The sequence below is a fragment of the Desulfobacula sp. genome (assembly GCF_014237455.1).
GTDB lineage: Bacteria > Desulfobacterota > Desulfobacteria > Desulfobacterales > Desulfobacteraceae > Desulfobacula.
In genome coordinates this window covers 1-42,796 of the sequence record NZ_JABZFL010000036.1, presented here as the reverse complement: position 1 = coordinate 42,796, position 42,796 = coordinate 1, and the positions used below count along the sequence as shown (strand labels likewise).

Annotated in this window: 30 protein-coding genes and 1 tRNA gene; 10 read left to right on the top strand and 21 right to left on the bottom strand. The window is 39.8% G+C overall.

Features of this window, described 5'->3' with window-relative positions; genetic code table 11:
- The 3 genes from HGJ91_RS05765 to HGJ91_RS05755 form a co-directional block, all read left to right on the top strand.
- The coding region (locus HGJ91_RS05765; RefSeq protein WP_291346754.1) for an AsmA-like C-terminal domain-containing protein at positions 1 to 2,551 on the top strand (2,551 nt) is incomplete at its 5' end.
- Positions 2,544 to 3,026, top strand: coding sequence for a regulatory protein RecX (locus HGJ91_RS05760; protein WP_291346753.1), 483 nt, complete (start codon positions 2,544 to 2,546; stop codon positions 3,024 to 3,026). The genes HGJ91_RS05765 and HGJ91_RS05760, both read left to right, overlap by 8 nt.
- Before the next feature lies 1 nt (position 3,027).
- Positions 3,028 to 3,513, top strand: a complete 486-nt coding sequence (locus HGJ91_RS05755) for an asparaginase domain-containing protein (protein ID WP_291346752.1) — start codon at positions 3,028 to 3,030, stop codon at positions 3,511 to 3,513.
- 4 nt (positions 3,514 to 3,517) lie between these two features.
- On the opposite strand, the gene HGJ91_RS05750 is transcribed toward HGJ91_RS05755, so the two are convergent.
- Entirely contained in the window at positions 3,518 to 6,355 is a 2,838-nt protein-coding gene (locus tag HGJ91_RS05750) for a pitrilysin family protein (protein WP_291346751.1), read from the bottom strand.
- A gap of 8 nt (positions 6,356 to 6,363) precedes the next feature.
- Complete coding sequence (locus tag HGJ91_RS05745) at positions 6,364 to 8,256, bottom strand: peptidylprolyl isomerase (RefSeq protein ID WP_291346750.1); 1,893 nt, start codon at positions 8,254 to 8,256, stop codon at positions 6,364 to 6,366.
- 174 nt (positions 8,257 to 8,430) lie between these two features.
- On the opposite strand from HGJ91_RS05745, the gene HGJ91_RS05740 reads away from it, so the two are divergent.
- Positions 8,431 to 8,506, top strand: a tRNA-Ala gene (locus HGJ91_RS05740).
- Between the two features lie 36 nt (positions 8,507 to 8,542).
- Here HGJ91_RS05740 and HGJ91_RS05735 read toward each other — a convergent pair.
- From HGJ91_RS05735 to HGJ91_RS05720, 4 genes are all read right to left on the bottom strand, one after another.
- Positions 8,543 to 10,054: a Fic family protein gene (locus HGJ91_RS05735; protein ID WP_291346749.1), complete on the bottom strand. Its 1,512-nt coding sequence runs from the start codon at positions 10,052 to 10,054 to the stop codon at positions 8,543 to 8,545.
- Positions 10,055 to 10,191: 137 nt separating this feature from the next.
- Positions 10,192 to 11,610 (bottom strand): Do family serine endopeptidase, encoded by a 1,419-nt coding sequence (locus HGJ91_RS05730; protein WP_291346748.1) that lies wholly within the window; start codon positions 11,608 to 11,610, stop codon positions 10,192 to 10,194.
- A gap of 71 nt (positions 11,611 to 11,681) precedes the next feature.
- Positions 11,682 to 13,088 carry an ATP-binding protein gene (locus tag HGJ91_RS05725; RefSeq protein ID WP_291346747.1) on the bottom strand — a complete coding sequence of 469 codons (1,407 nt, stop codon included), beginning with the start codon at positions 13,086 to 13,088 and terminating at the stop codon, positions 11,682 to 11,684.
- Positions 13,088 to 13,759 carry a response regulator transcription factor gene (locus tag HGJ91_RS05720; RefSeq protein ID WP_291346746.1) on the bottom strand — a complete coding sequence of 224 codons (672 nt, stop codon included), beginning with the start codon at positions 13,757 to 13,759 and terminating at the stop codon, positions 13,088 to 13,090. Before HGJ91_RS05720 ends, HGJ91_RS05725 begins: the two co-directional genes overlap by 1 nt.
- A 159-nt stretch (positions 13,760 to 13,918) precedes the next feature.
- Here HGJ91_RS05720 and HGJ91_RS05715 point away from each other — a divergent pair, with 159 nt between their 5' ends.
- Positions 13,919 to 14,155: a hypothetical protein gene (locus tag HGJ91_RS05715; protein ID WP_291346745.1), complete on the top strand. Its 237-nt coding sequence runs from the start codon at positions 13,919 to 13,921 to the stop codon at positions 14,153 to 14,155.
- Positions 14,152 to 15,978, top strand: a complete 1,827-nt coding sequence (locus HGJ91_RS05710; RefSeq protein WP_291346744.1) for an ABC-F family ATP-binding cassette domain-containing protein — start codon at positions 14,152 to 14,154, stop codon at positions 15,976 to 15,978. Before HGJ91_RS05715 ends, HGJ91_RS05710 begins: the two co-directional genes overlap by 4 nt.
- Here HGJ91_RS05710 and HGJ91_RS05705 read toward each other — a convergent pair.
- The 6 genes from HGJ91_RS05705 to HGJ91_RS05680 are packed head-to-tail and all read right to left on the bottom strand — an operon-like array spanning position 15,968 to position 24,765.
- Complete coding sequence (locus tag HGJ91_RS05705) at positions 15,968 to 16,135, bottom strand: hypothetical protein (RefSeq protein ID WP_291346743.1); 168 nt, start codon at positions 16,133 to 16,135, stop codon at positions 15,968 to 15,970. The genes HGJ91_RS05710 and HGJ91_RS05705 overlap by 11 nt on opposite strands.
- Before the next feature lie 14 nt (positions 16,136 to 16,149).
- Positions 16,150 to 16,860, bottom strand: coding sequence for a 16S rRNA (uracil(1498)-N(3))-methyltransferase (locus HGJ91_RS05700; protein ID WP_291346742.1), 711 nt, complete (start codon positions 16,858 to 16,860; stop codon positions 16,150 to 16,152).
- A gap of 1 nt (position 16,861) precedes the next feature.
- Positions 16,862 to 20,458, bottom strand: a complete 3,597-nt coding sequence (locus tag HGJ91_RS05695; protein WP_291346741.1) for a DUF3683 domain-containing protein — start codon at positions 20,456 to 20,458, stop codon at positions 16,862 to 16,864.
- A gap of 2 nt (positions 20,459 to 20,460) precedes the next feature.
- The gene (gene serA / locus HGJ91_RS05690; RefSeq protein ID WP_291346740.1) at positions 20,461 to 22,041 is read right to left on the bottom strand and encodes a phosphoglycerate dehydrogenase; all 1,581 of its coding nucleotides are present in this window, start codon (positions 22,039 to 22,041) and stop codon (positions 20,461 to 20,463) included.
- Positions 22,041 to 23,129, bottom strand: coding sequence for a 3-phosphoserine/phosphohydroxythreonine transaminase (serC, locus tag HGJ91_RS05685; RefSeq protein ID WP_291346739.1), 1,089 nt, complete (start codon positions 23,127 to 23,129; stop codon positions 22,041 to 22,043). The genes serA and serC overlap by 1 nt, the downstream gene beginning before the upstream one ends.
- Positions 23,130 to 23,160: 31 nt before the next feature.
- A complete protein-coding gene (locus HGJ91_RS05680) occupies positions 23,161 to 24,765 on the bottom strand; it encodes a peptide chain release factor 3 (RefSeq protein WP_291346738.1) in 1,605 nt (534 codons plus the stop codon).
- Between the two features lie 597 nt (positions 24,766 to 25,362).
- Between HGJ91_RS05680 and HGJ91_RS05675 the strand changes: the two genes are divergently transcribed.
- Together HGJ91_RS05675 and HGJ91_RS05670 are read left to right on the top strand one after the other, a co-directional pair.
- Complete coding sequence (locus tag HGJ91_RS05675) at positions 25,363 to 25,593, top strand: hypothetical protein (RefSeq protein ID WP_291346737.1); 231 nt, start codon at positions 25,363 to 25,365, stop codon at positions 25,591 to 25,593.
- 95 nt (positions 25,594 to 25,688) lie between these two features.
- Positions 25,689 to 26,675, top strand: a complete 987-nt coding sequence (locus tag HGJ91_RS05670; protein ID WP_291346736.1) for a DUF4136 domain-containing protein — start codon at positions 25,689 to 25,691, stop codon at positions 26,673 to 26,675.
- Between the two features lie 17 nt (positions 26,676 to 26,692).
- Here the strand turns inward: HGJ91_RS05670 and HGJ91_RS05665 are convergent, their stop codons facing one another.
- From HGJ91_RS05665 to acs, 6 genes are all read right to left on the bottom strand, one after another.
- Positions 26,693 to 28,567 (bottom strand): DUF294 nucleotidyltransferase-like domain-containing protein, encoded by a 1,875-nt coding sequence (locus tag HGJ91_RS05665; protein ID WP_291346735.1) that lies wholly within the window; start codon positions 28,565 to 28,567, stop codon positions 26,693 to 26,695.
- A gap of 24 nt (positions 28,568 to 28,591) precedes the next feature.
- Complete coding sequence (locus HGJ91_RS05660; protein ID WP_291346734.1) at positions 28,592 to 29,206, bottom strand: LemA family protein; 615 nt, start codon at positions 29,204 to 29,206, stop codon at positions 28,592 to 28,594.
- 68 nt (positions 29,207 to 29,274) lie between these two features.
- The gene (locus tag HGJ91_RS05655; protein ID WP_291346733.1) at positions 29,275 to 31,377 is read right to left on the bottom strand and encodes an exonuclease domain-containing protein; all 2,103 of its coding nucleotides are present in this window, start codon (positions 31,375 to 31,377) and stop codon (positions 29,275 to 29,277) included.
- Between the two features lie 212 nt (positions 31,378 to 31,589).
- On the bottom strand, positions 31,590 to 33,377 hold the full coding sequence (locus tag HGJ91_RS05650) for a sodium:solute symporter (protein ID WP_291346732.1): 1,788 nt from the start codon (positions 33,375 to 33,377) through the stop codon (positions 31,590 to 31,592).
- A gap of 160 nt (positions 33,378 to 33,537) precedes the next feature.
- Positions 33,538 to 35,439 carry a propionyl-CoA synthetase gene (locus HGJ91_RS05645; RefSeq protein WP_291346731.1) on the bottom strand — a complete coding sequence of 634 codons (1,902 nt, stop codon included), beginning with the start codon at positions 35,437 to 35,439 and terminating at the stop codon, positions 33,538 to 33,540.
- Positions 35,440 to 35,474: 35 nt separating this feature from the next.
- Positions 35,475 to 37,511, bottom strand: a complete 2,037-nt coding sequence (gene acs, locus HGJ91_RS05640) for an acetate--CoA ligase (RefSeq protein WP_291346730.1) — start codon at positions 37,509 to 37,511, stop codon at positions 35,475 to 35,477.
- Positions 37,512 to 38,172: 661 nt separating this feature from the next.
- Here acs and HGJ91_RS05635 point away from each other — a divergent pair.
- Complete coding sequence (locus tag HGJ91_RS05635) at positions 38,173 to 38,826, top strand: lactate utilization protein (protein WP_291346729.1); 654 nt, start codon at positions 38,173 to 38,175, stop codon at positions 38,824 to 38,826.
- 3 nt (positions 38,827 to 38,829) lie between these two features.
- Positions 38,830 to 39,471, top strand: a complete 642-nt coding sequence (dfsP, locus tag HGJ91_RS05630; protein ID WP_291346728.1) for a DUF166 family (seleno)protein DfsP — start codon at positions 38,830 to 38,832, stop codon at positions 39,469 to 39,471.
- Here the strand turns inward: dfsP and yccX are convergent, their stop codons facing one another.
- The 3 genes from yccX to HGJ91_RS05615 form a co-directional block, all read right to left on the bottom strand.
- The gene (yccX, locus tag HGJ91_RS05625) at positions 39,472 to 39,750 is read right to left on the bottom strand and encodes an acylphosphatase (protein WP_291346727.1); all 279 of its coding nucleotides are present in this window, start codon (positions 39,748 to 39,750) and stop codon (positions 39,472 to 39,474) included. It abuts the gene before it with no gap.
- Complete coding sequence (gene dinB, locus HGJ91_RS05620; protein ID WP_291346726.1) at positions 39,731 to 40,906, bottom strand: DNA polymerase IV; 1,176 nt, start codon at positions 40,904 to 40,906, stop codon at positions 39,731 to 39,733. The genes yccX and dinB overlap by 20 nt, the downstream gene beginning before the upstream one ends.
- Positions 40,907 to 41,059: 153 nt before the next feature.
- A complete protein-coding gene (locus tag HGJ91_RS05615) occupies positions 41,060 to 42,502 on the bottom strand; it encodes a DNA integrity scanning protein DisA nucleotide-binding domain protein (RefSeq protein WP_291346725.1) in 1,443 nt (480 codons plus the stop codon).
- Between the last annotated feature and the right edge of the window lie 294 nt (positions 42,503 to 42,796).

Below are 42,796 nucleotides of genomic sequence, written 5' to 3'. Positions count from 1 at the left end.
GGGCAAAATCAACGGACAATGCAGCTTCATTGCGCCAAAACTTAAATCCAGAAACAACCACATATTGTTCGATTCAAACCTTATTGAGTCATCTTTTAAATTGTCTGATAATTTTTATCAAATCGATATAAACCCATTTAAACTGAATTATCCGAATGGATCGGTTGCCATTCATTTTGAAAACAATCGAGCCAAAAAAAAATCAGAAATACGATTCAGCGGAACCCGTATTCATATTGATCAGGCAAGAGAAATGTCCTTATTATTATTCAAGGATAACGACATCACAAAAAGTATTTTTGGAATTCTCCATAGCGGTATTGCACCTCAAGTTAATGTATCTTTTCAAAGCAAAGACCTTAAAGATCTTTTTAATGGGAATCATTTAACACTTAAGGGAAATATTGAGGATGGTCTGGTACATATTCCCCAAACAGATTTGACTGCTTCTCACGTAAACGGGGATGCCCATATCCATAATGGCGTTCTTGATATAAATACAGACAGCGCGATAATTCAAAGTTCAAAAATTGGAAAGGGCCGTCTCACTATCGACCTTTTAAATCATATAGATGTTCCGTTTCAAGGTGAGTTTTTACTTGACGTTGATCTTTCAATGATTCCACAAACCTTGATATCACTTTTGCCAGACACTCTTCTGGCAAAGGAGTTATCGCTTGTCCATAATGTTACAGGACGTTCAAAAGTCAAATTAAATCTTTTATTGGAAACAGAGTCCACTGATCTTAATGTTAAAATTAATACAAATGATTTTTCTGTTTTTGGCAAATATGATCGTATCCCCGGTGATATCGCCCTTGAAAATGTAAATTTTCACTATGAGCCGGACATCGTATATCTCAAACGCCTTAATGGTGTTATTAACGGCAGTGCAATTTATGATCTTAATACGCTAGTCGATTTTAAGGATGAAACGCGGATCAGCATTCAGTCAGGTTCCGGTATGATTGATCTGGATTCAATGATCCCCTGGCTGATGTCCTATGAAAAAACCAAAGAAATTATTTCACCCGTCAAAGGTGGAAACGGTAAAATTTATGTCACATCAATAGATCTGGCCGGACCCATATTAAACCCGGACCTGTGGAAATATGATTTAAAAGGTATGGGAATCGAAATTGATGTGACGACACGATTGAGTCATAAACAAATAGAAAACCTGTCCTGTCAATATCATCTATCGAATAATCTGTTAAGTTTGAAGCAGATTCAGATGAAAATGAATGATCTTTCATGGATGGAACCTTTCATTGAAAAAAAATATCTTGACAGTATTTTAGTACCATTTGATATGGAAAAGGGCAATTTCCATATCAGCACAAAAGAGTCTTTTTTTGAAAGTAGCCTTAATTTCGCCAGTGGGCCGGAACTCTATATTGATCTAAAAGGTGAAACACCTGCATCATTCACCTTAAATTCAATAAAATTTGTTGATCAGGGAGTTTCAAATGGAGCCGTATCTTTAAATCACAATAATGACAAACCCCTGTTTGATTTTAAGGGGATCTTAGATACAGCAACATTAAATAAAGTTGTTGTACCTGACAGTTTCTGGGCAAAAAAACTTGATGATCTTACTGAGGGACAACCCATATTAATACATACAAATAAAGATTCTAGTTTAAATATCATAACCAAGAGCATAAATCTAAATTCGCTTATTTCTCAATCGAAAACTATCTCAATGGACAAGCAGCTATTACCGGATAAAACCATCAATTTCAAGACAGATAAACTGAAAATTAAAAATCTGACCCTTACCCATATTGACAGTGAATTATCTTTAAAAAAAGATCATTCATATATCAAATTAAATAAGGCCTTTTTATGTGATTTAAAAACAAGCGGTTATATCAATTTAAAAAAAGATATGATTGATGCAAATATTCCTTTTGAGGCCAATAACAAAGCCAATATTCAGGATCTATTGACCTGTCTTTTCCAAAAAAATGATTTGATGGATGGTCAATATTCTTTAACCGGCAGACTCCTGTCAAATGGCACTAAAAAAGACTTTTTAAATAAATTAACAGGCGCATTTATATTTAACGCTGAAAAAGGGCGTATTTATAAGTTAACGCTTCTTTCAAGAATTTTATCTGTTTTAAATGTTTCAAAAATTTTTAAAGGGAAAATTCCAAATGTGACACAAGATGGATTTGCTTATAAAAATATTTCCATAGAAGCAGATATCAAGGATAGTATAATTTATCTTACCAAAGCAATAATTGACGGCCAGGACATGACACTTATATTCAGTGGCTGGATTGATCCGATAAATGATAAAATAAATCTGACTTGTCTGGTTGCTCCTTTTAAAACGGTTGATCTTATTATCGAACATATTCCCATTATAAATACATTCCTTGAAGGACGGCTGGTATCGGTTCCGGTAAAAGCGACCGGAACGCTTTCCGATCCGACAGTTATCCCTTTGCACCCCTCTTCGGTTGGCAAAAGTCTTATCAATATGATGTCCAATATCTTAAAAACCCCTGTCAAGTTATGGGATAAAGTATATAGTGAATGATATTAAATCAATTAAACTGCCTTTAAATCTTGCGATAAAATATTTATCCTATCGACCAAGAACGGTTTATGAAATGCAGGGATACATCGAAAAGAAAGGGTTTAGTGAAGATATTATTAAAAAAATTATTGAGATTTTACTGGAACAAAATCATTTAAATGATAAAAATTTTACAACCCTGTTTGTAGAAAGTAAAGTAAGAAACAAACCCAAATCAAAATTTGCCTTTCAGTATGAACTCAAAAAAAAAGGGGTTAACACTTCAATCGTTGATGCTGTTTTAGAGCAATATGATGATCAGGATCTGGCTTTAAAAGCGGTAAGACCGAAAATCAGGATGTGGCAAAATCTTGATGAAGATAAGTTTAAAAAAAAAATGATGAATTTTCTACGGTACCGAGGATTTAATTATGATATCTGCCTGTCAACACTGAACTTTTTTTTAGAATCAAAAGACTCAATAAAAGAGGGTTGAAATGAAAATTAAATTTTTTGCTGTGGGCGGAACCATTGATAAAGTATACTTTGATGCTTTAAGTAAATATGAGGTTGGAGAATCCAATATTGATGATATTCTAAAAAATGCAAGGGTAAATTTTGAATATGATATTTCTTCCATATTGAAAAAAGATTCTCTTGAAATGACGGACAAAGATCGGTTAGCTATCCGGCAGGCGGTGCAAAACGAACCAAACAATAAAGTTATCATCACCCACGGCACTGACACCATGATTGAAACGGCAAAAGTATTGGGTACTGTTAAAGACAAGGTTATTGTCCTTACCGGTGCCATGGAACCGGCCAAATTCAAATCAAGTGATGCTATTTTTAATTTAGGGGCTGCGGTCGCTGCAGTTCAAACATTATCGAATGGTGTATATCTTGCCATCAGCGGCAGAATTTTTACACCGGAGAATGTCAGGAAAAACAGAATCTTAAAATTATTTGAAGAAAAAATATAATCTGTTAATCCGTACTATTTTCTGGTTTTATTACGATCAATGCACTTTTATCGATATTCAGGTATTTTTTTGCGAGCAGTATTAAATCATCATTGGTGATGGTATTGTAGCCTGCCATCATATTATTGGCCCAGTCAAATTTTTGTGGATACGTTAAAGAGTTAGCCATAACAGAATTCAACCAATACCCATTCGTCTTTCGAAGAACTTTTAGATGATTTAGAACCGGTTTTAAAGCTAAATCCGTCTCTTTTTTTGAAATACCCTTTGTGGTTAAAGAAATAATGATTTCTTTAATTTTATGGTAAATAAATTTATGGCTTTCAGGTTTTACATTGACAACCACATGCAGTATTCCATAGCCATCAAAACTCATGGACGAATCATTATATACATAAGGAGAATATGTTTCACCCAGCTCCTCTCTAATGGCAATTCTCAATCTTTCGGAAAAAACCCTGGATAAAATAGAGAGCTTTCGGGTCTGCATAATATCCCAAAAATCATCGGTTGGAAATGCGACACGAACAACACCCGTATTAATTTTTGTCTCTGTTTTCAGTTCAAGCTGCTCTCCTTTTGGGAAATATATTTCCCCGGGCGTGTTCACTTCATTTGAAAATTCTTTCCTTTTTTTAAATGTTCCCATATATTTTGAAGCAAGACTGATCATATTTTCAAGATCAAAATCTCCCACAATAGACACCTCAACAGGTGAGTTTTGAAAATAGGGGGACAGCCAGTTTTTAATATCATTTAACGTATACTGATGAATCGTCTCAGGCTGAGGCAGCCCAAATCTTGAATCATTTTTGGCAAGGAAAAGATCTCCTTTTATCTGCATGATGCCTTCGGGTGTTCGGATAAGGTTGTCATATCGCTGTTTATATCGAATTTTTGCAAGATTCAACGCTTCATCTCTGTATCCCGGATCATTGAAATAATGATAGATGAGTTGAAAAACAAGCTCGGCTTCTTTCGGGTCGCCAGAACCGGATAAAGAAAAATAATTCTCATTAATTCCAAATCCGATACGGATCTTATTACCGGCCAGGGCTTCTTCCAACTGGTCCGCATCAAGATTTCCAAGCCCGCTTGTCCTGAAAACACTCTCACTGACAAGCGCTAAACCAGGCTTTGATACAGGCTCAGATTTTTTCCCTTCTCCAAAACAAACCTTAAATTGGAATTCATTTTGTTTGTAATCTGTTTTTTTAAAATTCAATCGAACATTATTATGAAAATCGATTATAGTAATGCCAAGATCCTTGACGTTTTTTTCTCTTACCCGTATCCCGGCTTTTGCAGACGGCAATTCAAGATAAGGAAACTTTTTTGATTCAAACCCTTCATACTGGCTCACCTTATTCATAAGACTTTTCTGATATACATCGAGAATGGCTGTTTCAGGCTCTTCTGCATTTATATCAGCATTCCCTGTTACCAGTACCAGCCTGTGATCTTTTGACCATGATTCTTTTAAAGCCTCATGGGCATCCTGCAATGAAATCGATTCAATATAGGGCTCTAAAAAATCTTTTCTCTGTTCAGGAGATAAAAACAGCTCCTTTCGATTGATGGTTCTCAAAATCTTTCTGGACAGATCTGGACTTTTCCGTGATTCAGCCTGATCCAGCTCTTTTTCAAGAGAAGAAATAAAATCAGCCTTAACCCTGTCCAGTTCTTTTTGTGTGAACCCGTATGTAAGCCCCTGTCTCAAAGCATTTTCGATCTGATGAAGCGCCTTTTCCCACTTATCCGGTTCACTGGTGGCATGAATGGCAGACAATGAAATATGATGCAAAAATGCTCCTGAAAAAACAGAGCTTTCAGAAAAATCGGCAGTTTGCCTGTTTACCATTCTTGAAAGCCTGTTTTGCAATATTGAATTTGCAATATGATTTAAAGTTCTTTTTTTTATGGTCTCCGGGGTCTCAGTTTCAAACGGTATCCGGGAAATGGTCTCTATCGTGATATCAGTGCTGCCTGCTTCGGGCTCATAATGATAAAATGTTTTTATCCCTTGATGTTCTTTCCATTTGGTTGATAAAAAATCTTTAAAAAAAGGCGTGCGGGGTTTAAGCTTGGAAAATCTTTTAATAATCATAGGCTGGACAGTCTTGATATCAAAATCACCTACAACAATTAACGCCATATTATCAGGGCGATACCATTGATCATAATAGGCTTTTAAAAGTTTTCGATCCGCTTTTTTTATGACATCGTCAGTCCCAATGGGAAATCTTTGATTAAAAAGTGAATCTGGAAGTTCAAATTCCAGTGATTTTTTGAAAGTCCTGTAAGATACCGAGTCTCTCTCTCTCTTTTCAGCTAAAATAATTCCCCGTTCACGATCCACTTCGGTTTCCAGGAGAAGTGCACCCTTTGCATAATCCTGGATGACAACAAAGGCTTCATCCATATGCTTTTGATCTGCGTTTGGGAGAGACAGATCATAAACAGTATTAAAAAAAGAGGTGTGGGCATTGGCGTCTGCACCAAAGTCCATACCAATGGATTGAAAATATTGGATTAATTCTCCGGGTTTAAAGTGCTCTGATCCGTTAAACAGCATGTGTTCCAGGTAATGGGCAACACCCTGTTGTTCATTTGTCTCATTCATTGAACCCGCAAAAACATCAAGATGAATATTAACCCTGTCCTCTGGTGTGGAATTCTCCATAAGGAAATATTGAAATCCATTGGGCAGAATTCCGTAAACAACGGCAGGATCAGTTTGAATGCCATTATTGGACAGGACAATCGAATGTTTAGGGGCACATGAAAATAAGAGTAAGAGCCCTAAAACTACAATTCTAAAGGCAATGGTACTATTTTTCATATGAAACCTTAGTTCAAAATTTGAGGATCATAATTGATTTCACTATTTTTTTTCAATTCATTGATCCATGCCTGATAAGATTGTGTCTGTTTTCTCCAGCTGATTTCGTTTTTTACAGTTTTAAGATTTTCTAAAATTTCAGATTCTTCAGGGGATTTTTTTTCTTTAAACCCGATAATATAATACCCGGCCGGTGTTTCAATTATTTCAGAATGAATTTTATTATTTTGATTTAATAAAAAACCTGCCTGGATAAATTCGGGGGAATTTCCCACACCTTCAATAGTGCTGTTCCTTGTGAATAAATTTGTGGATTTGACTTTCAGATGATGTTCCTTGGCCAGTTGATCCAGTGTTTTTTCATCATTGGCTTTTGTTATATACAATTGAGCCTCTTTTTCTGCCTGTTCTTTTTGAAGTTTTGCAGTCAGTTCTTTTAAAATTCTGTCTTTAACAAGATCAAGTTCTTGAACAACCGGTTCGATTTTTAAAACTGGCTTAATCAAATAATAAGCGTCACCGAATTGTTTTACATCACTGATATCATCAACAGAAAGCCCAAAAGCAGCACTTGCAAATCCTGTATTGTCGACGATATCAAGTCCTTCACCATTCATACTGAATTCTTTGGTTTTAATAATTTTTTTGTTGGCAATCAGGGAGACCTGTTCAAAATCATCTCCGTCAATCACAGCATCAAATGCCTCTCCGGCTTTATCATAGGCAAAATTTTGCAGTTCCTGTTGTTCAAGTTCTTTTTTTATTTTTCCTGAAGCCTGCGCCAAAGCCTGAGTGGAAGCGTCAAATTTAGCTATCACATTAATGATATGCCAGCCAAACATTGTTCTTACAGGTTTGCCGATTTCACCGGCTTTCATGGAGAACGCCTTGTCGGCAAAAGGTTTTACCATGCTTTGTTTTTCAAATATACCCAGATATCCACCGCCCTCTTTTGAGGGGCCTTCTGAATATTGTTTTGCAAGCTGTTCGAAATCCTGGCCTTTACCAATCATCTCGTAAATTTCCAACGCTCTTTTTTCTGCCGACTTAACTTCTGCTTCTTCGGCATCTTTGGCAACTTTAATTAAAATATGCCTGGCTTCAACCTTTTGAGGTATTTTAAATTCTTCCTGATGTTCTTCGTAATACTCTTTGATATTGGTTTCACTGACAGTTACTTTGTCTTTATGATCTTCAGGGGAAAACTTTAAATATACTGCCTTGATTTTAGGATCGGATTTATAATTGTCTTTATTTTCAGTATAAAAATTTTTGATCTGTTCTTCATCAGGATGAATATCGGAATAGCTGCCGGGGTTAAACAAGAGGTAATCAACCGCAATTTTTGTATTTTGAAAAAGATACCAATCGCGTGCTTCAAGGTCTGATACATTGACCGCACTTAACACCATATCCCTTACTTTTTGCTGTCTTAACGAATTGATCTGGTTTTGTTCAAAAACTTCAGAATTCAAAGAATTCAAGCTTAACACCTTTTTATACTGATCCAAATTAAATTTCCCCTCTTTCTGAAAGGCTTTAATGGACAGTAAAGATTGCTGAAGTTCTTTATCAGAAATTACAATTTCCAGTTTGTCTGCCTGGGCTAAAATTAGTTTTTGTTCAATTAATGAGTCAAGCGCCTGTTGTTTTACATTGAGTGCCTTCAGGATATCATCATTCAGGTTTTTCCCGAATCTTGCTCTCATCTGATCAACAATAGCCTTATACGCCTGCTGATATTCCTCCATGGTAATGGGTTCATCATTAATGGTTGCAATTGAATTATTCCTTTTTGTTCCAAATGATCCCACACCGAGAAATACAAATACAATGACAATAATCCCAAGAAATATTTTAATGATCCAGTTTCCGGTATTTTCACGCAAGTAACGCAGCATCACTTTCTCCTTAACTCTCGTATAAAATAAAAATATTTTAATTAAATAAACGCTTATATTATCTTTTCATAAAACCATGTGTCAATATTTTATTAATTTAACTTTAAATATTTATAAATAATTTTTTGTTGACACAACAGATTCAATCTATTATTTAAGTAATGCTTTTACCATGGGGCTGTAGCTCAGCTGGGAGAGCGTACGGCTGGCAGCCGTAAGGTCAGGGGTTCGATCCCCCTCAGCTCCACCATTTAAAAAAAGACAACCCGTCTCTCCAGGCTATTGATTAGTCCGGTCGGTTGTAGCCATCTTTAACTGCCTGCTCCATGGCAACGAGTTCCTCGTCGGTCAGGAAATCAAAGTAAGTGGATCTTTTTCTGCCAGAAAGACTCCTGTTGTTCTTCAGGCACAGTTGGATGAACAAATCAATCAAGCGGTCAGGCATATCGATGATGTCCTGTATCGCCTTCTTGGTATTGTCATAGTTGGCCAGAAAGCTGAGCTCCTCCACAAGTTCTTCTTCAATGGTTTTGGTTACAAACTCATACAAAGCCTCTGCCTGAGCTGTCATATCCATATACTGATACCAGCACGCAGTATCGTTCTCGACGGTCATTTGCCCCATTTCATCCAGCTGATAATTGATGAGTTTAAGTAGAGGCCGCGAGAAAGCCTCCAACGATGCATCATAATCCGCTGGATTCTTGAGCATGACTGCCGAAACCGGGAACATGAGCCCGCGCGGAACCATTTCCTGCAGCGAAAGGATGTTGTGTATCAAAAACCGATGAATTCGGCCATTTCCATCTTCAAACGGGTGCAGAAATACAAAACCGTAGGCAATCGCCGCTGCATGGATAACCGGAGAAATATTCCCAGCTTTCATCCGCTTGTGGGATTCAATCAGTCCCGCCATCAGGCTGGGCAGGTCATCAGGCTTTGGGCAGATGGAATGTATAATCTCTTTTTGATAGGCGACCATTTGCCCGACGTAATTTTGGCTTTCCCGATAATCGCTGTCTTTGAATCGCGGGTCAACAATCCGGTTTTGAAGCTCTATCAGTCTTTCCTTCTCGCAGAAGTCCTCTTTTTCAGCAAGCTCTAAGGAGGTAATGAATTTTTCAGTTCGGGAGGCATTGGGCTTGATGTGCTCAATTTCAAAAGACGACTTTGTCTCTTTGTTATAGAGGTAGCTCAGTGCCCGGCGAAGCAGTTCCGGTGGATATGCGGTGACAATATTCTCGCATCTTTTACGCAGATCGGCGGAATCCAGTTTGGGAAGCTTTTCAGTTCTTCTGATGAGCGGACAGAAGGTTTGAGGGCCAAGGAGGTTGTTGACGATGCGATGGCGCGGGGATTTATCCCCGTTTTGGACTGTGTAATATTTCTTTGTCTCCAGTGCATCGACATAGTTACCGGAAGTAATGTCATCGATAGGAAGCATTTTGCCGACCATGAACTCATAGAAAAACCAGATCCTTCGAGCGTACTTTCCGGTTGGCTTGGATTTGATGTACTCGGTGAGATCTTCCTGAGAAACGTGCTCGAAGATTAGAGCCAGCAAGCTCAGGTTGACCCCGTCATACTTCAGCGCAAACTCAAGATGATCACCGACTTTTTCTCCAGGCCAGTATCTTGTCGGGTATATGTCTTCAATTGCTCCATCCTGAACTTTCGATCTGTGAGTTCCTGAAGAGGACACAAATGAGGTATGCCAATGAGGCATGCCAGTCAGCTCGAGATTTTCAAGCAGATAAGCATAGCCAGCAGGACGAGATTCCAAAACATTTATTTCCATAGGGCATCCTCGTAAAATTATTATTCTGCTGGTAATATAGTTAGAAAATAGCCAGTTGTCAACAAAATAGTTAAGAATAGCCTACTTTCTGGTAAAATCGTTACGAATGCCGTTTGCTAATAATAAAATATTATGTGCTATGGTTTTTCAAAACTCACAACAAAAACATGGCTGTTACCTCTTCTGAACAGAAGCTGAACTATCCCGCCTTTATTTATTTTTTCCAAATATTGCCTGTATTCTTCGTTGCTATCAATTTTATGACGATTCACTTCCATCAGCAGATCTCCATGGCGAACATTTGTTTTTGATGCCTGGCTGCCTGATTCTATATCAATAACGACAAGTCCTTTGATATCGTCAGGATAGCCAAGTCTTTGTGCGATATCGGAATCCATCTGCCTTAACCTGTACCCGAACAGATCATACCCATCATTTGTATCAATCATTTCAGGATCCTGGTCCGGTCTTTTCCCAAGTTTAACCTTTACGATTTTTTCTTTACCATTCCGCATCAGCCCGACATTAACCGTTTCCCCGACAGATGAACCGGCAATGGAAAAAGTAAGGTCCCTTGATGAATCAATTTTTTTGTCATTGATCATAAAGATAACATCCCCGGCCTTGACACCAGCCTTATCTGCGGGATCTCCCTCATATACTTTGGCAATATATACACCTTTGGTCTCTTTAATTCCATAGTATTTGGCCAGCTGTTCCGTGACATTTTGAATGGCCACGCCCATCCAGCCCCGGGAAACCGTTTTTTGTTCTTTCAATTGATCAATAACACCGGTTGCAAGATCTGAAGGGATAGCAAAACCGATGCCCTGCCCTGATCTGACAATCGCTGTATTGATACCAATAACTTCACCATCAAGGTTCAACAAGGGTCCGCCTGAATTACCCGGATTAATGGAGGCATCGGTCTGGATAAAATCGTCATAGGGTCCGGATCCAATAATTCTTCCTTTTGCACTGACAATCCCGGCAGTTACTGTCTGCTCAAGTCCAAACGGACTGCCAATGGCGACCACCCATGATCCAACATCCGCTTCAGAGGAACTTCCAAATTTTAAGGGTGCCAAATCCTTTGCCTTAATTTTAATAAGTGCCAGATCTGTCATTGGATCAGTTCCTATGATACTTGCATCATATTCTGTTTTATCGTGTAATATAACCTTGACTTGATCTGCATCCTTAATCACATGGTTGTTGGTGACAATATATCCGTCTTTACTGATAACAAAGCCGGAACCCAGACTTTTCTCTTTTCTGTTTTGCGGCCGCTGATTCAAAAAAGGGGCAAAAAATTCATCAAACGGGTTTTGTTTCCCACCAAAGGGCTGGCCAAAAAAATGTTTGTAAACCCTTCCCCCACCATCAATTGTTTTAACTGTCTGTATATTTACAACACCCGGTTTTGCCTGTTTGGCAAGCTCAGCAAAACTTACCGGCACCATTCTGGTATTTTTAAAATTCTTTTTAGCAATTGCCGGTGCGGCCACCAGGGCTATCACAATAATGATAAAAAATATTTTATTTATCTGTTTCATTTTAACCTCCCATAAATTTTAAAATCGATATTTCCCTTACCGACTTTAATAATAAACCATAAATATGACGATTAAATGACCTCAGGATTACTATATGGTAATGTCATCACAAATACAGAGCCCTTGCCCTGCCGGCTTGACACTGAAATATCCCCTTTGTGCTGTCGGACAATGGTTCTGGCAAGGCTAAGACCCAAACCGGTTCCGGCACTTGTTCTGGATGACTCTGCTCTGTAGAACCTTTCAAATATTTTCTCGAAAAATTCCGGTGCTATACTGATTCCTGTATCTTCAATTTTGATTACCACCTGATGATTTTCTTTAAATGCAAGAATACTTACCTTCCCGGTTTCAGGTGTATATTTGATTGCATTATCTAACAGGTTGGAAAATGCCCTTTGAAGCATTTTTACGTCTGCGGCAATAAATATCTGTTCTTCAATAGTTTGGTGAAATTTGATATTTTTATCTTCGGCAAGAGGAGCAAAAAGATCACATGCCTCTTTAATCATTATAGAAAGATTTGTTTTTTTAAACTCAAAATCACCCTCTCCTGCCTCTGCCCTTGAAATTACCAGCATTGTATTGATCATATCCAGGAGACGGTCTGACTCTTCAATCGTATTGGAAGCCATGATACGATAGTCTTCCAGACTTTCCTCATGGGTAAGTGAAAGTTCTGCAAATCCTCTGACCCTGGTAATCGGACTTTTTAAATCGTGGGCAATATTATCACTCATCTCCCTGATGCTTTTCACCAGTTCTTCGATTCTGTCAAGCATTGAATTAAAGGTTATTACAAGATGATTCAGCTCATCCTTGTTCCCGGTTCCGGCAACCCTGGCTTCAAGATTACTGCCAGTAATATTTTGAGCTGTTTTTGTTATGGTCGCAACACCGGACAATGCTTTTCTTATCAAAAGCCAGCCGGACACTGCAGAAAAAATGACAATGAAGCACATGGCACCGATAAAAACCTTTTTAAAGGCCGATAAAAATTTAGAATGAAACTCCATTGCTATTCCAGTTTGTAAAATGACATTTGTTGCCACATAACTATAAAGGATTCTTGCTTTTTGTCTGGTTAATGGAATTTGAATGGTTTCAAAAATACTGCTTTGATTTATAATAAGACTTCTTAAGGCCTGTTTGCCGACATGGACATCTTTCCAGTAAGACATGTGGGACGAAGCAAACACTTCTCCTGTTGGATATACAAGTCTGAAAAAAATCACTTTTTCTCCTGCTGCCTGGGCTTCTACCACAGCAAGCTCTCTTGCACCCATCAATCCGTTCCTGTGAATAATAGCAGAAAATTTGGATGCATTATCTAAAAGCTCCTGATCGATTTGACTCTGAATGGTTTGAGTGGCAAGAAAATAAAACAAAACAAAGGCAACACCGGAACAGATGGTGAAAATTCCTGTAAACCAGAGTGCCAATCTAAACGCTATTGTATTAAAAATTTTATACATCATTAAACTTTCAGCACATACCCTGCACCCCGAACCGTATGAATCAATTTGGGTTCAAAGTCTTTGTCAATTTTATCTCTCAGTCTGCAAATTCTTGCTTCAACAACATTGGTCATCGGATCAAAATTGTAATCCCAGACATGTTCCATAATCATGGTTCTTGACACCACACGTTCCCTGTTACGCAACAAATACTCCAGAAGAGAAAATTCCAGGGGTTGCAATTCGACAATTTCATCATTCCTTTTTACCTGGCGCTTCAATATATCAATGCTTAAATCGGCATATGAAAGATTCACGGGATCTGTAATATTGCTGGCTCGTCTGATAAGCGCCTGTATCCTTGCAAGAAGCTCAGAAAATGCGAAAGGTTTTGTCAGATAATCATCAGCTCCGGCCTGAAGACCATTTACCCTGTCATCCACTCGATCTCTTGCACTTAAAATAATAATCGGTGTATTATTATTATTTTCTCGAATTTTTTTGATTAATGATATACCATCCAGTTCCGGCAGCATAATATCCACAACCATTGTATCATAAGGCTCTTCAAAGGCCATTTCAAACCCCTGGTTTCCTGTTGCGGCATGATCAACTGCAAATCCTGATGATTTAAGGCCTTTTTGAATGAATTCTGCAATTTTTAAATCATCTTCGACAACCAGAATTCTCATAATACTGCTCCTGTTCTATTATTCTTTATTAACTGCATTATAATGTCTTGGTAAAACAAATCAATGGGTTTATCAATGGATTTGATTTTTTAAACGTATCCCTGTAGACTTGCCCTGATTTTGGATTTGTAAAATTTTTAATAAGGAAAATTTCTCTTTATGAAATATACGTGGTGGGTTTTTCAGGCGGGTATGATGCTTGTCTCTATTTTTTTTCTGATTTTCGGATTTGATCTGATGATTGGCTCCTACACTTTGAAAGACCCTTTTAGTTTTATCATGACCTTTTTTTCTGCAAGCTTTATCATACTGATCAGTTTAGCGTTGGCGATCAGTTTTTTGATCAAAATGGTCAGAGTCTATCGTCAACTCAATAATGATAAACAGCAGCCATGAATCTTGTTTTCAGTCTGAAAAATGTTTCAAAAACCTATGGGGATGATACGCTTTTTCACGACCTTTCCATTGACTTTAAATTAAATGAGCAGCTGGGGCTTATTGGAATGAATGGTTCCGGTAAATCCACGCTGCTAAAACTCATTGCAAATAAAATTGAACCTGATACCGGAGAGCTGATTACCAAAACCGGCTTAAGATTTATATATCTTTCCCAGGAAGACCGTCTCAATCCCGATCAAACAGTGGAACAGCTTTTATATGACAGTACAAAGGACAGCCCTTTTGATGACAGGGAGCGTCATAAAATTGTTCAAAAATTATTGGGGAAAGGTGAGTTTGAAGATCCAAATATGCGGGTGGGGAATCTGTCCGGCGGGTGGAAAAAAAAATTAGCTGTCACAAGAGCACTTTGCTGTAAACCTGATATCCTTTTATTGGATGAGCCGACCAATCATCTTGATATTAACGGCATTTTGTGGCTGGAAGATATATTAAAATCTGCACCGTTTTCATTTATCGTTGTCAGTCATGATCGTACCTTCCTTGAAAATGTCTGTTTCAATGTAATGGAAATCGCAAAATATTATCCTGAAGGATATTTTAAAATTGCCGGCCAGTATAAAAAATTTGAAAAAGAAAGAAAAAAGTTTTTAATAGGGCAGCAAAAAAAACAAGCGTCTTTATCCAGCAAAATGAGAAGGGAAGACGAATGGCTCAGGCAAGGGCCTAAAGCCAGAACCACAAAAGCAAAATATCGAATTGAACAGGCTCAGAAATTAAGAATGGAATTGCTTGCCTTAAAAGACAGGAATAAAAATACAGCTATAGTGGATATTGACTTTCATGCTACCGGCAGACAGACCAAAAAATTGCTAAGAGCCTATCATCTTAAAAAAAGTATCAATGGCAAAGAACTATTTTCTGATATCTCCTTTGAACTTGGACCTGAGGTTTGCCTCGGTGTTGTTGGAGAAAACGGCAGTGGCAAGTCTACATTTTTATCCATCCTTGAAAAAAAAATCCTCCCGGATGAAGGTAAAATCCAATGGGCGGAAAATTTAAAAATTGCTGTCTTCGATCAAGATCGTTCCCGATTAAACTCCGGGTTAAACCTTACATTAACTTTAAAAGAAGCCCTTAATCCAGGCGGTGGAGACAGTGTTAATTATAAAGGCAGATCCATTCATATCGTCACCTGGGCAAAACGGTTTCTGTTTATGCCGGACCAGCTTGATATGCCGGTCAAAAGACTATCCGGCGGTGAAAAGGCAAGAATTATCCTTGCCAATATCATGCTTTCTCCTTGTGATATCCTTCTGTTGGATGAACCCACCAATGATCTGGATATTTTATCTCTGGAAGTTCTTGAAGACAGTATAAGGCAATTTCCGGGTGCTGTTGTTATTGTTTCCCATGATCGTTTTCTTATGGACAGGGTCTGTCATCGAATTTTATATCTTGATCCTGGCTCAAAAGCCAAATTTTTTAAAGATTTTAATCAGATCCTGAACCACCGTTTAACACGCCTTGAAAAACCCCGAAAAACAAAAAAAACAGACAGAAAAAAACCCACCCCTCCCTTAAGTTTTTCATATAAAGACAAATATGAACTGGACCATATCGAAGAAAAAATTTTAGCGGGTGAAGACGAGGTTCAATTGCTTTCCAATAAAATACAAGAACCTGAAATCATGAACACACCTGAAAAAATGAAACACTATTGTTCTGTGCTCAAACAGACACAGGAAAAGGTACATCATCTTTATGAAAGATGGGAATACCTTGATAAAAAAAAGATAAAGACAAAAATTAATCTTTAATGATAAATTCTTCCAGTTTTTCAAACAGAGAATCCGGCCATTGCTCAGCATAAAGAAAAAGCTCTTTTTCTTCCTCGGTCAAGCTGTCTTTAACACTTGAGGGCAAACTGTCATAAGACATTTTCCGTTCTTTGTCGATTTTCTTTTTGTCTTTCATATGTGGTTCCTCTTTTATGAATACAGCCGTGAAATTAAACAGGTTACAGCGGTTTCAACCTTTAAAATTCTTTGTCCGATATGGCATGAAAAAAACCCTTGTTTTTTTAATGTTGCAACTTCAATGTCAATAAACCCGCCCTCAGGACCTATGGCAAGTGTTATCTTTTTGTTTACACCAGACGGACAGATTTTTAAAGATTTAGGATGGGCTGTAATACACAAAGTGTTTTTTGAAATTTGAGAAAGTTCCTCTTTTACAAATTGAGTAAAAAATCTTTTTTGATAAATCCTGGGTAATACTGTATCACGGCTTTGTTCCAGTCCCAGAATCATATATTTTCTAAGCTGATCTTCTTTAAGCAACGGAGTTTGCCAAAAGCTTTTTTCCACTCTCCATGAATTTATCAGATAAATTTTTTTAACCCCGAGACTTGTAACACTCTCTATAATCCGCTTCAGCATTTTCGGCCTTGGAAGGGCTAAAACAAGGATCAGGGGTAATGGTTCGGGTGGATCATCAGTCAGATGAACTTCCATTTCAAAAGAATCCTTCCATAGATTTGTAATCAACCCGGTTCCGATCTTGTCATTTAAAAGGCCGCAGACCAGTCGATCGCTTTTCTTCACCTTGTTTACCGAGATCAAGTGCTTGAACCGTCTTCCTTGAATAACCACCCGTTCATTGCCGATAAAATCTTTATTTTCCAAAAGGACAAGGTTCATATTAAAATGTAACAACCTCATTCTGGCGTATATGGGTTTTCAATTTTCCTTCCCAGTTTTTCCCGCCTTTGAGGAACGCAAGTTCCTGTGCAAGATGGATGGGCTGCAATTTTGAATTTTGATGCCGGGAAAGCCCCTGTATGCATGACGGGCAATTGGTTAATATTTTTTTTAATCCGTCTTTTGTGTCGTCTTTTTTTAATGCATTCTTTTTTCGTTCCAGCATTGCATTGGTAATATCCGGCCTTGAAAGTGCCATTGTTCCGGCTTCAGAGCAACAATAAGGAATTTTTCGAATGGTATTTGCCTTTAAATGGTTTTTCAACAATGCCATTGCATTATCCTCTAAAGAATCATGGCAGGGGGTGTGATAGAGATAATCTTGATTCAGTTGTATGGAGTGATCCTGATTCAATACATATTCTGAAATATCCTGAATCGGGCAGTCAAATATCCGGGGAACATTGATTTCATTGAGAGATTCCATACAGGTTCCGCAGCTGACAATGTATGCATCAAATGACAGATCCCTGAACATATCTCTTATCTGGGTCAGAATAATAATATTTTCAAGCACCATCTGATCATACATTTTTTTCTTTGCATTGACGAGAAAAGGATAACCGCAACACATATAGGGAGGCGGTAAAATCACCCTGTTCTGATTTTCCAATAAAAGGAAAATTGCGGCCATTGATATTTTAGAAAAAATCCTTTCGCTTCCACACCCGGGAAAATAAAAAACAGTCGCCCTGATTTTGGTTTCAGGTTCTAAAATAACCGCTTGATTTTTATTTATATTTGATAAAAAAGTCCTTAAAGTTCCGGAATCAAATTTTGCTACCGGTGATTTAAGCAATTGAAAAAAGGTGTTCTGTTTCAACCCATTTGTTTTTATCAGCGGCGAAAAAACACTTGTTGCTGCCCTCTGAAGGGTTCCGCCAATACCCAGAAGAGAGGTTCTCAGTACAGGATTCAATGCCTTGCTTTTACTGGAAAGATATTTAAGGGTCAGGTTTGTTGACAAAGATGCGTGCTTAAACCCCATATTCTGCAGGATATCCTTCTCTTCAATGGAGATGTTTCCCGAATCAATATTCACCGGGCATTTCATAAAACACTTGTGGCAAATGGTACAATGATCTGCAATTTGCTCTATGTTTTTTAAAATTTCAAATCCCGTAGATTGTGTCCGCTGGGTAATATAGAGCAATGCCTCGATCAATGCCCCTATGGATAAATTCTTATTTCTCGGATGAAAAAACATGTTTTGCCCAGGATAAAAAACCGGACATTGAGGCTTGCATCTTCCACACCGCACACAATTGGCAATATTCATGGCAAGTTTTGATAAGGATCCATATTTTAAAATCCTGGCTTCAAGCTCAAGAAAATTAAAAGACGGCGTAAACACTTTTTCAAGAATATTCGAATCAAAGAGTTTGTCGGGATTCATTAATCCGTTAGGATCAACCTTTTTACGATAGTCTGTAAACTCTTTTATCCTTTCCGGATCAAGGTGTTTAAATTTTGTGATTCCAATTCCATGTTCCCCGGAAACAACTCCATTTAACCGAACTGCCTTTTCCATTATTTTATCTGCTGTAAAATTCGCTCTTTCCATCATGTGGCGGTCATTTGACAAAACCGGAATATTGACATGGACATTCCCATCACCGGCATGCATATGGGTGGCAATGACAATAAGCCTTGCCTTTGTTTCTTCATAAACCCGGGTTACATTTTCAATAACAAACGTATACCCGTGTAAATTGTTAATGACCTCCCTGTAAAAATTTTTAGAATGAATGGCGGCTTCAAGCGCATCTCTGGAGGCAATATCCAGTTTTTTCCTTGTTCTATATGCCAGATCCTTTGCCTGCCCCACCCTTTTTCGTAAAAGCTCAGGATCTGACAGCGGAATTGCCGTATCAAGATACTGAATAATATTTAATATAATCTGAGTCTGATTAAATTTTTTCTCTTGAATATTATATTGATCGACAAACCTGGCAAACTCTGCCAATGAATCTATCGGCAATACAACATCCTCATTTAATTTAAAGGCATTGGTATGGGCGGCAATCGCCCCCAAGCGTTTTCTGTCCTGCCAGAATCTTTGAACCTGCCTGTCATTTTCAGCAACACTCAAACCGGTCTTGTCATAAGGTTCAAGTAAGGTTTCAAGGGTTTTAACCCCTGTTTGCAATTGTTTTTTATCATTTGAAACCATATCAACGAGAAGTACAGCAATAAGTCTTGTTCCGACAGATGTTTTGGTTTTATATTTTATGGCCTTAATATACTGCTCATCAAAATGTTCTAACGCCATCAAAGCTGGCCGCTGAGTAGAGAATGCCCTGGAAATGTCTGCGATCACCAATCCTGCCTGGCTCATATCATTACCAAAAAACTCTATGCAAACGGTTTTTTTAAATTGAAATTGGGGATATAAAACAAACGTAGCAGAGGTAATAATGCCATCGCACCCTTCTTTTTGAATACCCAAAAGCCCGTTCAAGGTTTTATTGGTAACATCCTTACCCAGTCCTTTTTTTCGAATCTGGCTGCCTTTAAGTATGATAGTTTTGAACAATTGGTTTTTCTGATCATATATATCAAAAACGACAATGTCTTGCGGAAGTATTTTTCTTAAGGGATGATCTTTCCTTTTAACCGTATAGGATACCGCATCGGGCATGGTAATATGATAGGACAGCACATTGTCAATGGCAGTTCCGTATAAAACAGCCGTTTTCCCGCCTGCATTTTCAGATAGATTCCCGCCGATGGTGCATGCCCAGGAACTGGTCGGATCGGTTGCAAAAATAAATCCCTGTTTTTTTGCAGCTGCGATCGCATCCTGCGTAATGACGCCTGCCTCAACTGTAATGGCGGCATACTCTTTTCCCTTTTTGTCCTTTTCAACCACAATATCTGAAATTCGATTCAACTTTTCAGTATTGAGCATGACACAAGAGGATGTCAAAGGGGTTGCCCCTCCTGTCAATCCGGTGCCGGCACCCCTTGGAATGATTTGAAACCCAAGTTTTTCAATCTTTTTTACAAGCCTTGGCACCTGAGATTCTTTATCAGGGCGCAAAACTGCAACAGGGGTGTAACGTCGCCAGTCTGTGGCATCGGTTGCATGGGCGGTTATATTAAACGGATCAAAATAAATATTGGCCTTACCAATAATCGGTGACAAATGCTTTAAAATGCGATTCTGATCGGATTGGACGGTTCTGATTTTTTCTAAAAGCCTGTTCAGCTTTTTTTTACACTTTTCAAGAATGACAAGAACATCTTCTTGTCCGGCAGTATTTTCAATGGTGATAAGATCGTTTTTAAATTCAAAAAACAATCTTTTCCTCTGGTGTGGATTCTCAACAAGTTCCTGAAAAAGAAAGGAATTTCGCTGGATAATAAACAGATCCCCCATAAACCTGTAAAGGAGTCTGGAGGATCTGCCGGAGTCTTTTTCGGGTTCAAATCTCTTAATGACATTGAGCAGTTTAGATCCAAAAAGATGTTTGATGATCTGGTCATCATCGGCTGAGGTATAGTTGTAGGGTATCTTCCTTTTTGGATCTATCATTGCTACAATTCAAAGGTTTTCAGACTGATGACAAGCTCCAGGTCTTCAATTTCTTTTACAACTTCAGGAGGAATAGGGGTATCTGTTCTCAAAAATATAATATTTCTCTGCCCGTCTTCTTCTCTACCCACCATCATACGGGAAATATTAATATCATGTTTTCCAAGTGTCACACCCATGGAACCGATGGAACCAGGCTTGTCAAGATTGTGGATCAAACTGAGATGCCCTTCGGGAATGACCTCTAATCGGAACTTATTAATTCTGACAATTCTGGCATCATCTTTGCCGAAAATGGTCCCTTCAACGATATTGGTTTCTTCTTGCGATACAATTGTTATCCTTATAAGGTTTAAAAAATTTCCGGCTTCCTGTGAAGTTGATTCTGAAATTTTGATTCCCATTTCATTGGCAAGAGAAATTGCATTAACAGAATTGACCTCATGTTGAACAAATTGTGCGAGGAATCCTTTAATCGTTGATATGGTAATGGGTTTCAAATCAAAATCAGGAAATTTGCCAATATATTCGATATTGATTTCCTTGACCCCGCCCTTTGTAATCTGCGCCTGCATTATACCCATTTTTTCTGCAAGATATAAAAAGGGGGCAAGCTGCTTTAACACTTCCCCGGTAACAGAGGGCACATTGACCGCATTAATGACGGTATCCTGTAACAAGTAGGCAATAATCTGGTTTGCTGCTGCAACCGCAACATTTGTCTGGGCTTCTTTGGTGGATGCTCCCAGATGGGGGGTAGCGATGACCTGATCAAGCGTCAACAAAGGATGTTCTCCCGGAGGTTCGGTAGAAAACACGTCAAGGGCAGCACCTGCGACCTTACCGGACTGGATGGCATCATAAAGGGCAGACTCATTAATAATCCCTCCCCTTGCACAATTGATGACCATGACGCCGTCTTTCATTTTGGCAAACGCTTCGGCATCGAGCAAATCAATCGTGGCATCCATTTTAGGAACATGGATAGTGATGTAATCAGATCGTTCATACAATTCATCTAAGGAGACGTATTCAAATCCGGCCTTTTCAATATGTTCGGAAGAAATATTGGGATCAAATACAATGACTTTCATCCTCAATCCTTTTGCAAGGTTTGCCGCAATAGAGCCGATATTTCCAAACCCGATGACACCGTATATTTTGTTACTGATTTCTCTTCCCTGGAGCAGTTTTTTATCCCATTTCCCTTCCTTCATGGACTGGGTGCCTCGTGGAATATTCCTTGTCAACGCCATCATCATTGCAATGGCATGCTCTGCTGTGGTTACCGTGTTTCCACCTGGGGTATTCATAACTGCCACACCCTTTTTTGTGGCCTCGTCAATATCGACATTATCAAGCCCTATCCCGGCTCTTGCAATCACCTTAAGATTTGTGGCAACATCAAGAATCTCTTTTGTGACTTTAGTAGCGCTCCTGATGGCCAGTGCATCGTATTGGCCAATGATCTGCTTTAACTCCTCGGGAGTAAGCCCCGTGTTTACATCAAGTTCGATTCCTTCCTGATTTTCAAATATCTCTAAACCGGCTTCCCCCATCTTATCGCTGACAAGAACTTTCATTATTTGTTCTCCTTTTCAAAGGTTTCCATAAATTGAATTAACGTATTGATGCCCTCCATGGTTGTTGCATTATAAATGGAAGCCCTGCACCCGCCGACCGATCTATGCCCTTTAAGTCCGCCAAGCCCGTTTTCAGTCGCTTTGACAACAAACTGTTTCTCCAACTCTTCGTTAGGAAGTCTGAAGGTCACATTCATTAAGGATTTTGAGTCTTTTGCGGCTGTGGTTCTGTAAAAGGAACTTGAATCGATAAAATCATATAAAAGGCCTGCTTTTTTAATATTATATTCTTCCATTTTTTCAATCCCGCCCATCTCTTGTTCAATCCACTTTAAAACAAGATCAATCGTATATACTCCAAAACAGGGGGGTGTATTATACATTGAATTTTTTGATGAATAGGTCGAATATTTTAACATGGACGGCAGAGCTTCTTTTGCCATATCCAGCATGTCCTGCCTGATAATCGCCATACAGGTACCGGAAGGCCCAAGATTCTTTTGAGCTCCGGCATATATTAAACCAAATTTTTCCATATCAAGGGGCCGTGAAAAAATGTCTGAAGACATATCACAGAGAATGGGAATACCGTTTGTATCCGGAAACTCATGAAACTGGGTTCCCTTAATGGTATTGTTGGATGTCAGATGAACATATTTGGCATCATTTGAAAACTCGATATTTTGGGGAATATATGAAAAATTCTTGTCTTCCGAAGAGGCAACAACCGTATAATTCTTTTTTAGGATTTCAGCTTCTTTTATCGCTTTTGTTGACCATGTGCCGGTATTGACGTAATCTGCTGTGTCATCTCCGGAAAGAAAATTCATGGGAATCATGGCAAATTGAAGAGAGGCGCCGCCTTGTATAAAAAGAACATGAAACCGGTCATCCAGTTTTAAAAGTCTTTTTGCCCGGTCGACCGCGTCGTTGATGACATCATCAAAATAAGAAGACCTGTGACTGACTTCTGTAATGGACATACCCGATTGATTAAAATTTAAAAAAGAGGCTTTTATTTCTTCCAGGACCTGTAAGGGTAACGCAGCAGGGCCGGCATTGAAATTAAAGATTCGTTTATCTGTCATTTTTATTTTCCTTTATCTTTAAGTAGGTTAATTAATTATGCTCTCTTGTCTTATGAAATTCTATCTGAGGCCACTCTTCCATGGTGAATCCCAGCTGATACTCACTGGTTGTCAAAAAGGTCAGCCATTCTTCGGAATCCAGGGTCAGACTGGATTCATTTTTCTTTTTAAAGTCTTTCAGTATTTTCTCATCTTTACATGTTACCCACCTTGCAACGGATAAATCAATAGTTTCATAATCAGCGGTCACATTATATTCCGCTTTAAGCCGTGCCATGGTCACATCAAACTGAAGCACTCCGACCGCACCAATAATGTACATGTTCCCGATTAAAGGCCTGAACACCTGTATGGTTCCCTCTTCTGAAAGCTGGATCAACCCCTTTTGAAGCGCCTTTGCCTTCAAAGGATCTTTTAAGATTACCCGTCTGAAGTGCTCGGGAGCAAAATTGGGAATGCCTAAAAACTTTAAAGGTTCTCTGGAAGTAAATGTGTCACCGATTTTGATGGTTCCATGGTTGTGTATCCCTATAATATCGCCTGGATAAGCTTCTTCGATATTATTTCTTTCCTGGGCCATGAAAATGGTGGCATTGGAAATTTTGATCTCTTTTCCAATTCTGTGGTGCTTTACTTTCATCCCTTTGGTAAATTTTCCTGAACAAATCCTGAAAAACGCAATACGATCTCTGTGTTCCGGGTTCATATTGGCCTGAATTTTAAATGTAAATCCGGAAAATGCGTTTTCATGGGGTTCTACATCTCTTGTAGCCGTGTGGCGCTTTCCTGGCCGGGGTGCGATTTTGACAAACGCATCCAGCATCTCTCTAACCCCGAAATTATTAACAGCTGATCCAAAAAAAACAGGTGTCTGGGTACCATTCAAATATAAATCAAGGTCAAACGGATCTGATGCGCCAACAATTAAATCCACATCTTCCCTGAGCTGTTCTGCCTGGGTTTCAGAAATCAGTTCATCAAGCCTTGAATCTGTCAGGTCATCGATAAAAACGCCATCATCATCCCTGGGCGTAAACCCGGGAGAAAAAATACCCAGCTCTTTTTTTTCAAGATTATAAACGCCTTTAAATCTCTTGCCCATACCAATGGGCCAGGTTAAAGGAACACATTCAATCTGGAGTTTATCCTCAATATCTTCAAAAATATCCAGCGGTTCAAGGCCTTCGCGGTCCAGTTTATTAATAAAGGTAATAATCGGCGTATTCCGCATCCTGCAGACTTCCATCAATTTCTGGGTCTGCGGTTCAACCCCTTTTGCATTGTCAATGATCATGACGGCACAGTCCACAGCAGTCAACACACGGTATGTATCTTCAGAAAAATCTTTGTGCCCGGGGGTGTCCAGAAGATTAATCTCATAATCTTTATAAGTGAACTTCATAACAGAAGAAGATACACTGATCCCTCTCTCCTGTTCAATAGAGAGAAAATCACTTGTTGCAGCCCTTGCAGCTTTCCTTGATTTAACAGCACCGGCCTGCTGTATGGCACCGCCAAATAATAATAATTTTTCTGTCAGGGTTGTCTTCCCGGCATCAGGATGACTGATGATCGCAAATGTCCTGCGTTTATTAATTTGTTTTAAAAGTGTCTTATCCATATTCTTTGAGTTCATTCCCTTAAACCTTCCCATAGTCCAAATTTCAAGGGTGGAAATTTAACAGTATTTTTCCCATTAATCAATAAGAAAATATTTTAGTGCGGAAAATTTCAAATGATTTCAATTCATTAGACGAGAACAAGATACCGAAAAAAATGTGTTGCAAAAAAACAAATAACTTTTCACCCACTGTATACCTGACAAAGTGGAGATTCGGGGTGACTTATCCTCCCTAGTGCCCGAATAATTTTTTAAAGTTCACAAAGGTCTTTCATTGAACGGCAAAAAGAAATAGATATGAGGCACCACATTACATTATACCCACGGAAACAATACATCGCCACCCAATAACCCCTGTTCAGATAGCCATTTGTTGGTCATACCGGTTTGCGCAGTCAGGGTTCTGGCAAGGTGACAAGGCCCTTTGCGACTAATCGCTGTCATAATGGCCTGTCTTTTGGAAGTTCCCAGTTTGAGGAGGTTGCGAACTTTGGTCCGGGCATAGCGCAGGAAGCATTAAATTTTGATTTCGTTAGTTGAAGGCTGTTTGCCTTACGGGAGCATATGGATCTTTGCTTACACGGTTTTGATTGCCACAGCGGTTAAGCCGCCATGGTGTTTGAGCGAAGAATGAGCGAGTTCAGGGCGGTCAGCGAAGGTAAGCTTAAAACGTGTTGCAATGTCCATCCAGCGGACGTAAGGGAATCAGCCTTCAACAGATGTAAGGTGATCAGCCTGGAGCAGACATGGGGTAAGCAGTCTGTAACAGGCTGTAAGTTAACCAGCCGAGGACATGACCAGATGAAATCCCCCTATGATAAATATCCCGTTTTTACTCAATAAACTTGACAATACCGTAAAAAAAGAAGAAATAATTAACCGACTGAAAATCGACTTGAAACTTGATTAAAAAAAGAGGAAACAAGACTGGAGGAAACATGAAAAGAATAAAGACTGCTGTATTAATTTCAGGTATTTTTACCATATTTACTCTATTGTTAACTGCGTGTGCTACCACTCCTACTCCCTATGTAGCACCCCGTAACTATTACCATGTATCAGTTGACTCGATAGCTGATACCGGCGCCGATTTAAAAGGCAAGACTTATATCATATCATCCGCCATGAAAAATGTCAGCGATAACGACCTGCAATTCAAAGAGTTTGCAAGGTATGTAGGAAATGCCCTGTCACAGAAAGGATACAACCGTGTAACCAATAAAGAAGGCGCAGATCTGCTTGTCCGCATGGCATATGGGATAGGGAGTCCTAAAACAGAGACCTCCACCAACACTTATACGACTTCCGGCGGATACAGCTACCCGGTCGGGTGGACATGGGTACATGTGCCGCCTACAACAGAGACAGTAACAACCAAAAAAACGACGTATGCGAGATTTTTAATCTTAGAGGCCTATGACTCAAAAAACCATTCTCAAGTGTGGAAAACCACTTTGAAAAGCGAAGGAAGTACTTCTGATTTACGGATTGCGCTACCCCATATAATTGCTGCCGGAAGACCTTATTTCGAGACAAATACAGGGCAAAAACTGGAGGTCAAGGTCGAGTCGAACGGTCCAGAGGTTCTCCAGATAAAAAAAGGTCCCGCCAATACTCATAGTATAGGCCAGTTCACAGGGAAAGAGCGTCTTGGGGTAACAATCGCACCATTGACCCAGGAACATATGAAGACCTTGGGCCTTGATAAAAAGGAAGGTATTGTTGTCCTGAAAATAGCTGAAAATAGTTTGGCTCAGGAGATGGGAGTACAAAAACAGGACCTTATTCTTGCAGTCAACAATAAGGTCACAAACGAACCTCAGGTGCTTGTAGAAGAAATTAAGAATACAGAATCCGGCGGGGAAATATTACTTTTAATTTATAGAAATGGAAAGCAGATACATCTGTCCGGCCATCTGAGATAGAAATAAAAAAAAGATGATTAAACAACTCCGGTGAATTCAACGTCCAGGTTTCGTTGAAGTTTTTCAATCATTTTAAAAATTTCTTTTAGCATGGTTTGATCCAGGGCGGAAAGATTATGGGGATTGATATAATTATCAGGGCTCTTTTCTTCATCCATAATGGTGGTGATCTGTCGCATGAATCTTAATTGCATCATATAGTTATAGGCCCTGATAATATCCGTGTATTCTTTGCTGGTTATTGCATGCCGGGTGTAGAGTCTGAACAGCCGTGTCAAGGTGTTGGTTTGAGAAATACCGTTTTTAAGGGCATGAACCCTTATAAAATCAGTGAGTGGCAGCATGCCCAGTTTGATATCCAGAGACCCTTTGTGCTCGCCCTGAGTTTTTACTATCAGTTTGCCGAACCGACCAATGGGTGGTTTAAAATAAACCGCATTTTCTGTGAGATTTCTTAAAAACCCGGCCCAGCTTCCTATGGCACTCAAAAGATACTCTTTTAAGTCATCTGCCAGGGCCATGTCTCCCCAGGTCCCCCTGAAATCGAAAAATATACTGGAATGAAGAAGATTTTCCGGATTTGAGGTTCGAATCCAGGTGTTGAAATATTTTTTCCACTTGGATAAAGGTTGACACCATTTCGGGTTTTTTGCCATGTTATTGCCGTCACAAAACCTGTATCCTGTCATATCCAGCTGATCGCAGATGAGTTGTGAAAGTTTGTCAAAGTATTTTTTTGCCTTTTCAGGGTGTTGCCCGTCTTCATAGACAATGGCGTTATCCTGGTCAGATATCAGGGTCTGTTCTTCACGGCCCTCCGACCCCATGGTTAAAAATACAAATTTACAAGGTGCGGGGCCCATTTTATCAAGGGAGAATCTTATGATCTTATCAATTATTGCATCTGAAAATGTAGTGATCAGGCGCGTGATGTATTCAGGACTGGCACCATTTTTTATGGGATCAAGAAGCATTTTTTCAAGCTTTGAATGAATATTTTCAATTTCCTGAATGGTCTTGGCGGATTTAACGGTTTTTATCAGAAGATAGGTTGATTTTGTCTGGGCGGATATAAGATCTTTTTCACTGACGATACCGGTAATATCGCCTGATTGGCCATAAACAGCCAAATGTCTTTTATCATTTTCAATCATAGATAAAAACACTTCAAATACCTGACTATCAGCTGAAATAGAGATAAGGGGGGATGACATGATAGTTGAGACAGGCTGGGACAGATCCATATGTGTTGCTATCACTTTTTTCCTTAAGTCTGCATCAGTGACAATACCTTGAATGGTTCGCCTGTCTTTTTTTATCAAAATAGCACTGGCATTGTTCCGGTTCATTTTAATGGCAGCATTTTCAATGCTGGTTTCCATTGGGCAGGTGATAATATTGGGTTGAAAAATGGTCCGGATGGGTCGATTGAAAAAGGGCAGGTTAAATTCCTTGTCTTTTATCCGTCTTGAAATGATGCCGGCAAAGGATTTGTTCAGCATGCATTTGCCGAATTCATTGGTGAAATAATCTTGAAACTTTGGATTTGCCTTGCATAAGCTTAAAAAAATATCTGCTTTAAGTGTTATAAAAATACAATCTTCAAGAATTTTTAAAGATCTGATGGAAACCGCATCGTTCAATAGAATTGAAAGTCCGCCAAAATTATCTCCGATGTTCACTTCTCCGGTCAGTACTTTTGTATTGTTCAGCTCATAATAGTATTGGGCATGGCCCTTGGAGAGGATATAGAGTTTTTCAACTCTTGTGATTTCCTGTTCAAAAAGAACAGTGTCTTTCTTGACTTTTTCATAGGAAAACGCAGGGGTCAATTCCTCCTGGTCTTGTTTTGAAAGCACTGAGAACGGATACGTCTGTGATTCTTTTTTCAAGTAAAATTCACCCTTTCTTAAATCTCATGATGTTGATGGTGCAAAAACTTTATTTGCAGGCAAAAACAGATCTTTTGAAATTTCTATATATTTCATTTTATTAAATCTAAACAATTTTGCAAATAAAGACGTCGGAAATGCCGCTGCTCTTGTATTAAAATAGTTTGCTTCATCGTTATAACGTTTCTTTGTCACAAACAGGTTGTCCTGGGCTGCAAACAAGAGGCTTCTTACGGCTTTAAATTGTTGAAAATTTTTATCAGAAGACCCTTCCAATTGAGTGAACAGGTCTTTTAATTGCAACGTCAATTTTGACTGGGAAATTTCAAATTCTTTTATCAGAGCCTTTTCAAGGGGTGTTTCTTGAGTAATGGTCTTTTGCAAAATGGTCATTGCTTTTTGAGCGGCCTGGTTTATCTCTGGACCAATAGCTTGCATCTTATTTTTTTTTGTTATTTCAATAAGCTCGGGTAATAAATCCAACCTGTTTTGACAGGCATCCGTCAAAAGTGCCTTTGAAGCTTCAATTCGATTCTGGGATCTCCAAAAACTGGTGTACCCCCCCAAAACAACACAAAACAACACAATTCCAAAAAAAACAGAACAGAATCCGGCAAATTGCAACAATCGATGCGACATAGGTCACTCCTTTTTAGTATTAACGGTTAGTGTTCACTCAAGTATCATTTAAATAACAAATAGTTCAACTAATATTTTAATCGTGAATAGTAAGTTTTTTTAGATGCCTTAATGGCATCTTTGAGGGTCAGGACTCCATTGCTGTTTAAAATGGGGAGCAATTTTAAAAAAATTTCTGCTGTTGCTATGGCATCCCCAAGGGCTGTGTGCCTTCCGATAATATTAACCCCCAGGCGTTTTGCAATATTTTCCATATCATGTTGTTCATGGAGGGGATGCAAAATTGCAGATAAAAGAAGCGTATCAAGTACGGGGTTTAGAAATTTAATATGGGTGGCCTTTTCCTTGTTTTTCAACATCTTCATGTCAAAAGCGATATTATGCCCCACAAACACCGTGTCTGAAGTGAATTTTTTAAATACAGGTAAAATCGTGTTGATATCCTTTTTCCCGGCCACCATTTCATAATTAATACCATGAATTTTATAAGATTCCATAGGGATATCTCTTTTCGGGTCCACCAGTTCCTCAAAAATATCCTGGTATACGATTCTATTGTTGACAATTCTTACGGCAGCGATGGCGATAATCTCATCACCGCCATCCGTGTTCAGGCCGGTTGTTTCAGTATCAAAAACCGTGTAGGTGATATTTTTTAAACTGGTGTCCAGAAGATCAAAATTTGCATCTTTAATATCAAAAAGATCAAAATCATAAAACTCCGGTCTGCTTGCTGCCATTACAGCAGGTCTGTTTTCCCTGGTAGAGGAATATTTTAATTGGGATTTTGCTTTAATCCTGACCTGTGAACAGGCTTGATTGTTGTGTGCAATAATTTCAAATTCAGCCCTGTTCTGCTTTAGAACATATCCAAAGGAAGGCAACCCTCTTATTTTTTTTGAAAGTATATTTTTAATCTGGGGTGGACTTGCAGTATTCCCCTGCCACTTTATATCAAACCAGATTTCTTTTTTTTGTGTTGAAGTTTCCAGATCAAATTCATTTTGTGTAGTGAATTCTGATAAATTTACCAGGAGAAAAACAAGTGCCACGGTGAATGAATAGGTGTCTGCCAAGATCCGTGTGTCAGTGTCATTATTCAATAAATTGAGATTTATCCCATTCTCATCCCACAGCCTTTTTTGTAGAGAAGAAAGAAAATAGCTCAGAGAGAGGGTCGTTAAAGGCAGTTTATTCAATGTTGAATCAAGAATAAAACTGGACATATGAAGGTATTTCTCGTTAATGAGCTTAAAATCCCTGGAAAGCTCTTTATCCGTCTGTTTGACTATATCGCTGACAACCGATCCTTCCTGTAAAATATTGTTGCCCAGCATTTGTTTAAAAGACAAGAGAGTTTGATTGATATTCTCATACCGGTCAATATCATCCGACATATCCTGGAACGTAAGAATAAAACCGGTCATCAGATTACTCTGATCAAGGACAGGTGTGGTTTCAATGCTGATCAAGCGTCCGGTATAAATAGGGGTAAAAAAATAAGAGGCCACACTCTGTCTGCCGTTATTCAGATGTTCTTCAATTTCTTCAACGGCATGGGCAATTAGTTCCTTATCAATCAGGTGAAATATGGATCTGCCAAGCCCGATAAAATATTCAGCTGTGTTTGAACTGGTTTCTTTTGTAAATATTTTTTTTGCAAGGGAATTAAACAATAAAATTCTGCCGCTTGTATTACAGATAATAACCCCCTGGGGGAGTTCAGCCATGATGGCAGCCAAAAGATTTCTTTCTTTTTCAGTCTCTTTTCTGGCAACCAGTATCTGTTGGGTAATGTTTTTGTTCAGGTTTTCAAACATATCTGCAAAATCATTGATAACAGATGATAGATTTTTAATATCCTTGTTACCCGTAATGTTTAACCGGTGGGAAGGGTTAGATGAATAAATCATGGAGGCTTCGGCAGAAATTTTTTTCAACGGCTCAATATAGGCAATAAATATAAATTCAAGCCCGGCAAATGCTACAAAAGCAAAAATAAAAATAGCGCTGATAATATATAAAGAATGATCGTTGGTGATGGTAGTGACAGCATGAATTTGTTCTTCAGTCAATGTCTGCCATAAAAAAAATAAAATACCGCTGATAACAACCATTGTTGTAAACAGGGTAACAAAAATAATTTTCCAGAATCGGTTGGTCTGCTTCATTCAATCCAAAGACAAGAAGAATTCCATGATGAAAGGATTCATCATGGAATTCTTCTTTTTAAGATTTAATGTTTATTTAAGTAGGGTGGTTATCCCCACCATCCCCAGCCGAAACTGGCAGTTAACAGAATACAAAAAGCAATTGTTGCGATCAGATATTGAACATCTTTAGTCATGATATGTCCTCCTTAAAAAATGTTAAGCAAAATAACTTATGCCATATCATCTGCTTCTTTGGTTACATCCATGGTTTCAACATCTGCACGTCTGATCTGTTCTTCAGAAGTGGTAGACATTTCAGCTTTGAAGCAAAGAGCCCACATCATGATAATACCAACGATCCACCAGACAATCTGCCATGACCATAGGGCTGGAAATCCGCAAAAGGAGAATGCATTGTTCCCCAGCATAATAGCAGGGCCAAGAGCAAAGAAATACCATATCGGAATAATAATTTTCATCCTGGCACGCCATATTTTGCCACTTTCAGAAGGTCCGTCAATACTGTCAAGCCATTCTCTGACTTCTTTTTGGCGGGCATCGGTTTCTTCAGTGTTTTTGAATCCAAGTCCGCGGCAGCCGTATGCCACGGCAAACCCTGCAAAAATGCCCCAGAATGCCGTATGCATTGATAAGGGATATTTCCAGACAAAATAGGTTAACATGTTGACGGCAATACCGACAGCAAGGCCTAGGGCTGCGCCAGTGCTGGGAAATTTAAAACCCCAGTGAACACCGCAGAGCATCAGGTACATAATGGTGCCAAAGGTCGTTGCAAACCCGCCGATCATAACAATGGCATCCGATGAGGTGAGACTCACCACCACCGCAGCTGCTGTTAGGAGGGTTGCCATGACCCGGTTGGTCCAGATCTGTTCACTATGAGACCCTTTCTGGCCTCTGACATATCTCCACCAGACATCTCTCTGGATGATGGTACCACCGGTACCGATATAGGGAGCGGAGGTGGAGTGGATGGCTGCAATGGCGCCAAGGAAAACAAGGCCCAGGATAGGTCCTGGTAAGAATTTTGTCATGAGTTTAGGGACAACATCTCCGTTATTGGCAATGATCATTTCACCAGACAGCTCGAGAATTTTAGCACCCATTCCCTGGAAAGCTGAAAAGAAAAACAAACAAACCCCGACAACAAATGTTGACATGAAAACCTGTTGCCATGCCAAAGGTTTAGGAGATGCAATACCAAAGTTCCACAGAATAAAAGCCGGTGATGACTGAATACCCATAAGAGCAAACATATAGGTCAAGACCATCACCGCAGTCCAGCCGCCTCCGATACCAAAATGGATAATCCCCGGCACTTGCGTAAAGTTAGGAGGAAGGGCCGCTAAAGACTTTGACATGCCGGACCATCCGCCAAAAACCTCGGATGTGACAACATAAAACCCTAACAGTATAATACCGCCGACCAAAAGCACAAACTGGAGAACGCCTACCCAGGTACTGGCTTTAAGACCACCGGTGACCACATAGAACCATACAATAAAGGCCATGAATATCAGACCAATGGTCGGTGGAACGCCGGCTACCCAGTAAAATAGTTTTGATGCTGCGATCAGCTGAATGCCTGAATAAAAGATTGAATATAAAAGTGCTGCCAGAACAGTCAACCATCGAATAAATTCATTATTATAGTAATATGCAAACATATCACCCGGGGTAATAAAGCCGTAGCGTTTGCCCATGAGCCAGTTTCTTTTAGCAAAGAACGCTCCTGTAATGGGAATGGTCAAGACATAGAACGAGGCAAAAGCATATACCAGCCCCACCTTCCAGATCAAACCTGGATGCCCTACAAATGTCCACCCGGAAAAGGAAGCAGCAGTTGCGGCCATCAAAAATGCTATAAAAGGGATGGAACGCCCTGCAATTCCATAGCCTGATGCGGTTTTTTCCGTAAAAAAACCTTTTAAACCCCACCAGAAACAATAAATAATGTATATTCCTAACATTAGAAATACCCAAGTTTTCGGTTCCATAAATTTTTTTCCTCCTGTATCATAGTTCTTTTGAATTTGGATGGATCACTTCATGATTATCATTTTTGATTAAGGATAATCAGGGCATATCACACCACCTCCTTTAATTTGTGATTGGGGACAGGTTTAAATCTGTCCCCTTTCTTTTATGTTTAAAATTTTATGCCTTGTTGCCATATCCGATTTTCCCTAAGGATTCTTCGATTTCATCCAGAGAGGTGTAATCATCAATAGTAGCAGGGATTTTATAATCTTTTTTATCTGCAATGGCCCGCATGGTTCCCCTTAAGATTTTACCGGATCTTGTTTTGGGAAGCCGCTTGACCACAGTGGCTGTTTTAAACGCAGCAACCGGCCCGATCTTGGTTCTGACCAGGCCAATGACTTCTTTGACCACCTGTGCATGGTCTTTGTCAACACCGGCATTCAATACCATCATCCCAAGGGGTATCTGGCCTTTGAGCTGGTCTGCAACGCCCATGACCGCACACTCGGCCACATCCGGATGTTCTGCAATGACTTCTTCCATGCCGCCGGTGGACAGCCTGTGGCCGGCAACATTGATAATGTCATCTGTTCTGGCCATGACAAAGACATAGCCATCTTTATCAATAAATCCTGCATCAGCAGTTTCATAGTATCCGGGGAACACGCTCAGATAGGAATCGATATATCTTTGATCCTTCTGCCAGAGCGTGGGCAGTGTGCCCGGAGGCAGGGGCAGTTTGACGACAATAGCACCGATGTCTCCTGCACCAATCGGGTTTCCGTCATCTCCCAGAACGGCCAGATTCCATCCCGGAGCCGCTTTTGTAGGAGATCCCGGTTTGACGTCAAATTGATGAATCCCGACACAATTAGCTGCAATGGCCCACCCGGTTTCGGTCTGCCACCAGTGATCAATTACCGGTATCTTTAGAGCATTCTCTGCCCAGGTCAATGTGTCCGGGTCCAGTCTTTCACCTGCCAGAAACAGATAGTTAAAGCAGGACAGGTCAAAATCCCGCATCATTTGAGCACTTGGATCTTCCCTTTTAATGGCCCTGAATGCTGTGGGAGCCGTAAAAAGGGTGTTAACCTTATGCTGGGATATAATTCTCCAGAACACAGAGGCATCAGGAGTCCCGACAGGCTTTCCTTCAAAAAGAATGGTGGTACATCCCTTAAGAAGGGGGCCGTAGACAATATATGAATGGCCTACGACCCAACCAATATCTGAGGCTGCCCAGTATACATCACCCGCGTCAACCCCGTAAATGGCTGACATGGTCCATTTTAAAGCCACCATGTGTCCGCCGTTATCTCTTACAACCCCTTTGGGCTCACCTGTTGTGCCGGAAGTATAAAGGATGTAAAGCGGATCAGTGGCTTTTACAGGAACACAATCATGAGGGACGGCTGCTGCCATTTCATCATTCCAGTCAAAATCCCGGCCGTCTATCAACTCTGCTTTGGCCTGGGGCCTTTGTAAAATAATACAGGCATCAGGTTTGGAATCGGACAATTCAATGGCCTCATCTAAAAGCGGCTTGTATTCAATGACCTTTTTCACCTCAATACCACAGGATGCCGATACAATTACTTTGGGTTTGGCATCATTAATACGGGTGGCCAGCTCATTGGCTGCAAATCCGCCGAATACCACAGAATGGACAGCCCCGATCCTGGCACAGGCCAGCATTGCAAAAACTGCTTCCGGGATCATGGGCATATAAACAACAACCCTGTCACCCTTGCCGACTCCCTTAGATGCCAGAACCCCGGCAAATTCTGCAACAATCTCTTTAAGCTTAGAATAGGTATATTTTCTGATGGTACCTGTTACCGGGCTGTCATAGATAATGGCATCCTGATCACCCAGGCCATTCTCCACATGAAGATCAACCGCATTGTAACAGGTGTTTGTTTCTCCACCTGTGAACCACCTGTAGAACGGCTTGTTTGAATCATCCAGTACTTTATCCCATTTTTTATACCAGTGGCAGTCTTCAGCAATAGCTCCCCAGAATCCATCAGGATCATTTATGGATTGATCATACGCTTGGTCATACAAATTGGACATAGAATAACCTCCCAAAATTTCAGCGGATAATTTTATTATTTTTGAACCATGTTTTTGATTTCTTCTACAACTTCCGGATTAGCAAGTGTCATGACATTACCCACATCACCTTTATTGGAGATAGCACCCAGCACCCTTCGCATAATCTTTCCTGACCTTGTTTTGGGCATATCCGGAACCAGCCATACTTTTCTGGGTTTGGCAATTCTCCCGATCTGCTCACATATGGCGTCTGAAATTTTCTGCGCCAGTTCATCCGTTGCAGGGATGCCAGGCTTAAGCGCAATATACAGATCAGGTTCCTTGCCTTTAATTTCATGGGCAACCGGTACAACTGCGGCTTCTGCAACTTCATCCACAACCAGGGATGCCGATTCAATTTCTTTGGTGCCCAGTCTGTGACCGGATACATTGATGACATCATCAATTCTTCCAAGGACCCTGTAATAGCCGTCTTCGGACATGGTGGCTGCATCACCGGTCAGGTATGGCCAGTCTCTCCAGTCTTTACTGTCTGGTTTTGTATTATACATTGCAAAGTAAGTATCAACAAACCTGTCCCTGTCACCCCAGATGGTCTGGAACATGCCGGGCCAGGGATTCTGGATACAGATATTACCTGCAATACCGGGCTCGGCAACCTCATGGCCCTCATCATCAAAGATAATCGGATGGATACCGGGAACACCAGGACCTGCACTGCCCGGTTTCATGGGTTTGAGAGCCGGCACGGTACTGCAGAGGAATCCGCCGTTCTCTGTCTGCCAATAGGTGTCAACAACAATAGCTTCTCCCTTGCCGACTGCAGATTCATACCATTTCCATACAGCCGGTTCGATGGGTTCACCAACGGTGGTCATGTGTTTGAAATGATAGTTATATTTGGCGGGTTCATCCGGACCCAGTTTCCTTAAAGCCCTGATGGCGGTGGGTGCGGTATGGAAAATGTTGACATCAAGCTCCTGGGCAATTCTCCAGGATCGACCCGCATCCGGATAGGTTGGGACCCCTTCAAAAATCACAGAAGAGGCACACAGGGCAAGCGGGCCGTAAACAATGAAGGAGTGACCTGTGATCCATCCGATATCTGCCATGCACCAGTAAACATCTTCAGGATGAATATCCTGAATGTATTTTGACATTGCCGTCACATAGGCAAGGTATCCGCCGGTACCATGCTGGCAGCCTTTGGGTTTGCCCGTGGTCCCGCTGGTATACATTAAAAAGAGAGGATCTTCACTCAACATTTGTTCGGGTTCAACCCTGGCACCATAATAGTCTTTTAATTTTTCATTTACAAAAATATCTCTTCCTTCAACCATGGGGGTTTCAGAAGAATATTTACCCGGATATCTCTGCCATACCAGTACTGTATCAACTGTCTGTCCCTGGTCTTCGGCAATTTTAACTGCTTCATCAGCATTGAATTTATGATTAAGAAGCTTCCCTGCCCTGTAATAAGCATCCGTAACGATCAAAACTCTGGACTGGGAATCAACGATTCTGTCAGCACTGGCACTGGCTGAAAATCCACCAAAAACAACCGAGTGAATCACACCTAATCTTGCGCAGGCCAGCATGGTAATGGGAAGTTCCGCCGACATGGGCATGTGGATGGTGACCCGGTCCCCTCTTTTAAGTTTTGCCGTATCCCTTAACAAGGCTGCAAATTCATTCACTCTTACATACAGTTCCTGGTAGGTGATATGCTGAACGCGTTCTTCCTCCAGTTCAGGAACAAAATGGATGGCAGTTTTATTTTTATTGTCTTTTAAATGGCGATCAATACAATTGTAGCTGGCATTAAGTTTTCCGCCTTTAAACCATTTGTAGCAGGGGGCGTCACTGCTATCCAGTACTTCGTCCCAGTACTTGTACCATGTCAGCAGTTCAGCAAATTCTGTATAATAATCCGGAAAATTATCCAGACTGAACCTGTCAAAAATTCCTTCATCGGTGAGGTTGGCCTGAGCAATAAATTTTGTGGATGGATAATAATAGTCTTCCTCTTTCCAGTGAACAGCTATCTGGGCCTCAGTGGTTTCGACAACTTCATCTTGTTTTTTGCTCATGAATCATCTCCTTTGGTTGATATTGGTTTGCCTGCTAAGTCGTTAAAATTATAAAGAAATAATGAATGGGGCACCACCTCCCTTTTTTACAAATTTTTGCAAATATTTTTACAACAAATAAATAATGGTATTAATAAAAATATATATCTTGCAACTTAAATTTCTTTTTACTTAGAGCAGTCTGCTTTTCCCAGTTCAGGCCAAGTACAGGTAACGTACCAAGTGAGAAGAAAAATCGTAGTCATTTAGTGAATTCGATTTATGTCGTAGTGTATGAATTATTAAGAACGAGGGCGGAAGTCAACAAAAAAAACACTTTTTTTAAATAAAAAAGAAGAAAATTTCTGTTAAGATTTACAATACCTGTATTGCTTGGTAAGAAAAAAATGCTAACTTGCCAAAATCCTTGGGAATAAAGGCTCTTAAACATTGTTTGATCTCTTCAAACAAGAAATTTTTAAGTAAAAACCATATTTTGCATTAAAATAAATAAATAAAATTGAGGTTTTCCCAAGCATGGAATCGCAAATTTCGGTGGATTGTGTAATTGGTCCATTATTTCGCACATTGTTAATAATAAATTTTTATTGCATGAAAAGAAAGCTTTCGTTTATAGTGTCCTGGATTATTGATTTGTTAAAATAAAAAAAAAGGATAAAAAATGAAGAAACCTATTGATAATTACTGGAACCTCAAATTGGAATCTGTAAAAGAAAATCTTGAGAATAATAATTTTGAAGTTTTTATAGCCCAGGACGCAAAAGCCGCAAAAGAAATTGCCATGAATGATATTATACCGAAGCTTGACATTAAAAGTGTCTCCTGGGGCGGCTCAATGTCCTTTGTAGCCACAGGCCTTTTTCATGAGCTCAAGGATAACCCGGATATTGATGTCCTCAATACATTTGATCAAAGCCTTTCAAAAGAAGAAATGATGGACAAAAGAAGACAGTCCTTAATGGTGGATCTTTTTATTACCGGTACCAATGCCCTCACAGAGGCAGGCCACCTGGTGAATCTTGATATGATGGGAAACCGGGTTGCAGCTATAATGTGGGGTCCTAAAACCGTATTACTAATTATTGGCAGAAATAAAATTACAGGCGACCTGGAAGATGCCATGATCAGGATAAAAAATTATGCTGCCCCTGTAAATACCATGAATCTTGATAAAAAAACACCCTGCCGGAAAACAGGTATTTGTCATGATTGCAGCAGCCCTGACAGGATTTGCAATTACTGGACAATACTAGAAAAAAGTTTTATAAAAAACAGGATTAAAATTATTCTCGTTAATGAAGATTTGGGATTTTAAAATATGCAGAAAATTATGGTTTTCCAGCAGAATGGGTCGGGAAAGAGTAAAATAGAGGGTATTAATAAATTTGGTGAAAAACAATTTATTATTGAAACATTCGACATTGATGAATCATTGCCGCTTGTGCTTGATGATACATCACAATATCTGCCTGATAAGATTGATGCAGATATTGTACTTGATTATTTAAAACACAGGGATCTTTCCGATGATTTAAGTGTTTTATGTAAAAAAATAGGTGTCCCTGTGGTTGCTTCAGGAAAGAAGATAATTACCGGGGATGCCATCTGCCCTCCCATATGCTGTGCTCTTTCCAGGCAGGCAGGGCTTGGGGATTATGGCAGGGCTTTTGGTACACCTGAAATTGAAGTGATAACCCAAAAAGATATAATTACAAATATCAAGGTCTCAAAGGGTGCGCCCTGCGGTGCGACATGGAATGCAGCAGACAAAATAAAAAATATGCCCATTGAAAAGGCATTAACACGATTTGGTCTTGAGGTTCAGTTTTTTTGTTCAGCAGATCCTGCAAACTGGGACCCGCTTTGGGGAAAAAGTCCGGTTCATCTCGCGGCAGACGTTCATAGCGCTGTTTTGAAAGCCGGGTTAAAGAAAAAAAATCCAGGTAGTAGGATTGATTAACTAATATCTGATTTCAAATGTTTCAAAATTCGATGATGCTTCTGTCTTTTCAGCCAGGACATGGTCAACTTTTGCTGCGGCAGGCCCTTTATGGCACCACTCCATCATCTGGGTGATGACTGGTTGCTCTCCTTCGAAGACAGCCTCTACAGAGCCATCGGACAGGTTTTTAACATATCCTTTGATTCCAAGCCTGTCGGCCGTATCTTTGGTATGGGCCCGGTAAAAGACGCCCTGGACTCTGCCGCTGATAATAACTTTAATTTGAGTTTTTTGCATCGGAATTTCTCCTATAATTTAGTTCGCTTAGTGATGCTTTTTTAATGATATGGGTGCCAAATTTTTCCGATATTGAATCTACCGCCGAATCCACCGATTCCCATTGCTTTTTCTGCCTGGACTGGTCTTGAATCAACTGCATCTGGACCGGGGTGTTTTTATCTTTGAGTGCTGTGACACCGACACCCACCAATCTTATTCTCTTTTTTAACTGAACTTTTTTATACAGGGCAAGTGCTTCGTTAAAAATAGCAGCGGAAGAGCAGATGGATGTATCAAGCTTTTTGCTCCTGGTAATTTGTGAAAAATCAGAAAACTTAAGCTTTATAAACACATTTTCACACACAAAATTTTTTTTTCTTAGCTCCCTTCCAACGCTTTGAGATCTGTCCAGTATCATCTGTTTAATAGTTTCAAAATCAAAGATATCTTTTGACAGGGTTGTTTCACTGGAAATGGATTTTCTTGTATAATTGGTTTCAACCCTTGACGGATCGATACCATTTGAAAGCGCTATCAGCTTTTGACCCATTTTGCCAAATTTTTGGGTCAATATGGGGAGGGTATATTTATTTATGTCTCCCAGGGTTTTGATCTGCAAGATTTCCATTTTTTTCATTGCACTTTTTCCAATCCCCGATACTTTCTGAATAGGCAGGGAAAAAATAAAGTTTTTTACCTGGGATCTTTTAATAATGGTTATTCCATCGGGTTTGTTCATGTCTGATGCAATCTTGGAGAGGAATTTAATGGGCGCAATCCCGACCGAGCAGGTTAAAAACAGTTCATTATATATATATTTTTTTATTGAACGGGCAATATTTTCTGGAGATCCGAACAGTCTTTCACAGCCTTTGATATCAATATACGCCTCATCAATGGAAACCTGTTCCACCAGAGGGGAAAAATGTGAAATGATTTCCATCATTTTTTTTGATTCGGCACGGTATTTTTTCATGTTTCCGGGAACAATCACCAGGTGGTCACACTTCTGTTTTGCCTGGAATACCGGCATGGCTGACCGGATGCCAAATAATCTTGCTTCATAACTTGCCGTTGCTACCACACTTCTTTTTGACTTGCCTGATATGATGACAGGTTTATTTTTCAGGGTCGGGTTGTCTCTTTGTTCAATAGCCGCAAAAAATGCGTCCATATCAATATGCAAGATCATGTTTTTATATTATCTGATATTATTTTTATGGTCAACTTGAAACACCGAAGATTATCTTTCACGCAATAAGACACTCGAAAAATGGACGACAGCCAGGGCCGAGCCGTTATTACAATATGTCGCGGTAATTAGATATTAGGATAACCCTGAGGCTGTCCACCATTTTTCGAGTGGCACAGGCGCATTGCAAAAAAATGAAGATTTCCACTGACTCCGGGTGTTCAGGGCTACGCCATCCATCATGATGGAGACAGAGTCATCAGATGAAACCACAATGACAATGATATTGTCGTGCTCTGCAGTGAATCGGAGAGCTGAATTATACCGTGCACCACGTGCCCGGTCTTCACCTGAAATATAATGACCTGCCAGAAGGCAGGCAAAACCATGAAGTTTCAAATCAGCCCCAAGATGCAGGGCACCATCCACTTTTGACAAAGATTTGATCAATTCCAAATACTCATAATTTTCAAGATCAAGAGGATACTCAAGAGAATGCCCAGAGATAAAAATGGGTTTTTTATTCAGGTCTATTACAATAGAGCAGCCATGCCGTTGCTTTGCCGCACCATGAACAATACTGGTAACAATTTTAAATAGAGTGGAAGCAGCTTCCGGATCCATATTGGATTCAAGCAAGGCTTCTTCAACCTGCACAAGTTTGGCTTTACGAGTGGTTGACTTGAAACTGCCATCTGAAAAACTGCAGACAGCATTATCATTTAGCTTTAAAAAGCCATGCCGTCCTTTGAAATCAGCAGTGATAGAAAAATCCGGGTTATCCCCCTTGATAATGCCGATAATTGTTTTTTCATCTGACACCAACCTCCGATCCGAGTTTTCAACAGATTGGAGAAGCTTTCGGATGTGCTTAATATTATCCAGTTTTGGTTGCTCTGCTTTAGAAAATTTTGCAATAAACTCCATTTTTGGTAATGACCGCTTTTCAACAAAAATCAATTTGCCTTTTGGCCAGGCACCTTCTTCAGGGGTTCTTGATATTTTGAGGACTGCTTCCAGAACCGGGTAAATCCGAAGCTGCGTGTCCCACCCAATCAAAACATTCATTTCATCGACCAGATAATCCCGGACAGCATGAGTAGCGTATTCCTTCAGAAAACTTCCTGAAATACCGGTGTACAGATCTTCTTCATTGGCGATATCATGGGAGAGCCTCCAGGCAGCCTGCTCCAGCCACCGTTCAGTAGGACCGATAGAGCACATATCCGGATGGTGTTCTGTAAACCACATTTGATAAACAGCAGAGCTTGAACGCCCGCCATATGAGATCAGCCCGGCCAATCCCAAATTTTTTTCCGGAATCAAATTGCTGAATTTTTTTTTGTCATAAGAAATGGCTGTCTTTTTTCGCCACTCATCCGTATCTATATACAATTCTTTGAATTTTGGCTCATGACCTGTCAGAAGGCCTTGCGGATCATAAATTTGTATGGAATCATCCGGCTTAATAGAATAAATAACAGCTGTTCGGCTTGGCCCTGAAAAATGGGTCAGTCCCTCCTGTAACCCATCTATGGTTTCAACGATACACCTGTGAATAAAAGTACATTCATCCATAAATTTCTCCAATTTCAAAATTTTCACCTTAATCAAGATCGAAAAAAATGTGTTGCTGAACTTTTTGGATACTTTCAAATATGGAATTATAATAGGATACGCAACCGATTTCTGTCAAGAAAGGGTTTTTTAGAAGATTCCTTTACAGCCGCATTTCTTTCATACCTCAGAACCACCAGTTAACAACCACCCCTAAAAAGGGTGGCATAATGGAGACCCTAAAAGGGTCAAGTTATTATTTCCAGAGACTCATTTGAGTCATCCTTTTTTCTTTATGATTTTGAAGCCTAACAT

Excerpts from the sequence above, each read along its gene's own strand:
- HGJ91_RS05755 (WP_291346752.1), top strand. The coding sequence starts at position 3,028 with ATGAAAATTAAATTTTTTGCTGTGGGCGGAACCATTGATAAAGTATAC.
- HGJ91_RS05750 (WP_291346751.1), bottom strand. The coding sequence starts at position 6,355 with ATGAAAAATAGTACCATTGCCTTTAGAATTGTAGTTTTAGGGCTCTTA.
- HGJ91_RS05745 (WP_291346750.1), bottom strand. The coding sequence starts at position 8,256 with ATGCTGCGTTACTTGCGTGAAAATACCGGAAACTGGATCATTAAAATA.
- HGJ91_RS05735 (WP_291346749.1), bottom strand. The coding sequence starts at position 10,054 with ATGGAAATAAATGTTTTGGAATCTCGTCCTGCTGGCTATGCTTATCTG.
- HGJ91_RS05730 (WP_291346748.1), bottom strand. The coding sequence starts at position 11,610 with ATGAAACAGATAAATAAAATATTTTTTATCATTATTGTGATAGCCCTG.
- HGJ91_RS05725 (WP_291346747.1), bottom strand. The coding sequence starts at position 13,088 with ATGATGTATAAAATTTTTAATACAATAGCGTTTAGATTGGCACTCTGG.
- HGJ91_RS05720 (WP_291346746.1), bottom strand. The coding sequence starts at position 13,759 with ATGAGAATTCTGGTTGTCGAAGATGATTTAAAAATTGCAGAATTCATT.
- HGJ91_RS05715 (WP_291346745.1), top strand. The coding sequence starts at position 13,919 with ATGAAATATACGTGGTGGGTTTTTCAGGCGGGTATGATGCTTGTCTCT.
- HGJ91_RS05710 (WP_291346744.1), top strand. The coding sequence starts at position 14,152 with ATGAATCTTGTTTTCAGTCTGAAAAATGTTTCAAAAACCTATGGGGAT.
- HGJ91_RS05705 (WP_291346743.1), bottom strand. The coding sequence starts at position 16,135 with ATGAAAGACAAAAAGAAAATCGACAAAGAACGGAAAATGTCTTATGAC.
- HGJ91_RS05700 (WP_291346742.1), bottom strand. The coding sequence starts at position 16,860 with ATGAACCTTGTCCTTTTGGAAAATAAAGATTTTATCGGCAATGAACGG.
- HGJ91_RS05695 (WP_291346741.1), bottom strand. The coding sequence starts at position 20,458 with ATGATAGATCCAAAAAGGAAGATACCCTACAACTATACCTCAGCCGAT.
- serA (WP_291346740.1), bottom strand. The coding sequence starts at position 22,041 with ATGAAAGTTCTTGTCAGCGATAAGATGGGGGAAGCCGGTTTAGAGATA.
- serC (WP_291346739.1), bottom strand. The coding sequence starts at position 23,129 with ATGACAGATAAACGAATCTTTAATTTCAATGCCGGCCCTGCTGCGTTA.
- HGJ91_RS05680 (WP_291346738.1), bottom strand. The coding sequence starts at position 24,765 with ATGAACTCAAAGAATATGGATAAGACACTTTTAAAACAAATTAATAAA.
- HGJ91_RS05675 (WP_291346737.1), top strand. The coding sequence starts at position 25,363 with ATGGTGTTTGAGCGAAGAATGAGCGAGTTCAGGGCGGTCAGCGAAGGT.
- HGJ91_RS05670 (WP_291346736.1), top strand. The coding sequence starts at position 25,689 with ATGAAAAGAATAAAGACTGCTGTATTAATTTCAGGTATTTTTACCATA.
- HGJ91_RS05660 (WP_291346734.1), bottom strand. The coding sequence starts at position 29,206 with ATGTCGCATCGATTGTTGCAATTTGCCGGATTCTGTTCTGTTTTTTTT.
- HGJ91_RS05655 (WP_291346733.1), bottom strand. The coding sequence starts at position 31,377 with ATGAAGCAGACCAACCGATTCTGGAAAATTATTTTTGTTACCCTGTTT.
- HGJ91_RS05650 (WP_291346732.1), bottom strand. The coding sequence starts at position 33,377 with ATGGAACCGAAAACTTGGGTATTTCTAATGTTAGGAATATACATTATT.
- HGJ91_RS05645 (WP_291346731.1), bottom strand. The coding sequence starts at position 35,439 with ATGTCCAATTTGTATGACCAAGCGTATGATCAATCCATAAATGATCCT.
- acs (WP_291346730.1), bottom strand. The coding sequence starts at position 37,511 with ATGAGCAAAAAACAAGATGAAGTTGTCGAAACCACTGAGGCCCAGATA.
- HGJ91_RS05635 (WP_291346729.1), top strand. The coding sequence starts at position 38,173 with ATGAAGAAACCTATTGATAATTACTGGAACCTCAAATTGGAATCTGTA.
- dfsP (WP_291346728.1), top strand. The coding sequence starts at position 38,830 with ATGCAGAAAATTATGGTTTTCCAGCAGAATGGGTCGGGAAAGAGTAAA.
- yccX (WP_291346727.1), bottom strand. The coding sequence starts at position 39,750 with ATGCAAAAAACTCAAATTAAAGTTATTATCAGCGGCAGAGTCCAGGGC.
- dinB (WP_291346726.1), bottom strand. The coding sequence starts at position 40,906 with ATGGACGCATTTTTTGCGGCTATTGAACAAAGAGACAACCCGACCCTG.
- HGJ91_RS05615 (WP_291346725.1), bottom strand. The coding sequence starts at position 42,502 with ATGGATGAATGTACTTTTATTCACAGGTGTATCGTTGAAACCATAGAT.